Source organism: Parabacteroides sp. AF48-14, from assembly GCF_003477465.1.
Lineage (GTDB): Bacteria > Bacteroidota > Bacteroidia > Bacteroidales > Tannerellaceae > Parabacteroides > Parabacteroides acidifaciens.
This window is the reverse complement of the sequence record NZ_QUDI01000007.1, coordinates 1-57,671: the sequence shown is the minus strand read 5'-3', so window position 1 is coordinate 57,671 and position 57,671 is coordinate 1. Positions and strand designations below refer to the sequence as shown.

At 44.1% G+C, this 57,671-nt stretch carries 41 protein-coding genes, 2 pseudogenes and 1 riboswitch (1 of these 44 running past the window's edge); of the genes and pseudogenes, 15 read left to right on the top strand and 28 right to left on the bottom strand.

Annotated features, from left to right (window positions below; translation table 11 throughout):
• Positions 1-1,043, bottom strand: partial view of a glycoside hydrolase family 2 TIM barrel-domain containing protein gene (locus tag DW083_RS04805; protein ID WP_122331623.1) — the start only. 1,612 nt of this gene lie to the left of the window's left edge; 1,043 of the gene's 2,655 nt are visible here — the first part of the coding sequence; the start codon lies at positions 1,041-1,043; its stop codon lies off the left edge, out of view.
• Between the two features lie 508 nt (positions 1,044-1,551).
• On the opposite strand from DW083_RS04805, the gene DW083_RS04800 reads away from it, so the two are divergent.
• The 7 genes and pseudogenes from DW083_RS04800 to DW083_RS04770 all read left to right on the top strand — a co-directional run bounded on the left by DW083_RS04800 (position 1,552) and on the right by DW083_RS04770 (position 12,552).
• Positions 1,552-2,136 carry an RNA polymerase sigma factor gene (locus tag DW083_RS04800; protein WP_122331622.1) on the top strand — a complete coding sequence of 195 codons (585 nt, stop codon included), beginning with the start codon at positions 1,552-1,554 and terminating at the stop codon, positions 2,134-2,136.
• Between the two features lie 73 nt (positions 2,137-2,209).
• Positions 2,210-3,418 (top strand): FecR family protein, encoded by a 1,209-nt coding sequence (locus DW083_RS04795; RefSeq protein ID WP_122331621.1) that lies wholly within the window; start codon positions 2,210-2,212, stop codon positions 3,416-3,418.
• A gap of 88 nt (positions 3,419-3,506) precedes the next feature.
• Positions 3,507-6,914, top strand: a complete 3,408-nt coding sequence (locus tag DW083_RS04790) for a TonB-dependent receptor (RefSeq protein WP_122331620.1) — start codon at positions 3,507-3,509, stop codon at positions 6,912-6,914.
• Positions 6,915-6,928: 14 nt separating this feature from the next.
• Positions 6,929-8,413, top strand: a complete 1,485-nt coding sequence (locus DW083_RS04785) for a RagB/SusD family nutrient uptake outer membrane protein (RefSeq protein WP_122331619.1) — start codon at positions 6,929-6,931, stop codon at positions 8,411-8,413.
• A gap of 128 nt (positions 8,414-8,541) precedes the next feature.
• Positions 8,542-10,826: pseudogene (locus tag DW083_RS04780) on the top strand (GH92 family glycosyl hydrolase).
• A gap of 11 nt (positions 10,827-10,837) precedes the next feature.
• Complete coding sequence (locus DW083_RS04775) at positions 10,838-11,920, top strand: Gfo/Idh/MocA family protein (RefSeq protein WP_122331618.1); 1,083 nt, start codon at positions 10,838-10,840, stop codon at positions 11,918-11,920.
• 65 nt (positions 11,921-11,985) lie between these two features.
• On the top strand, positions 11,986-12,552 hold the full coding sequence (locus tag DW083_RS04770; protein ID WP_122331617.1) for an RNA polymerase sigma-70 factor: 567 nt from the start codon (positions 11,986-11,988) through the stop codon (positions 12,550-12,552).
• A gap of 1 nt (position 12,553) precedes the next feature.
• On the opposite strand, the gene DW083_RS04765 is transcribed toward DW083_RS04770, so the two are convergent.
• The 9 genes from DW083_RS04765 to rimP all read right to left on the bottom strand — a co-directional run bounded on the left by DW083_RS04765 (position 12,554) and on the right by rimP (position 22,358).
• The gene (locus tag DW083_RS04765) at positions 12,554-12,934 is read right to left on the bottom strand and encodes a VOC family protein (protein ID WP_122331616.1); all 381 of its coding nucleotides are present in this window, start codon (positions 12,932-12,934) and stop codon (positions 12,554-12,556) included.
• A gap of 9 nt (positions 12,935-12,943) precedes the next feature.
• Positions 12,944-14,287 carry a Fe-S cluster assembly protein SufD gene (sufD, locus tag DW083_RS04760; protein ID WP_199659144.1) on the bottom strand — a complete coding sequence of 448 codons (1,344 nt, stop codon included), beginning with the start codon at positions 14,285-14,287 and terminating at the stop codon, positions 12,944-12,946.
• A 59-nt stretch (positions 14,288-14,346) separates the two neighbouring features.
• Positions 14,347-14,769, bottom strand: a complete 423-nt coding sequence (locus DW083_RS04755) for a GxxExxY protein (RefSeq protein WP_122331614.1) — start codon at positions 14,767-14,769, stop codon at positions 14,347-14,349.
• 73 nt (positions 14,770-14,842) lie between these two features.
• On the bottom strand, positions 14,843-15,595 hold the full coding sequence (gene sufC / locus DW083_RS04750) for a Fe-S cluster assembly ATPase SufC (protein ID WP_122331613.1): 753 nt from the start codon (positions 15,593-15,595) through the stop codon (positions 14,843-14,845).
• A gap of 37 nt (positions 15,596-15,632) precedes the next feature.
• Positions 15,633-17,078 carry a Fe-S cluster assembly protein SufB gene (gene sufB / locus DW083_RS04745; protein WP_115499263.1) on the bottom strand — a complete coding sequence of 482 codons (1,446 nt, stop codon included), beginning with the start codon at positions 17,076-17,078 and terminating at the stop codon, positions 15,633-15,635.
• A 29-nt stretch (positions 17,079-17,107) separates the two neighbouring features.
• Positions 17,108-17,599 (bottom strand): CvpA family protein, encoded by a 492-nt coding sequence (locus tag DW083_RS04740; protein WP_115499264.1) that lies wholly within the window; start codon positions 17,597-17,599, stop codon positions 17,108-17,110.
• A gap of 2 nt (positions 17,600-17,601) precedes the next feature.
• A complete protein-coding gene (gene infB, locus DW083_RS04735) occupies positions 17,602-20,565 on the bottom strand; it encodes a translation initiation factor IF-2 (RefSeq protein WP_115499265.1) in 2,964 nt (987 codons plus the stop codon).
• Positions 20,566-20,585: 20 nt separating this feature from the next.
• On the bottom strand, positions 20,586-21,884 hold the full coding sequence (gene nusA / locus DW083_RS04730) for a transcription termination factor NusA (protein WP_115499266.1): 1,299 nt from the start codon (positions 21,882-21,884) through the stop codon (positions 20,586-20,588).
• A gap of 6 nt (positions 21,885-21,890) precedes the next feature.
• Entirely contained in the window at positions 21,891-22,358 is a 468-nt protein-coding gene (gene rimP / locus DW083_RS04725) for a ribosome assembly cofactor RimP (protein WP_187574927.1), read from the bottom strand.
• A 168-nt stretch (positions 22,359-22,526) separates the two neighbouring features.
• Positions 22,527-22,628, top strand: a riboswitch (TPP riboswitch).
• 81 nt (positions 22,629-22,709) lie between these two features.
• Between rimP and DW083_RS04720 the strand changes: the two genes are divergently transcribed.
• Genes DW083_RS04720 through DW083_RS04710 form a run of 3 tightly spaced genes read left to right on the top strand, consistent with a single transcriptional unit; the run spans position 22,710 to position 26,157 of the window.
• Positions 22,710-24,929: a TonB-dependent receptor gene (locus DW083_RS04720; protein WP_122331612.1), complete on the top strand. Its 2,220-nt coding sequence runs from the start codon at positions 22,710-22,712 to the stop codon at positions 24,927-24,929.
• 3 nt (positions 24,930-24,932) lie between these two features.
• The gene (gene pnuC, locus DW083_RS04715) at positions 24,933-25,544 is read left to right on the top strand and encodes a nicotinamide riboside transporter PnuC (protein WP_122331611.1); all 612 of its coding nucleotides are present in this window, start codon (positions 24,933-24,935) and stop codon (positions 25,542-25,544) included.
• Positions 25,528-26,157, top strand: a complete 630-nt coding sequence (locus DW083_RS04710) for a thiamine diphosphokinase (protein WP_122331610.1) — start codon at positions 25,528-25,530, stop codon at positions 26,155-26,157. Before pnuC ends, DW083_RS04710 begins: the two co-directional genes overlap by 17 nt.
• Before the next feature lie 889 nt (positions 26,158-27,046).
• Here DW083_RS04710 and DW083_RS04705 read toward each other — a convergent pair.
• From DW083_RS04705 to DW083_RS04695, 3 genes are all read right to left on the bottom strand, one after another.
• Positions 27,047-27,391, bottom strand: coding sequence for a hypothetical protein (locus DW083_RS04705; RefSeq protein WP_115500981.1), 345 nt, complete (start codon positions 27,389-27,391; stop codon positions 27,047-27,049).
• 115 nt (positions 27,392-27,506) lie between these two features.
• On the bottom strand, positions 27,507-28,973 hold the full coding sequence (locus DW083_RS04700) for a DUF3868 domain-containing protein (protein ID WP_115500982.1): 1,467 nt from the start codon (positions 28,971-28,973) through the stop codon (positions 27,507-27,509).
• Positions 28,974-28,981: 8 nt separating this feature from the next.
• On the bottom strand, positions 28,982-29,536 hold the full coding sequence (locus DW083_RS04695) for a DUF3575 domain-containing protein (protein WP_115500983.1): 555 nt from the start codon (positions 29,534-29,536) through the stop codon (positions 28,982-28,984).
• A 318-nt stretch (positions 29,537-29,854) separates the two neighbouring features.
• Between DW083_RS04695 and DW083_RS04690 the strand changes: the two are divergent.
• Positions 29,855-31,059 (top strand): annotated as a pseudogene (locus DW083_RS04690) (ATP-binding protein).
• Positions 31,060-31,093: 34 nt separating this feature from the next.
• Here the strand turns inward: DW083_RS04690 and DW083_RS04685 are convergent.
• The 15 genes from DW083_RS04685 to DW083_RS04610 form a co-directional block, all read right to left on the bottom strand.
• Positions 31,094-32,461 carry a fimbrial protein gene (locus tag DW083_RS04685; protein ID WP_122331609.1) on the bottom strand — a complete coding sequence of 456 codons (1,368 nt, stop codon included), beginning with the start codon at positions 32,459-32,461 and terminating at the stop codon, positions 31,094-31,096.
• A 10-nt stretch (positions 32,462-32,471) separates the two neighbouring features.
• Positions 32,472-33,620 (bottom strand): BACON domain-containing protein, encoded by a 1,149-nt coding sequence (locus tag DW083_RS04680; RefSeq protein ID WP_122331608.1) that lies wholly within the window; start codon positions 33,618-33,620, stop codon positions 32,472-32,474.
• Complete coding sequence (locus DW083_RS04675; protein WP_122331607.1) at positions 33,593-35,665, bottom strand: fimbrial protein; 2,073 nt, start codon at positions 35,663-35,665, stop codon at positions 33,593-33,595. Before DW083_RS04675 ends, DW083_RS04680 begins: the two co-directional genes overlap by 28 nt.
• A gap of 20 nt (positions 35,666-35,685) precedes the next feature.
• On the bottom strand, positions 35,686-36,753 hold the full coding sequence (locus tag DW083_RS04670; protein WP_122331606.1) for a hypothetical protein: 1,068 nt from the start codon (positions 36,751-36,753) through the stop codon (positions 35,686-35,688).
• Between the two features lie 465 nt (positions 36,754-37,218).
• On the bottom strand, positions 37,219-38,901 hold the full coding sequence (locus DW083_RS04665) for an AAA family ATPase (RefSeq protein WP_122331605.1): 1,683 nt from the start codon (positions 38,899-38,901) through the stop codon (positions 37,219-37,221).
• Between the two features lie 482 nt (positions 38,902-39,383).
• On the bottom strand, positions 39,384-40,685 hold the full coding sequence (locus DW083_RS04655) for a fimbrial protein (protein WP_122331603.1): 1,302 nt from the start codon (positions 40,683-40,685) through the stop codon (positions 39,384-39,386).
• A 47-nt stretch (positions 40,686-40,732) separates the two neighbouring features.
• On the bottom strand, positions 40,733-41,455 hold the full coding sequence (locus tag DW083_RS04650; RefSeq protein WP_147382085.1) for a hypothetical protein: 723 nt from the start codon (positions 41,453-41,455) through the stop codon (positions 40,733-40,735).
• A 6-nt stretch (positions 41,456-41,461) separates the two neighbouring features.
• Positions 41,462-41,857, bottom strand: a complete 396-nt coding sequence (locus tag DW083_RS04645) for a fimbrial protein (protein ID WP_122331601.1) — start codon at positions 41,855-41,857, stop codon at positions 41,462-41,464.
• Positions 41,858-41,876: 19 nt separating this feature from the next.
• On the bottom strand, positions 41,877-42,830 hold the full coding sequence (locus DW083_RS04640) for a FimB/Mfa2 family fimbrial subunit (RefSeq protein WP_122331600.1): 954 nt from the start codon (positions 42,828-42,830) through the stop codon (positions 41,877-41,879).
• 41 nt (positions 42,831-42,871) lie between these two features.
• A complete protein-coding gene (locus DW083_RS04635) occupies positions 42,872-44,236 on the bottom strand; it encodes a fimbrial protein (RefSeq protein ID WP_122331599.1) in 1,365 nt (454 codons plus the stop codon).
• A 679-nt stretch (positions 44,237-44,915) separates the two neighbouring features.
• Positions 44,916-46,106 (bottom strand): fimbrial protein, encoded by a 1,191-nt coding sequence (locus DW083_RS04630; RefSeq protein ID WP_122331598.1) that lies wholly within the window; start codon positions 46,104-46,106, stop codon positions 44,916-44,918.
• Positions 46,107-46,679: 573 nt separating this feature from the next.
• Entirely contained in the window at positions 46,680-47,534 is an 855-nt protein-coding gene (locus tag DW083_RS04625) for a hypothetical protein (protein WP_147382084.1), read from the bottom strand.
• Between the two features lie 121 nt (positions 47,535-47,655).
• Positions 47,656-49,590, bottom strand: coding sequence for a hypothetical protein (locus tag DW083_RS04620; protein ID WP_122331596.1), 1,935 nt, complete (start codon positions 49,588-49,590; stop codon positions 47,656-47,658).
• Positions 49,583-52,069 carry a hypothetical protein gene (locus tag DW083_RS04615; RefSeq protein WP_147382083.1) on the bottom strand — a complete coding sequence of 829 codons (2,487 nt, stop codon included), beginning with the start codon at positions 52,067-52,069 and terminating at the stop codon, positions 49,583-49,585. Before DW083_RS04615 ends, DW083_RS04620 begins: the two co-directional genes overlap by 8 nt.
• 112 nt (positions 52,070-52,181) lie before the next feature.
• Positions 52,182-54,212 (bottom strand): response regulator, encoded by a 2,031-nt coding sequence (locus DW083_RS04610; RefSeq protein WP_122331673.1) that lies wholly within the window; start codon positions 54,210-54,212, stop codon positions 52,182-52,184.
• 1,246 nt (positions 54,213-55,458) lie between these two features.
• Between DW083_RS04610 and DW083_RS04605 the strand changes: the two genes are divergently transcribed.
• The 4 genes from DW083_RS04605 (at position 55,459) to DW083_RS22075 (ending at position 57,570) form a co-directional block, all read left to right on the top strand.
• Positions 55,459-55,641, top strand: coding sequence for a hypothetical protein (locus DW083_RS04605; protein ID WP_147382082.1), 183 nt, complete (start codon positions 55,459-55,461; stop codon positions 55,639-55,641).
• 9 nt (positions 55,642-55,650) lie between these two features.
• Positions 55,651-56,001, top strand: a complete 351-nt coding sequence (locus DW083_RS22215) for a hypothetical protein (RefSeq protein WP_199659143.1) — start codon at positions 55,651-55,653, stop codon at positions 55,999-56,001.
• A gap of 398 nt (positions 56,002-56,399) precedes the next feature.
• Positions 56,400-57,131 carry a FimB/Mfa2 family fimbrial subunit gene (locus tag DW083_RS04595; protein WP_233551766.1) on the top strand — a complete coding sequence of 244 codons (732 nt, stop codon included), beginning with the start codon at positions 56,400-56,402 and terminating at the stop codon, positions 57,129-57,131.
• A 220-nt stretch (positions 57,132-57,351) separates the two neighbouring features.
• Positions 57,352-57,570, top strand: a complete 219-nt coding sequence (locus DW083_RS22075) for a hypothetical protein (protein WP_158582088.1) — start codon at positions 57,352-57,354, stop codon at positions 57,568-57,570.
• Positions 57,571-57,671: the final 101 nt, after the last annotated feature.

The window sequence follows — 57,671 nt, the reverse complement described above, 5'->3', positions numbered from 1 at the left end:
AAGTCCTGATGACGATTCGCTCCGATCAATGGCTTTCCATAGGGTTTCCCGTTCAGCCAGAAGCCATCTTTCCCCTTAAACTCGATGCTGCGGATTCCGACACGGCGGCGGTAGCCGTCTACCACATTCCCGTCTTTATCCAAGATTCGTACCAAAAGGTTATACAGTGTCGGCGTCGAAGGTGTCCAGAGCATCGGCTGCTTCACCAGTAATTTATCGGAAGAAGTGATTGCCTTACCGCCCTTCACCTGAATCTTATCATTCAGATATGCAACCTGCGTGCCATCCGGCTGTAACAAGGTGTATTCCACCACACCGGTGAAAGATTTCTTTGTCGCATTACGCACCTGTATCTTCAACTGCACCTCCGCCAAAGCATCCGAAACTTTCCCGAAAGAGACGAACAAGCCGCCTCCGGCTATCTCATTCTCATAATTGGGATCAGTGATGAACACGTTGTTATGGGCGATCAACCAGCAATCCCGGTAGATGCCGCCAAAGTAGGTATAGTCCAGCACATCCTGCGCCTTTCCGGGAGGATAGGAAGGATCGTCACTGTTATCGGCCCAGACGGCAATGACGTTATCGCCATTCCAGTCCAGCGCATCCGTCACATCTAACACAACAGGCAGATAGCCACCAAAGTGCTCTGTTAGCAGTTTTCCATTCACGAATACTTTACTTTTTCCCATGATTGCCTCGAAATGCAGGAAAAGCGTCTTGCCTTTCAACGATGCGTCGGGTGTAAAATGCTTACGATACCAGACTTCACCCTGATAATTGATGCAGCCGCTTGCCTCCGTCGGCAGGTATTCAATACCATTCGGCAAGGAAACGACTGTCCAGTCCTTATCATTAAACTCTTTCGCATCCGCACCGTCTGCTGCACCTTTATGGAAACGCCAGGCAGGATTCATGGAATAAACTTCCCGCCCACTGTCTTCCAATCGGAAGAAACCGGCTGTCGAGAACTCGGGCTGATGGGCGGCCCATAAAGGCAAAGCCTGTAACAACAAGGCGATTATAAATAGCTTTATTTTCATGATATGTATTATTTTTTCCAAAGATACATTCTCCCCAAAGGAAGACCTAATAAATAAGAAAGAAAAAAGTTGGCTATCATACAAAAAAGCAATCGGCATTGCAGTTAGCCCCTTTGTCGGAATTAACTCAGCGCTTATTTTGACTGTTTTCCCCGCTCCTCTATTGCATGTCACAGCCGTATTCTTTTCATGTCACAACTGTCTGCCTTCTGTGTTACAGTTGGATTTCTTTTGTTTCACGACTGTAACATGAATTGCGGATAAATATTGAGAAACAAGATACTCCGCATGAATGGCTCTGTCTGCCGGGTTATCCCTTCCTTCACGGCACTTCGGAAGGCTCATGACCGTCCTACGGAATATTTTGGCAAATGAGGCAGATAATTTGATAAAGAACGCCTGATGCAACGATATAAGATTCTATATAATGATGGGTACCAGGTATTTTTAAACTCATTCTATATATTTTAGGATAAAAAGGCTATATTTGCGCTGAGACAACAATAATATGTGGGAAGACGAGAGCAAAATAAAATGGGATCAATTTCTGGCGGGCGATAACAACGCTTATAGCTGGATATATAAAGCTCACATACAAATGTTGTTCCGGTACGGGCGTCGCTTTACATCCGATACTGAACTGATCAAAGATTGCATCCAGGACGTATTTACCGGGTTATACAAAAACAGGGAACAACTGACCACTCCCAGAAACATAAAGGTCTATCTCCTCATTTCCATAAAGAACAGCCTGGTCAATGCGTTATACCGCGAAGACCGCTATACACCTTATGACAGCGAAGCAGTTCCATTCGCATTAGGATTGAGCGTCGAAGAACAATATCTGGATAACGAGCAATATGCAAACCAGCAGAAAAAGATACAGGAAATATTGAATATACTGACTCCCCGCCAAAAAGAAATCATTTATTACCGCTACATTCAAGAACTTAGTTTTGAAGAAATCTGTACCATGATGGATATGAACTACCAGTCAGCACAAAACCTGATCCAGCGTTCGCTGAAAAAAATCCGGGAAGAATATGGTTCTCCGGAGATATTCCTGCTTATCCTGACCTGTCTCGCACATTAATTAAAAAAATATCATTTTAAGTGAGTATAAATAGAGGGATGCTTTGTCCTTATAGAAAGCAAGCACGTATCAGATGCATAAAGATTATACAAAATACTCAGCAGACCAGCTCCTGAATGACGATTACTTTTTGCAGTCAGAGCTACATCCGACAGAAGAGAGCCGCCTCTTTTGGCAAAATCTTATGGAGGAAAACGAACCACTGGCTGCCGAGATCGAAATCGCCCGTCTTTTACTGAACGCATTAGAAAAAGATACGAAGATCCCTTCTTTGACAAGCACGGAAGAAAACACATTGTGGCAACAGATTGAACAGGCTAATATCGAGACGGAAAGAAAAAACAGACGTTCCCGGATCATAAGAGAAGTTTTAAGTATTGCTGCGACCATCACGCTTTTGTTTGCTGTCGGATGGTATATGGCTTTTGAGCCGAAAAAACAGGGCACGGACTATCTGGCAATTATCGAATCTATAAATATTCCGGACAGTGCTTCCCAAAAAGTACAGTTAATCCTCGATAATAATGAGAAAATGGATCTCGAAGGAGACGAGGCGCAACTGGAATATAAAAAAGAAGGGCAAGTTAATGTCAATTCCAAGAAAGTAGAATTGGAAAAACAAGAAAGTACTCAACCGGCATATAATCAATTAGTAGTACCCGTAGGGAAACGTTCCTCCGTTACATTTTCCGATGGGACGAAGATATGGGTTAACTCAGACACGAAAGTGGTTTACCCGGTTGCTTTCGCCAACGAGAAAAGAGAGATATTTGTTGAAGGAGAGATATTCCTGGAAGTCAGCCATGATGCCAAAAGGCCCTTTATCGTAAAGACGAAACAAATGGAAATTAAAGTCCTGGGTACTAAATTCAATGTAAGTGCCTACAAAAATGAAAACAACATGCAAGTCGTCCTGGTCGAAGGCAAAGTGGAAGTTAACACGGACAACAAAAATAAAAGCCTGTTAGCACCCAACCAAATGTTCCACTATGACAGTCGGTTGCATAAAGGAAAGATCTCAACCGTCGATATAAATGATTATGTAGCCTGGAAAGATGGTTATTACCAGTTCCACCACGAATCGCTCAATGTGATTTTGCGAAAGCTATCCCGCTATTACGGTACACTGATTTACTGTGATAATACGGACAACGATCTTAGTTGCAGCGGAAAGCTGGATCTTAAAGATAACCTTGAAGACGTACTGAATTCACTGAAAAGGGCAATTCCACTTGAAATTGAGAACAAAAATGAGAGTATAAAAATCAATGTTAAACATTAAATCATTCAATTATGGATCCTTAAATTATCACAGACAGTTTTTATTCTAATGTATTATTTAATTTATTCACCTAAATCTCCATAGAAATATGAAAAATAACACAAGGCTTAGTTTTTGCCTATTTCTCTTATTTATGGGAATCAGAGTCTGTTTTGCGGCTGACATATATTCGCAACGGACTTTTTTCACGATCGAATCTAATAGTTTAACAGTCAAAGATGTCCTCAACAAAATAGAAAATGAAAGCGAGTACATCTTCTTTTACATGGACAAATCGATTGATTTGAACCGCAAAGTCTCAGTCAATGCCAGAGGGCAACAAGTAGAAAAAATTCTCGAGCAAGTTTTTTCCGGGACTAATACCAAGTATTATATCTCTGACCGGCAGATAATCCTTTCTAAAACAAAACTGAACACGTTACCTGCCGACATGCAGCAAAACGGGAAGACCATCACCGGAGTCGTGCAAGACGCATTGGGCCCGATTGCCGGAGCCAACATCATTGTGAAAGGTACGACAAACGGGAACATTACGGACATGGACGGTAAATTCACACTCGAGAATGTGCCCGCCAACGCAGTCCTTGTCGTTTCCTATATCGGCTTTACTTCGCAGGAAATACGTGTAGGCAACCAGACGTCTTTCAATATTACTCTTCAGGAAGATTCCGAAGCGCTGGACGAAGTAGTAGTAGTCGGCTACGGTGTGATGAAGAAAAAAGACTTGACAGGCGCTGTGGCACAAGTTGGAAGCAACTCTTTGAAAGACCTGAAGGTCTCCCACCCGACAGAAGCAATGGCCGGTAAACTGGCCGGTGTACAGGTGCAGCAGGTAGGTGGACAACCGGGACAGGCAGCCACGATCCGCGTACGTGGATCCGGCTCTATCACCGCATCCAGCGCTCCGCTGTATGTTGTCGACGGTTATCCGCTGGGCGATCAGAACCTGAACGCGATCAACCCGAACGATATCGAATCAATCGAAGTGTTGAAAGATGCTTCCGCAGCAGCCATCTACGGTTCACGTGCTGCCAACGGCGTAGTGCTGGTAACGACAAAATCCGGTAAGATCGGCAAGGTTAGCGTAAACCTGGATATCTACGCAGGTTTCCAGAATGTAACGAAGAAATTAGACTTAATGAATGCGCAACAGTTTGTTGAATTCAGCCGCGAAGCCTTCAACAACCATTATCTGGATGTCTATCCGAATGCTTCCATTAATGATCCGGTCAGCTCACGTCCGTCCGGAAATCGTTTCCGCTATCCTTCTGTCTACGACGATGCTTCTTTCATCAATGCATTGGGATCCGGGACAGATTGGCAAGATGAAATCTTCCGCACTTCTCCAGTACAGAACTACCAATTGACTGTAACAGGTGGTGACGAAAAGACAAGATATATGTTCTCTGCCGGTTATTTCAACCAACAGGGTGTAGTGGTCAACAGTGATTACGAACGTTTCTCGGCCCGTGCCAAGATCGACAGCGACCTGAACAGCTGGCTGAAGATGGGTGTCAACCTGGCTCCGACTTATATGAATTCGAACAAGACGACACAGGGCCACTGGGCCAGTGATGGTGTGATCAATTCAGCCTTGGCGACTTCGCCTATAGTACCGGTATATAATGAAGACGGTACATGGGCTTCACAGTCCATGTACGCCGTCGCTAGCGACGGGTTGACCGGCGTTCCAAATGCGGTAGCCTGTTCCAATATACACAATTATGACACGAACCTCCGCTTATTCAGCAACGGTTACATCGAGATCTCTCCGATCAAGAACCTGAAAATCAAATCAACAATCGGTGCGGATATCCGCGAGTACCGGAGTGAATATTTCCGTCCGTCGACGATTCCTAACAATGGTAACGTGGCGCCTCTTCCTTCTACAGAAAGAAAAGCAACCGAAAAATCGGCTGAGACCATCAACTGGTTGAACGAAAACACGGTCAGCTACTTCGGTTCCTGGGACAAACACGAACTGGATGCCGTTGCCGGTTTCACAGCCCAAAAGAATATCTACCGCTATACGGAAGCAACGGGGTCCGATTTCCCGAACGACATGATCCAGACGATCAATAATGCGAAAGTAAAAAGTAGCAAATCGGAACGGAATACCTGGACATTGCTTTCTTACCTGGCTCGCGTAAACTATCGGTTCAATAACCGGTATTATCTGACCGGATCGATTCGTGCCGACGGTTCATCTCGTTTCGGTAAGAATAACCGCTATGGTTACTTCCCTTCAGGGTCCGTTGCTTGGCGTTTGTCTCAGGAAGACTTCCTAAAAGACGTAAAATGGTTGTCCGACATGAAAATCCGTGCCAGCTATGGTATTACAGGTAATAACAACATCGGTGACTATTCAGCAATCGGTATCATGGAAAATGCAAACTATGTATTGGGTACAGGTACCGGAAACGTAGTGAATGGCGCAGCACAAAAAAGCTTCTCGAATGCAGACCTGACTTGGGAAAAGACACACCAGACCGACTTAGGTTTCGAAATTTCTGTCTTGGACAGCCGCTTGTCTTTGTCTCTCGACCTCTACTATCGCAAAACGACAGACTTATTGATGAATGTAGACATCCCGACCATCACAGGTTTCAGCAATGCCATGCAAAATATCGGTAAGATGAGTAATAAAGGTTTGGAAATCACACTGAACGGAGTACCTTTCCGCAGTAAGGACTTCTCATGGGATGCGACAGCCAATATCTCAGTAAACCGAAACGAAGTACTGGCTTTAGGCCCGACGGGAGACCCGATCTTCAGCGATGGTGGTGCCGGTACCAGCCATATCACCATGATTGGCGAACCGATCGGTTCGTTCTATGGATACAAGATGATCGGTATCTTCAAAACACAGGCTGAACTGGATGCCTATCCTCACTTTGCCGATACACATGTGGGTGACGTTATGTTCGAAGATGTCAACGGAGATAAGAAGATCGATGCAGATGACCGTACGATTATTGGTAACAACATGCCGGACTTCACTTGGGGTATGACAAACACCTTTACATTCAAGAACTTTGATGCCAGCCTGTCTTTGCAGGGTGTCGTAGGTAGCGAAGTTTTGCACCTGGGCCGCCGCTTCTACACACAGGGCGAAGGTAACCAGAACCAGTTAACCGAAATGATGGGACGCTGGCAGTCTGAAGCAAATCCGGGTAACGGTAAGATTCCGAGAGCTAACGCGCAACCGACCGGACAGAATAATGTCCTTTCTTCCCGTTGGGTTGAAAACGGTTCATTCTTCCGCATCAACAACCTGACAATAGGTTATACCTTGCCGGAAAACTTCACGAAGAAATGCGGTATGCAACGGGCACGTTTTTATGTTTCCACGCAGAACCTCCTCACCATCTCAAGTTACAGCGGTTACAACCCTGAAACGAGTTTCAAAGAAGATAATGTAACGGCTCCAGGTACGGACTACGGTATGTATCCGCTCTATCGCACTTGTACATTAGGTATTAACGTAACCTTTTAAATAGCAGACGAATTATGAAACTGAAATATAATCTGATCGCAGTAGCACTGCTGGGAATTGCCTTTTCATCCTGTAGCGATTTCCTGGAACAGAATCCGAAAACGGACTTAAGTGAAAACGATTTCTATAAGACGGCAGACGATTTTACCTCTGCTGTGAACGGGGCTTATTCATCCTTGCAGGGTGGTAACATTTATGGGAACTGGTATATCTTTGCTGAAATACCGTCTGATAATACCCGCAACCAGTTATCCGGTTCTGTAACAACCCAGAACGAGTTCGACAAGTTTTACATCGACACCCAGAACAGCGTCATCAAAGACTTCTGGGCCGAAGCCTATAAAGTGATCAACCGTACCAATACGGTGCTGGACCGTATCGACGGCGTCAACATGGATGCAGCTCTCGTTTCCCGTTACAAACTGGAATGTAAGTTTATCCGTGCCCTGATGTATTTCAACCTGGTACGCGTTTATGGCGATGTGCCCCTGGTATTAAAAGAGATCAGCATCACGGAATCTTATGATATCCTGCGTGAACCTAAAGATAATGTTTACAACCAGATCATCGCCGACCTGAAAGAAGCAGCCGAAGGCCTGCCGGCTTCTTATTCATCTGCCGAAGACGGACGTGCCACCAAAGGTGCGGCTAAAGCATTGCTGGGCGAAGTCTATATGACCATCCATAAATATCCGGAAGCGGAAGCCATCCTGGCGGAGGTCATTAACAGCGGGCAGTATGCCTTGTTGGAAAACACGCCGGGTAGCCTCAACATAGATGGTTATGAAGCTATTTTCAGCCCGGTCAACCATAACAGCAAAGAGGGGATCTTCGAAATCCAGTATCTGAAAGGCGGTTTCGGCGAAGGTTCTAACTTCGCCAACAACTATGCGCCGGAAAACTCCGGTACAAACGTCGTACAGGTGGGAGGTACAGGTGGAAATAACATCCCTGAGATGGATATTTACAATGCATACGAAGAAGGTGACCTCCGCCGTGACTATTCCATGTCTTTAGGTTATCATGACAACCGCAAAGATGGCGAATGGGTTGAATCACGCTATGTATCTAAATATAGAGACGTGCCTTACCAGGGGGGCGATGCCAGCAACAATTATCCGGTTATCCGTTACGGAAACGTGATCCTGATGTATGCCGAAGCATTGAACCAGAATGGCAAGACGGTTGAAGCCTGCAAGTATCTGAACATGACACGTCGTCGCGGTTTCGGTTATCAGACTACCGAAACGTCTCCGGTAGACCTTCAGACCACCGACAAAGCTCAATTCGAACTGATGGTAGAACAGGAACGCCGCGTGGAACTGGCTTTTGAAGACCACCGCTGGTTTGACCTCGTTCGTACCGGACGGGCTGTTGAAGTGATGAGAAGCAAAGGTTTCGCACTGAACGAAACGAACCTCATCTGTCCGATTCCTCAGAAACAGATCGACGTGAATCCGAAACTGACGCAGAACGACTACAGGATCGAACCGCGTTAATAAAAAAGGGACGCTTGCCACATATAGTGTGACACGCTGCCACAGCCTCGAAGGGAGGCTCGCCACAACATACGGTGGTGGACCTCCCTTTTTTTACTATCTTTGCCACAATCAACAATTCTAATCTCATGAAGACCTGGACAGTTTTATTAAGCACATTGTGTTTATTCTCTTGCAACCAACAAGACAACAAATTTGAAAAGTACGTAAACCCGTTGATAGGTACGGATATCCGTGTCGTACAGGGAAAAGACAAAAACTCGACGGAAGAACGCGGACAGATCATGCCGGCCGTCGGTGTTCCCCATGGTATGACCAACTGGGTGGCACAGACACAAGCTACCGAGCAGAAATGTTATCCGCCCTACTATTATTTTCAAGATGCAATCCAAGGATTCCGGGCAAGCCACTGGATGAACGGTTCCTGTACACAAGACTACGGGAGCGTCACAATCATGCCGCTAAATAACAAACTCGAGACAGACCCGCTCAAACGCGCCTCATCTTTCGACCACACAGCAGAAACAGCAACCCCTTCATATTACACAGTCGACTTGAAAGATTACGGCATACATGCCGAACTGACCGGACTTTCCCGTGCCGGTATCATGCAGTTCACCTTTCAACAAGACGGTGACCATTACATCGTGATCGAACCGAACAGCGACGAAGGTGTCGCCTTTATTCAAATCGATCCGGAGAAAAAAGAAATTACCGGCTATAACCCCGTACACCGTATCTATCAGGGACGCGGCAAAGAGGCCGGATTCAGCGGCCATTTCGTCATTCAGCTGAATGAAGAGATCGCCGATTACGGCGTTTGGGACAGTACAGCCGTGACCTCAGGCAAGAAGTCAACGCAAGGCCGGAAACACAACGTCGGTGCCTGGGTTAAACTGGCTTCCGACAAACCAGGGAAAGCACTGGTCAGAGTGGGCACATCTTTCACAAGCATAGAAAATGCACGCAAGAACCTTATCGCCGAGATACCGGGATGGGACTTCGACAAAGTACGCCGGGCATCTTCCGACACCTGGAACCAGGCATTGGGACAAATTGCCGTAAAAGGAAATAACGAAGAAGAGAAAGTCAAATTCTATTCTGCCCTATACAATGCTCATTTCCTGCCGCGTACATTTAGCGACACGGATGGTTCCTATCCGAAATTCGACGGCGGAGAACAAATCATGAAGATGGACCACGGCACTTATTACTGCGATTTCTCACAATGGGACACATACCGTGCCGTTCATCCCCTTTTCTCCATCCTGAACCCGACACGTAATGGCGATATGGCCCATTCGCTCGTCCTGAAGGGACAACAAGGCGGCTGGCTGCCGATCTTCCCATCCTGGAACAGCTACACGGCTGCGATGATCGGAGACCATTGTATCGCCATGATCGGAGACGCTATCGTCAAAGATGCGCCGGGCTTCGACTACGAAGAGGCTTACACCTTGATGCGCAAGAACGCCTTTGAAGCCAATACGGATTCCAACAGTTACCGCGATGGAAAAGGACGCCGGGCAATGGAATCTTACTTGAAATATAACTACGTCCCATTGGAAGACCCTGTTATGGAAGCTTTCCACCGCCGCGAACAGGTTTCCCGCACGCTGGAATATGCTTATGACGATTTCGTCCTTGCACAAGTAGCCAAGAAGTTAGGTAAAACGGACGATTATAACGCACTGATCAAACGGGCGGAAAACTACCGCAACGTTATCGATCCCGAAACAGGCTATGCGCGTGGACGGCATGCGACGGAAGCTGGATTGAACCCTTTGCCCCTTATGATTTTGTCAATTTCATAACGGAAGGCACTCCTTACCATTATACTTGGTATGTTCCGCAAGACATCGCCGGGCTCATGCAGCAGATGGGTGGAAAAGAACGTTTCATCGATCGGTTGGATACTTTCTTCGAAGGCGACTACTACTGGCACGGCAATGAACCGGGACACCACATCGCCTACCTTTTCGCCTATGCCGGCGAACCTTGGAAAACGCAGAAGTGGGTGCATGACATCATCAACCGCGAATATTTCACGACTCCCGACGGACTTTCCGGTAATGACGATGCCGGACAGATGTCTGCCTGGCTGGTGTTCAGCATGGTCGGCTTCTATCCGGTTTGCCCGGGTATGCCTTACTACGTGATCGGCAGTCCGACATTTGAAGAAAGTGTAATCACCCTCGAAAACGGAAAGAAATTCACAATCGAAGCCAAAGGGGCATCGGACAGGAACATATACATCCAGTCTGCGACTCTCAACGGCCAACCGTACGACAAAAGCTACATCCTCCATAAAGACATTATGAACGGAGGCACACTCTCGTTTGTCATGGGAGATACTCCCAACAAAGAATGGGCATCCGCCAATGAATCGCTTCCTCCTTCACTCGGTTTATAAAATAACAACGTATGAAAAGAATAATTTATATACTCCTGCTCTGCCTCACCGTCCTGACGGTAAAGGCCGGGCAGGACATGCCCGTCAGATTAGGAATCATCGGACTGACGCACTCGCATGTGGGAGGCGTTTTGAATGACAAAAACAAACCTTATGTCATAGCCGGTATTGTCGAACCGAACAAACAGTTGGCGGAACGCATGTCCAAACGGTTCGGTTTCAGCATGGATATCGTATATTCCACGATGCAGGAACTTTACGACAAACAACATCCCGAGGCTGTAGCCTGCTTCAACGCGACTTATTATCACCAGGATGTGGTTCGGTTCTTCGCTCCTAAAAAAGTGCACATCATGGTTGAAAAGCCATTGGCAACAAGCAGTGAACAGGCCCGCGAGATGGCCGATCTTGCCGCCCGGAACCAGATACATCTACTGACCAATTACGAAACTACCTGGTATGGCTCCCATGAGGAAGCCGCACAACTTATACGAAACGGAGAAATCGGAGAAATACGTAAAGCTATTTTCCGGGACGGACATACCGGTCCGGTAGAACGCAACACACATCCGGAAATGATCCCCTGGATTAAAGACCCGGTCTTAAACGGTGGAGGCGCCGTGATGGATTTCGGTTGCTACGGCGCTAACCTGATGACTTGGCTGATGGGAAACCAGAAACCGGTATCAGTCGTATCCGCCTTCCAGACCATCAAGCCGGATCAATACGAAGAAGTGGAAGACCAGGCCACTGTTATCCTGACCTATCCGAAAGCCCAATGCATCATCGAAGCCTCCTGGAACTGGCCGATCAATATGAAGACTTCCGAGATATACGGGAAAAGCGGTTATATCCAGATACCGGACAAGGAAACGCTGCTGATTCGGACAGGCGAGAAGTCACCGGTCCGACAACTCAATCCGGCTGCCCGTCCTGCCCCCTATGATAATCCTTACTCCTACTTCTGTGCAGTGGTAAAGGGGAAAGCGCAGGAGGATCCGCAATCCACATTAGAAAACAATCTGATCGTGATGGAAATTCTCGACGCAGCAAGAGAGTCGGCAAAAACAGGAAAGATTATCTATCTGAAATAAATATATATAGCATTTCCTTTAATATTTACTATATTTACATGCTAATCTATTAAGATAGAGGAAGTATGGAATATTCAGCAGACTTAAAGGCTTTCAATCAATTATTTGCAGATTATCAGGGGCGGTTTATCCGCTTCGCTAATATGTATGTGAGAGATATAGCCGTAGCGGAAGATTTCACTATAGAGGCTTTAATGCAATACTGGGAAAACCGCCAGTCTTTAAAAGCCAACTCCAACATCCCGGCCTACATACTCACTATCATTAAGCGCAAATGCCTCAATTACCTGCAACATATACAAGTCAGGGAAGATGTTGGCGAGCAATTGAAAAACCACGCCGAATGGGAACTAAACACACGCATCTCCACACTTGAAGCCTGTAACCCTGAAGAACTGTTTACGGCGGAAGCTCAGGAGATCGTCAATAAAACACTGGCAAGCCTGCCTAAACAGACTCGCCGTATCTTTATCATGAGCCGCTATGAAAACAAGTCGCATAAAGAAATTGCAGAAGCTCTTAATATGACAACCAAAGGAGTGGAATACCATATTGCTCAAGCGTTGAAGAAACTTCACGCCAACTTGAAAGACTACATTCCCCTGCTGGCTTTCCTGACTTATCTGAATTAGGTCAGGCAATCACTTCCACAATATTCCCATCCGGATCCATCACGGCACCCTCATAATAGCCGTCACCGGTTGTACGCGGTTCACCCGTGATTCGGAAACCGTCCGAGCGAAACCGTTCGATCATTGCATCGACCTTTTCTTTCGATCCGACAGAGAAGGCGAAATGGGCAAGACCAATAAAAACATCCGAACTTTCCCGGGTGATATCCGTACGCTGCATAATTTCAAGGGAGGAGGCGCCCTCGAATGTTACGAAATAAGAGGCAAAGCCTTTCTTCGGATTTACATACTTCTCATTGCTTTTCCCACTAAAGTACTTGACATAGAAGTCACGCGAGCGTTCCAGCTCGTTTGTCCAGATTGCGATATGTGTTAGCTGCATAGATTATATTTATTTACAAACCCGACAACCGGCACATTTGGCCAGTTCTCCCCGGAAACGTTTTTCTACCAATTTGTGCAAACGGTCCTTCAATGCATCCAAACGTACATGGTCGATTACATCCGATGTGAAAGCTACGCTCAACAGCATACGTGCCTCATCACGGGGAATGCCACGACTTTGCATATAGAACAGAGCATTTTCATCCAGCTGACCGGTTGTCATGCCATGTGAACATTTCACATCGTCGGCATAAATCTCCAACTGCGGCTTGCTGTACATACGGGCTTCACGGGTTGCACAGAGATTGCGGTTCGTCTGATAGGCTGCCGTTTTCTGCGCATCTTCCTTCACCAGGATACGTCCGCTGAAAGCGCCGACAGCATGGTCGTCCAGGACGTTTTTGAACAATTCGTTACTGGTACAATTGGGTACGGCATGTGTAATATGGCTATAGGTATCGACCTGCTGTTCTTTATCCAGGATGGACATGCCGCACAAGGTCGTCTCGGCCTGTTCACCGTTCAGTTCGATATAATAGTTGTTACGGGTAAGGCCGTTATTCAGCGTAATACCGTTTACCAACACGTTACTGCCGGCTTCCTGCTTCACATGCACAGAAGCGAAACGGGTGGTCGACTCGCTGCTTTCTTCCAGGTCGTAATAATCGAAGAAGGCTCCTTCGCCGGCAAAGATCTCGACAACCTGCGTTGCCAGGAATTTAACATCGTCGATGCTATGGTCGCACACCAGCAACTTGGCTTCCGAACGGGGTTCCATAATGACGAGGATACGGCGGTTGGCCATTGTGTCGACATCGCTACGGAAGATATTCACCAACTGGATCGGACGTTCCACCACAACTCCTTCCGGTACATAAACCACAAAGCCGTCTTGCGCCAGCATCGTATTCAGGGCGATGATAGCATCCCGTCCGCTTGAAGCGGCTTTTCCGTAGTAGCGGGAAGCGACTTCAGGATACTTCTCTATGAATGTCCGCATGCCTCCTGCATAAACGCCTTCAGGCAGATGTGCCTTTGGCAACATCTTGTCATAAAAAGTGTCGTTCACCACAAAATAGAGCGAAGTACTCAGGTTGGGAACGTCGCAACGGAACACGTCATACGGATTGACCGGGATTTCGACGCGGTTGATATTCACCCCGTAGTCCGGCGCGAAAGCCTGCGCCACATCGGTATATTTATAATCTTCACTCTTCACCGAAGGGAACCCTAATCGCTCAAAATCAGCCAAAGCCTCCGCACGCGGCAAGTTCATCACCGCCGCCGCATGCTTGCAAATCATCGACTCACACTGTGCAAAGAGATTGATATATTGTTGTTCTGCTTTCATACTATATATATTATCTGTAACAAAAGAACCAGGTACGCGGATAACGCGGATCGGGCGGATTATAGCGGATTATGACTTATATGATTTCTCTGTTTATATCTCTCATGCAAGCAGTTAGCAAAAACTTTTCGCCTAAACTCCGGACGTGCTCCGAAATTTAACAACAAGCCTACTTCCACACGAGTAGCCTTCAAATAATTCTGCAATTGCATTTCATGAGCCTCCGTTAGCATGCTCGAAGCTTTCAGTTCCAAGATTACTTCATCTTCAACCACCATATCCGCAACATATTTACCAACGACTTCTCCTTTATAATAAACCTCTATCACTTTTAAAGGCTCACATCTTAACCCCATGCTACAAAGCTCTTTGTAAAGGGCATTTTGATAAACACTTTCCAAAAAGCCAAAACCAAGTTCATTATACACTGCATAAAATGCCGATAATACCCGATCTGTTATATCTTTACAAAGTAGTTTCATAAAATACTTATCCGTTAAAATCCGCCCGATCCGCGTTATCCGCGAACCTGGTTCTTCATACCATCTTAATTCCTTACTCTCCTAATTCCGTCTTGATCCAGTCGTAGCCTTTTTCTTCGAGTTCGAGGGCCAGTTCGGGACCGGCGGTTTTAACGATACGGCCTTTATAAAGGACATGGACTACATCGGGCTTGATATAATCCAGCAAACGCTGATAGTGCGTGATAACAATAGCGGCGTTTTCCGGCGTACGCAACTGGTTCACACCGTTTGCCACAATACGAAGCGCATCGATATCCAATCCGCTATCCGTCTCATCCAGGATAGCTAACTTCGGTTCCAGCATCGCCATCTGGAATATCTCGTTACGCTTCTTCTCACCACCGGAGAAACCTTCATTCACACTACGGCTTGCCAGTTTATTGTCCAACTCGACAATCGCACGCTTTTCGCGCATCAGCTTCAGGAAATCGGTAGCCGAAACAGGTTCCAAACCTTTATATTTGCGGTGTTCGTTCAGGGCGGCACGCATAAAGTTGACCATGCTTACTCCCGGAATCTCCACCGGGTACTGGAAACTAAGGAAAATACCTTCACGGCTGCGATCTTCCGGTTCAAGCTCCAACAGGTTCTTCCCGTTAAAGGTCACTTCCCCTTCCGTTACTTCGAACGCCGGATTGCCGACCAGTACACTGCTCAAGGTGCTTTTCCCGGAACCGTTCGGCCCCATAATAGCGTGCACCTCACCCGCCTTGACAGAAAGGTTGATCCCTTTCAATATCTCTTTGCCATTGACATTGGCATGTAAGTTCTTTATTTCTAACATCGCTTTATTAATTGATAATTGACAATTGTCCATTGTTTTATCCCACGCTCCCTTCCAGAGAAATGGTCAGCAACTTCTGTGCCTCTACGGCAAACTCCATCGGAAGCTTGTTCATCACCTCGCGGGCATATCCGTTGACGATTAGGCCGACCGCTTCTTCCACCGAGATACCGCGCTGCTGGCAATAGAACAGCTGTTCCTCACTGATCTTGCTTGTCGTTGCCTCATGTTCCACCACAGCCGTTTCATTCTGAATATCGGCATACGGAAAAGTATGGGCGCCACAGGTTGAACTCAGCAACAAGCTGTCGCACTGGCTATGGTTGCGGGCACCTTCGGCACGGGGTGATACTTTCACCAGTCCACGATAGCTGTTCTGGCTATGTCCGGCGGAAATACCTTTCGATACGATCGTGCTGCGTGTATTCCGTCCGAGATGGATCATCTTCGTTCCGGTATCCGCCTGCTGGTAGTTATTGGTTACGGCTACGGAATAGAACTCGCCAACCGAATTATCGCCTGCCAGGATGCAACTCGGGTATTTCCAGGTAATGGCGGAACCGGTTTCTACCTGTGTCCAGGAAATCTTGCTTCCTTCGCCCTTGCACAATCCGCGCTTGGTTACGAAATTATAGATACCGCCCTTTCCTTCTTTATCGCCCGGATACCAGTTCTGGACAGTTGAATATTTCACCTCGGCATGTTCGTGCGCTACGATTTCGACAATAGCGGCATGGAGCTGGTTTTCGTCACGCATCGGGGCGGTACAACCTTCCAGATAGCTGACGTACGCCTCATCGTCTGCTACGATCAACGTGCGTTCGAACTGTCCGGTGTTTGCCGCATTGATACGGAAATAAGTACTCAATTCCATCGGGCAACGTACCCCTTTCGGGATATAGACAAACGAGCCATCGGAAAAGACAGCCGAGTTCAGTGCGGCAAAGAAATTATCACGATAGCCGACTACGCTTCCCAAGTATTTCTGTACCAGGTCAGGATGATGCTGGACAGCTTCGCTGAAGGAGCAGAAGATAATACCTTTCTCGGCCAGTGTCTCCTTAAACGTCGTCTTTACAGATACGCTATCCATTACGGCATCGACAGCCATTCCGCTAAGTTGTGCCCGTTCATGCAAAGGGATGCCCAGCTTATCGAAAGTCTTCATCAATTCCGGGTCAACCTCATCAAGGCTTTTCGGCCCTTCCTTCTTCTTCGGGGCAGCGTAATAGATAATATCCTGATAGTCGATAGCCGGAATATCGAGGTGAGGCCAAGTAGGCATCTCTAACGTCTGCCAATGACGGAAGGCTTTCAAGCGGAACTCGAGCAACCACTCCGGTTCATTCTTCTTGGCAGAAATAATACGAACGGTCTCCTCATCCAATCCACGATGAATCACCTCCGTATCGATATCGGTAACAAACCCGTATTTATAATCACCGGTCGTTACCTCATTCAATATATCGTTTGAATCTTCCATTATACATTATATATTATTAAACCAACTGCTTACTCTTCCTTAAAAAACAAATTTTGGAAGTAAATAGTTGGGATTATCTCTTTAACTGAATTATAAAAGCGGGATTCGACCTTTGTCTGGCGGGGAATCAAAACCGATCCCCTGTCTATCATCTCCATACCGTTTAGCAAAAGACTGATAAAAAGCATCATAAAACAAAGTCCGAAAACACCTCCTGCCAGATGGTTCAATACGCTAAGCGGCGTAGCCCCTACCACCCGGTGCAGAATCTCCCCTGCCAGCAACACGACGCCCACGATCAGCAGAAACCCCGCCACATAACTGAGCACCGTCACTCCCTGTTCGGGGAACCACCCCAACGCCAGAATATACCCTCTGAGCCAGAGCGCCGCTTTCGTACAGAAGAAAATTCCGACTAATAGGGCTATAAGCGAAACAACCTGTTTGATGACTCCATCAAACAGGCCTTTCACAAATCCTATTCCTGCCAGACATAGCAATGTAATGTCCAACCAGTTCATGTTTATAACGTCTTCTTGATTTCTGTTTCTTCGTACGCTTCGATGATATCGCCAACCTGAATATCATTGTAGTTTACAAGGTTCAAACCACAATCCAATCCGGCAACCACTTCTTTCACGTCATCTTTAAAACGCTTCAAAGATTCCAGTTCTCCCGCATGAACCACGATACCGTCGCGAATCACACGTACCTTATTAGAACGTTTGATCTTACCTTCACGTACCATACATCCGGCAATCGTACCCACTTTCGTGATCTTGAATACCTGAAGTACTTCCACATTGGCAGTGATCTCTTCTTTGATTTCCGGAGAAAGCATACCTTCCATTGCACTCTTCACTTCTTCGATTGCGTCGTAGATAATCGAGTACAGACGGATTTCGACGCCATCCTTTTCAGCCATTCGGCGTGCAGGCAATGCCGGACGCACCTGGAATCCAATGATGATAGCATCTGATGCGGCAGCCAGTACGACATCCGATTCGGAAATCTGGCCGACAGCCTTATGAATAACGTTCACCTGGATTTCTTCTGTCGACAGACGGATCAACGAGTCGGACAGAGCTTCAACGGAACCATCCACGTCACCCTTCACGATCACGTTCAATTCCTGGAAGTTACCCACTGCAATACGACGGCCGATATCATCCAATGTAAGCATCTTCTGCGTACGCAGGCCCAACTCACGCTGCAACTGCTCACGGCGGTTGGCGATCTCGCGGGCTTCCTGATCTGTTTCCAGTACGTTGAATGTATCACCGGCCTGTGGAGCACCGTTCAATCCCAGGATCAGAGCCGGTTCGGAAGGACCGGCCTTTTCGATACGCTGGTTACGTTCGTTGAACATAGCCTTTACACGACCGAAGTGTGTACCGGCCAGCACGATATCTCCCACTTTCAAAGTTCCGTTTTCAACCAATACGGTAGAAACATATCCGCGTCCCTTATCCAGGGAAGACTCGATAATAGAACCTACGGCACGCCTCTTCGGGTTTGCCTTCAAGTCGAGCAAATCCGCTTCCAACAATACTTTCTCCAACAGTTCCTCTACACCGATACCCTTCTTGGCTGATATTTCCTGGCTCTGGTATTTACCACCCCAGTCTTCCACCAGGTAGTTCATGTTAGCCAGTTCCTCCTTAATCTTTTCCGGATTGGCATGCGGTTTATCGATCTTGTTGATAGCAAAGACGATAGGAACACTGGCAGCCGAAGCATGATTGATCGCTTCAATCGTCTGCGGCATGACATTATCGTCGGCAGCCACAATGATAATCGCGATATCCGTTACTTTGGCACCACGGGCACGCATAGCGGTAAACGCCTCGTGGCCCGGAGTATCCAGGAATGTAATACGGCGTCCGCTCTGCAGCTTCACGTTGTAAGCACCGATGTGCTGTGTGATACCTCCGGCCTCACCGGCAATTACATTTGCATTACGGATGTTATCTAATAAAGAAGTTTTACCATGGTCGACGTGTCCCATCACGGTTACGATAGGCGGACGCGCAACCCAGTCTTCTTCATTATCGTCTTCTTCATCGGCCTTAATGGCTTCCACCACTTCGGCACTTACATATTCTGTCTTGAAGCCGAATTCTTCAGCTACAATATTAATAGTCTCCGCATCCAGTCGCTGGTTGATGGAAACCATGATACCGATACTCATACAAGTAGCGATAACCTGGGTTACAGGAACGTCCATCATGTTGGCAAGGTCATTGGCTGTAACGAATTCCGTCAGCTTCAGGATCTTGCTTTCCATTTCCTCCTGTTCCATCAATTCGTGCTCACGTTTCTGCACGGCATCACGTTTGTCACGACGGTACTTGGCACCTTTGTTATTCTTGTTTCCTTTGTTGGTCAGGCGAGCCAGTGTCTCTTTTACCTGCTTCTGTACATCTTCCTCACTGATCTCCGCCTTCACCGGCTTGCGCAAGCGGGGTTTACGATCGTCATTCGAATGATTCGGACGTGTCGGACGCGCGTTCGTTCCCGGTGTATTGTTAACATCTACCCGGTCTTTCTTAATACGGTTACGCTTTTTCTTTGCATCCTGATTACCTTCGCCCGGTTTGACAGGAGCACCGGGTCTTGCTGTTGCATCTTTCGGTCCCTTGTTGAAAGGACCGTTACCCGACTGTCCCGGTTTATTACCGGCAAACCTCTCACGTTTGTCATCACGTTCCTTCTTCCGCTCTTCTTTAGTCTTCTTCTTAGGGCGGGTAGACTGATTTAATGCATTCAGGTCAATCTTCCCTGTCACCTTGATTTTAGACTCGAACTTCGGAGTATTCAACCGGAATAACTCATCGTCAGACCCGCCATCGGCAGAAGCCGCCGGCTCTTCAGTATTTACGGTCGTTGACTCTATGGTTGCTGTTTTCGGCTCCTCTACAGGCTCCGGTTTAACCACTTCTGCTGGTTCCTTTTCCACTACTATAACTTTTTCTTCTTTTTTCTCCTCTGGCTGCTGTGTTACTTCCGGAACTTTCACCTCAGGCACTTTTACTTCCGGGGTTTTCACCTCCGGAGCCGGAGCTTCAGCAGTTTTTGCAGCAGGAGCCTCCACTGGCACCTCTACTTTCTTTTCCACAGGAGCAGAAACCGGTTCAGGTCGTTCTTCCTGTGTTCTTTTATGCGGTCTGTCCAGATCGATCCGGCCCTTTGTAACAATTTTGGGCTTGAATTCTTCCGGTATCACAGTCTTTATTTCCGAATTCCTTTCTTCTTTCACAGAAGCAATTTCCTTATGAGGGCGTTCGGGCACAACCCGCTCACGCTCACGCCCTCCGTCCGGTAAATCTTTACCAAACTCTTTTACGAGCAAAGCATACTGTTCATCACCGATTCGCGTGTTGGGATTGTTATCCTCAACCTCGAACCCTTTCTTGCGTAAGAAGTCAACAACTGTGTTGATTCCTACATTTAATTTCCTTTGTACTTGTATTAATTTTATGGGCATATCAAACTTTGTCGTAATACTTATTCCTGAGTTTCATCCTCTTCTTTTTCTTCTCTCTCTTCAACCTCTTCTTCAAATTCGGCAGATAAGATAGCAAGTACCTCGTCAACAGTCTGTTCTTCGAGGTCGGCACGTTCAATTATCTCGTCGCGGCTCATCGCTAACACGCTCTTCGCAGTATAGCATCCTGTATTTTTCAGCGCTTCGATAACCCAAGCATCGATTTCATCCGAGAATTCATCCAGATAGATATCTTCTTCATCTGCACCTTCCACATCGCGGAATACGTCAATTGCATATTCGGTCAACATACAGGCCAGTTTGATATTCAAACCACCCTTACCGATAGCCAATGAAACTTCTTCAGGACGAAGATAAACCTCTGCCTTATGTTCTTCTTCGTTCACTCGTATAGAGGAAATTTTAGCCGGGCTTAATGCACGCTGGATAAACAGCGATACATTGGATGTATAATTAATTACATCGATATTCTCGTTTCTCAGCTCGCGAACGATACCGTGAATACGGGAACCCTTCATTCCGACGCAGGCGCCAACCGGATCGATACGGTCGTCGTACGACTCTACGGCTACTTTTGCTCTCTCTCCCGGAATACGGGCTATTGCCTTGATAGTGATCAGACCATCATTGATTTCAGGCACTTCGAGTTCAAACAAACGCTGCAGGAATAATTTGTCTGTACGGGAAAGAATAATCTTCGGATTGTTGTTGTAGTTATCCACCCGTTGTACGATTGCACGTACTGTCTCACCTTTGCGGTAAAAGTCTGTCGGGATCTGTTCTGTTTTCGGGAGCAGCAACTCATTACCCTCGTCATCAAGCAACAGGATTTCTTTCTTCCATACCTGATAAACATCGGCAGCAATGATGTTACCGATTTTATCTTTATATTTAGCAAATAAGCTGTCTTTCTGTAATTCAAGTATTTTTGAAGCTAACGTCTGACGCAGGTTCAGGATGGCACGACGTCCGAAGTCTGCAAAATGCACTTCGTCGGTTACTTCTTCGCCGACTTCGCAATCAGCGTCGATCTTACGGGCCTCAGTCAATGTCAGCTGAAGGTTAGAGTCTTCCAGTTCGTCATCTGCAACAACCGTACGGTTTCTCCAGATTTCAAAGTCTCCTTTCTCAGGATTGATAATTACGTCGTAATTTTCATCCGTACCGAACATTTTAGCGATCACGTTGCGGAATGAGTCTTCCAACACGCTGATCATCGTATCCTTATCTATATTCTTCAACTCCTTGAACTCAGCAAGTGTGTCAATCATACTGATTGTTTCCTCTTTCTTGGCCATAATCTTTTACTTGAATCTTATTAAGTATTTTGTATATTTTATTTCATCGAATGTATATGACTGGTCTTCCTGTACAGTCACCTTACGCTTGGCACCTTCGGGTTTTACCTGTTTTTCAACAGTTACGACTACCCCGTTTTCATCGGCCGATTTCAATACACCTGCCAACTTCGTACCGTTTTTAAGCAGCATTTCCACTTCATTGCCTATATTTTTCACATACTGGCGAAGCACTTTAAACGGAGATGTTATACCGGCGGAACCCACTTCAAGCTCGAAGTCTTCCGCATCCCGGTCCAAGTGACCTTCCACATAACGGCTCAACTCCACACAGTCGTCGATGCAAACACCCTCATCATTATCTATCTCTATGATAATCAGGTTACCCGGTTTAATTACTACGTCTACCAAATAATTGTCGGAAGAAGCTAATTTCTCTTCAACCAACTGACTTATTACGTCCTTTTCAATCATACACATACAGTTAAGAACAAAAGAAGGGGACTGCCCGCCCCCTCCTCATCTTCGCTTAATCGCCCGCAAATATACAAATAATCAATGAGTTTTCAAACAAATATTATTATTTCTTTCATATCCGTATCAGATATTGTAAGATTCCCTCTTTTTACGTTTCTTTGTACCCGAATTCAAAAGGGGTGCTTATGGTTCAATACCATAGGCTGAGAACATACCCATATTACCTGTACGGATAATGCCGGCGTAGGGAATTGAAAAACCAAGCCTTCCGGGCTTGCATGGTATATTTCTTCCGACACTCCTTTTCACCGTTCGTTTATTTTATTTAGGTTATCAAAAAAACAAAGGATGAAAAGTGTATTTATTTTAGCCTCATCATGGGCTGTACTGACTGCGCAGGGAATAACTGTCGAACCTGCCGATTCACTGAAAATTTCCAAAGACGTATCACTGGATGAAGTTGTTGTAACAGCAACCAAAGTTGCCAAAGGAACGCCTGTCGCCTACAGCGAGTTAACACAAGACGAACTGAAACGACGGAACGACGGACAAGGTATCCCCTACCTGATCCTACAATCACCGTCTGTTATCATGACTTCGGATGCCGGAACGGGTATCGGTTACTCCGGTTTCCGCATTCGCGGAACAGATGCCAACCGTATCAATATCACTGTCAACGGAGTACCCGTGAACGACTCGGAGTCGCATACCGTCTTCTGGGTGAATATGCCCGATTTCGCCTCTTCGGTTGACAATATCCAGATACAGCGCGGCGCCGGGACTTCTACCAATGGGGCTGCCGCATTCGGTGCAACTGTCTCTATGCAGACACAAAAATCGGAACTGAAGCCCTACGCCGAATATTCGGTATCAGCCGGCTCGTTCGGAACTGTCAAGAATACAGTCAAGTTCGGTACCGGACTTCTCAATGACCATTTTGTTTTCGACGCCCGTTATTCCAATATCCAAAGCGACGGCTACATAGATCGGGCCGATGCCAATATGCATTCCTACTTCGCATCGGCCGCCTATTACGGAGACAACACGCTGATTCGTTTCCAGACATTCGGCAGTATCGAAAAAACCTATCAGGCATGGACCGGTGTTCCGTCCTATATGCTGGATTCCAACCGCACATACAATCCTTGCGGTGAATATAAAGAAGACGGAGTAACCAAATACTACAAAAACCAGACGGACAACTATCGGCAGCAAAACTACCATCTGACCGCCAGCCAGCGCTTAAGCGATCTCTGGAACATGAACCTGACTCTCCATTACACACACGGAGCAGGTTACTATGAAGATTATAAAGGCGGCGCCAAGTTTAAAAGCTACAAACTGAATCCTTATATCAACAGCCAAGGCGATACGATCACCAAGACGGATCTCGTTCGCCGCAAATGGCTGGAAAATGATTTCTATGGCGCCATCTACAGTGCCAATTTCCGGGGCGAACGCCTGCAATTCTCAGTAGGAGCCGCTGTCAACCGTTATGACGGCAACCATTTCGGCCGCGTCATGTGGGCAAAACAATCGAACAGCCTTCCCGAACCTGATTATGAATACTACCGCAATACCGGCAATAAGCTGGACTATAATATGTACACAAAGGCCAACTACCAATTCCATCCTCACCTGAACGGCTACCTGGATATGCAATACCGAGGCATCCACTATACAATCAAAGGAAGTGACGATAAAGCCGGTGACAACGTAAATATCAATAAATACTGGAACTTCTTCAACCCCAAAGCGGGTATTAATTTCCAAAAAGACGGGCACAATGCTTTCGTCTCATTCTCCGTAGCCAACCGCGAACCCAACCGGGACAACTTCACAGAGGCCGGCCCGGACGAACGTCCGCAACATGAAACCTTATACGACTACGAAGCAGGCTATGGTTTCGGAAATTCCCGTTTTCACGTCGGTGCAAACCTTTATTTCATGGACTATAGCAACCAATTAATCCTGACCGGTAAGATCAGTGAAATCGGTGAAGCCCTTACCTCCAATATCAAAGACAGCTACCGCATGGGGATCGAGTTGACCGGAGGCGTGGAAATCGCCCGTTGGCTGGATTGGAGCGGGAACCTGACATTGAGCCGGAACAAAATCAAGAATTTCACAGAAAGCATCGAAGTGTACGAAACCCTCCCTAACGGCGATTGGGGCTATCAGCGTGAGGATCACAATAAGCTGGGAACGACCAATATCGCTTTTTCACCGGATATCATCGCCAACAGCATGTTCAACTTCAATTGGAAACAACTCAGTGCAAGCTTTAACTCCCAGTTTGTCGGACGCCAATATATCGACAATACTTCCAGCAAAGACCGCTCCATCAATCCTTACTTTGTAAGCAATCTGCGTGTCGGCTATGTCTTCAAGCCGAAGTTTATGAAAGAAATCGCTCTTGATGTCACAATAAACAATATATTTAACGAGCAATACGAGACGAATGCCTGGGTTTACTCAGCAATGGTCGACGGTGAGCGTTACAAAGAAGACGGCTATTTCACCCAGGCGGGGATAAATGCCATGGGCCGGGTAACATTCAAGTTTTAAACAATGGAACAACTATTGGAATATTTCGGAGTATTGACGGGGTTGCTTTATCTGCTTTTAGAGATCAGGCAGCATCGTGCCATGTGGGTAGTCGGCTTCCTGACTTCCCTGGTCTATGTGTTCGTCTTTTTCTTTTCAAAAATATATGCCGACATGGGGTTGAACATCTATTATGTCGCAATCAGCATATATGGCTTCTGGCAATGGACCCGTAAAAAAGCTATAAACGAAGGAAAAACAGATCAGAACACCCCGGCAAATGAAGCAATCCTCTATCGCAACATGACGTTCCCACTTTTTACGGGAATAATCCTCGCAATCCTTGCAATTTATGCCTTAATCTATTATATCCTGCATAATTTCACCGATTCGCCTATCCCTGCCGGTGATGCGTTTACCACTGCCGTCGGGATCGTCGCCACCTGGATGCTGGCCCGCCGGATCATCGAGCATTGGATATTCTGGATCATCGTCAACTGCGTATCCGTCTATCTTTATTACCTGCGTGGACTATACCCCACCATGTTTCTATATATTTGCTATGCCATACTGGCCGCAGTCGGATTATACACCTGGAAAAAGAAAGGAATAAAAACAAATGATAGCACCTTATAATTGCGTCGTCGTCGCAAACGGCACTTTTCCACAAACCGCTTTGCCGCTCCGCCTGCTGCGCGAAGCCTCTGTCGTCATAGCCTGCGACGGAGCCGTACAAGCTTTGCATGATGCTGGCATCACCCCGACAGCCATTGTCGGTGATCTGGACAGCATTCAACCCCGCTTCCGGGAACTGTATGCCGGCCGTATCCACATCGTAGAAGACCAGGAAATAAACGACCTGACAAAATCCGTCCGTTTTGCCCGCCAATCCGGAGAAAAAGAGGTCCTGATATTGGGAGCCACCGGGTTACGCGAAGACCATACACTGGGCAACATTTCCCTGTTGGCTGATTATGCCTCCCTGTTCGACCGTGTGGAAATGCTTTCGGACTATGGCATCTTCACCCCCATCCGGCAAACAACAACGCTGGACAGCCACCCCGGGCAGCAAGTATCCCTTTTCTCCCTCTCCCCCTGCGGCAGGATAACGACATCCGGTCTCCGCTGGCCGATAAACGACCGCCAGCTGACAGCTTGGTGGCAAGGGACTCTCAACGAAGCGACAGGAGACAGCTTCACCATCACCCTTTCGCCCGGCAGCCCGGTCTTAGTCTACCGCACCCTGTAAACGAATAGTTCATTTCTAAGAAAAAGTGAGCTATCCCGTTCTCGCGCTTGACGCGGGATCGCATTAAAACCGACCGTATAAACAACTGATTGACAAGGACTGTTCTACTGCGGCCCCGAGTCAAGCGCGGGGACAGGGCAGTTTTGACACATCCCTAAGCTCAAAAACCGTTCGTTGAAACGAAACGGCAAAAGAGAGCCTGCGGCGGAGGACTTATTGTATAAAACGCGTTTTTCAGAGTAAAAAAACATCCGAAACCGAACAAATGCTAATCTACTTTTCTGCTATCAAAAAGGGGCTTTTTCCTATGATCTGGCACCTTATCGCCATGAAGAGGGACTTTATCGCTCTGATCCGGAACTTTGTTGCTCTGAAGGTTGACTTCATATAGCGCGAAGTCAACCTTCAGAGCGATGAAGCGTTACTTCAAGGGAATTTTCTGCGCACCTCACAGCAATAAGCCTCCAAAATTTCCTTGGGATATTTGGAACGCTGTCCGTCTTTGTTCGCAAATAATCGATTCTCCGGGAGTTAAGGTTTATCACATTGTCGGCGTTTTCATCTTTCGATAATCAAATTGTACACTTTTCGCAATGGACTCGGCACCACATTTTCTCTGCAGTCAGCCGAGCCGGTTAAAATCATGAAAAGAGTCAATCCAAAATCGATCAAGATTTCGGATGAAATAGAAAAACAGTCGAAACAGGGGGTTAATGTATATTTTTCAATTTGCAGAAGATCCAAAACTAAGAAAAAGTGAGCTATCCCGTACAAAAAAAAGTCCCGAAGGGATCTAAGATCAGCCTTCGGGACAAAATACACCCTCAATTTTACAACTTAGTATTTATTCAAGCCTCACGGCTGTTTAATAAAGTTCTTGTTATACCTTTTATGCAGGTAATCTATTTAATTGAGAAGCTTTCCATTCAGGAAAACCATCAATATTGGCATATACATGGAACTGTAATTTATCATCTGCCACCTTTTTCAGCTCTGTTTTAGGAGCCAGTGGCAAACACATATCATCTACAGCGAACAATGCTTTTAGCAAAACTACATCGTACCCGTCGCGAATTACCTCTTTCTGTAGTACCACCGGCACATTTAACCTTGCCAGATAATAAGCAGAACGTTCATACGCGCACCATGCATTACCTTCGAGATATAAGTAGACACCATCCTGGTTGTCTATCTCATTCATCAAAACTTTTTCGACATCTGCTACACGTTCCATAATCTTACTTATTAAGTCCTCAATCTTTTATACGCAATCTCTTTATATGCAATAATTATATCGCAAAGATACAGGCTTATAAGTCAACCGCTGCGATGTAAAAGTATCAATTATACTACTCAAAGCTATCAAAGAGCTGATTATCGGCTTCTTTCTTGCGCAATTCGTCCAAATTGGCAGCTGCACCCTTCACTCCGGCTGCTTTTGCCTGTTCGAGCAATCTGCCGGCTTCACTCAAGTTGCCTTCCATCAGGTTCAACACACCACGTGCATGGATCGCTTCCGGACTGTTACCCGCTTTTGCCAGGTAATTACGTGCAGCGCTCAAATCTTTCTTTGACAAAGCGATATTTGCGGCATTCAGATTGGCTACCGGATCGTCGCTATACATACGGACAGCGATCTCGAACACGTCATTATAATCCTTGCTACCGATTTCGTAACTGTTGGCAACCGCAAACATTTCACTCAAGCTTAACTGTTGCGGATGAGTCTTGATAATCTCGCGGCCTTCTTCAACCGTAAATTCACGTACCGTATAATCAACACGGTATTCGGAACGGCGCAAAGACGGGAAAATACCGGCCAATACATAACGATAAGCAGCCCCGCCATTCAAAGCTCTCAATTCAGCTTCTTTCTTATCCGGGTCTTTATCGCTATTGATAATAGCCAAAACGGCATCACGGTCAGGCACCTGATTATCGGCTTCCACTTTAGCCTTGAAACCTTCCCAATCCTCGGGTACAGTTTCCAGTTTAAAGAAGCTCGATTTGAAATCATGTTTCTTTTCAATATAACCACGCAACGCTTTTACACGGTTTTCAGCCAGCACCGCATTGGATTTATAAGAACCTTCGGGTGAAGCATATCCTTTCAATACAATACCCGACAAGGTGATATTCTTATCATCCACTACAGTCTTGATCGTATTGTCGATCTTAGCCAGTTCGACCGCATTGTTACGGAAATCAGGCAAAATAGCATATCGTCCCACCTGAAAATCCAGATAAGCCGTACCCACTTCGGCACGATGTTTCACTGTTTCAGCTTCCGGAGAGATATAAGCCAGCGTCGGCATCACTTCATAGCGTTTGTCCGGACGTGTCATGACCTTATCGGCAATCAACAGCGGTTCGCCCTGCGCTTCCTTGCCGCAACCGCACATATTCGGTACCAGCACGAAACGGGCATCTTTCATCCATGATTCGAAAGGAATCGTCATCTTATAGTTAATCACGCTTTCGCTCTTTCCGGTCTGTACCACCAAAAAACGCGGTTCGTCCTGCAAGTTATTCAACGCAATCTCACGGTCATACACTTTCTGGCTGATCCGGCCGTTCAACAGGATGGATGGCAGACCTTCTTTCTGTGAAGCGGATTCCAGCACAGGAGTCAGCGTAAGATTCTCGCGCGACTTGATCTGGCTGCCGTCTACAGTAATAACAGCGTCGATCAGCAACTCTTTTCCTTGTTGTTTCAGTTCGTTACAAACTACTTTTACCGGGGCCTGAGCAAGGATAGCCGGCGAAATAACAGCCAACAAAGCGGCTGCCATATATAATTTTATTGTCTTCTTCATAGCTCCGATTATTTAATAAAGTAAATAATAGAAAGAGCAGCTTTCGTCACTCCGAAATAATCTTTATCTCCGGCAATTTTATCACCACAAACGGCACACGGATATTTGTCGTAGTCCAGATGCGCCCAACCAACACCGATCACAGCTTCCATACTCCAACGGTTACTCAACAACCACTGGTAACCATAAGACAGACCGGCACCGTAGAGATTACCTTGATAACGATTTTTCTCCATATTATCACTCAGGAATTTCATTCCGCCGACATTATAATCGGCATAATGAGCATGAACTCCAAAGAAATGACCGTTAAACTTCTCGCACAACCAATAGCGGGCTTCAGGTTGGATCATCCAGTGTTTCCAACGTGTGTCGTCACCGAACTTCCATCCGTTATAGTTTCCGGACAAGTCCAGTGTCCACTTCTTGCTCAATCCCATCTCAACCCCGAGGTTGATCGTTGCAGTAGCGTCGTACAGCAAGTTTGACTTCACCGCAAACTTCTGCCCATAGACATTAGTCATGCCAGCCAGAAGCAAAAAGAGGAAAAGTACTTTTTTCATACACTTCATTTTTTAATTATCTTTTGTTTTTCTATCCTATTATTAAACAACAATGGTGATAAAACTGTTTATTCCGATACAAAAATATAATAAGTCTTTACCACTCGCAATAGGTACACCTTTCAAGTTTCGCGGGCAAAGCTACCAAGAATTATCCAGATGATATAAATACCGATGAAAAAAGTAAGAAGAGAGAGAAATACCGATTCTTTAAAATCACAGCCGGAATGAGAGGTTTAAGGCTGAAATATTGAAGTATAATTAAAACTTTTCCGTATCTTCGCAAAAGTTTGAAGTATAATTAAAACTTTCCTCAAAATGAAGCAGCCTAAGAACATTATAAAGAGAAGCAACTATACAGATAAAATAGAGCCATTCATGCGCAAATCCATTATAAAGGCTCTAACCGGACAACGCCGTGTCGGGAAAAGCTTCCTGCTATACCAGCTTATTGAAACAATACGGCAGGAAGATCCGGCTGCCCACATTATCTATATCAACAAAGAAGATTTCGAATTCGATATATGCAGACTGCAAAAGATCTGTATGATTATATTGCCTCCAAACACATAGACGGCGCATACAATTACATATTCATCGATGAAATACAAGATATTGCTGGGTTCGAAAAGGCTCTCCGCTCTCTTCTACTGGATGAATACAATGATATCTATATTACAGGAAGCAACGCCAATCTGTTATCCGGCGAACTGGCGACTTACCTGAGTGGAAGATATATTGAAATCAAGGTCTACAGTCTTTCGTATCCTGAGTTTTTAGAATTTCACAAGCTCAACGACAATACGGAGAGTTACGATAAATACTGCAAATACGGTGGCCTCCCCTATCTGATCAATCTGCCTCTTAAAGAGGAAACGGCAAACGAATATCTGAAAAGCGTGTACAACACAATCGTTTTCCGCGACGTTGTCGCCCGCTATAACTTGCGGAGCACCTCGTTCCTGGAAAAACTGATCCAGTTCCTGTCTGAAAACATCGGTAACCTCTTTTCAGCCAAAGGAATCAGCGATTATCTGAAATCGCAACATTCCACAGTATCCGTCAACCAGGTGCAAAATTATGTAACCTACCTGACAAACGCATTCCTGATCCACAAAGTGCCTCGTTACGACCTTACCGGCAAACGCATCTTCGAGATCGGTGAAAAATACTACTTCGAGAATATGGGAATACGTAACATTATTGTCGGCTACCGGATTAACGACAGAGCCAAACTATTAGAAAACATTGTCTACAACCATCTTTTATACAAGGGTTATGAGGTAAAAGTCGGTATACAGGGCACGCAGGAGATCGATTTCATCTGCGAGAAAGAACAGGAAAAACTTTACATTCAAGTCGCCCTCAGGCTTGACAGCGAAAAGACAGTCGAACAGGAATATGGTAACCTGCTAAAGATACAGGATAATTATCCCAAAATCGTAATCTCCGAAGATGAATTTTCGGGAAATACTTATGAAGGGATCCGGCATTACACAATTCGGAAATTCCTGATGATGTAAACAAGCCGGCTCCCATTATAATTTTACACAAACCTTATAGGCCTACAATATTTATTGTTTTCCAAACCCCTCCTGCCTTTATATAGAACAAAGGGGGAGTCACTCCCGGCTTAATCCAAATAAACGTTTCATAAAAAACATTGGCTGCGCCGGTTTTCTGCTGGGCTGTAATACCTTCGGGCATATCTATCATTTGCCAGCCTCCGGAATAGTTCGTGAAAATCTGGATTTTTGCATAATACTTACCTTCATTACTATTATAGGTAGCTATAAGCGCAGAGGTATTTACGGCCAGATAATCGATACCGTCAGTCGTAATATCATTCAGTCCCTTCTCTATACATCCTTCCTGCGAGGCTTCTGCACCGACTGTCATTATCGTTGTCGAAGTGGAAAGACGGGAGGCATTATCCGGTATAGATTTATCAAACACATCTTTGGCCGAAATTAACCCATATTCATGAACCGCATCGATCTTGAATATATAGCGTGTATTTCTCATAAGGCTCATATCTTCATTGACTGTATTCTGCAACAGGAAATCCAGCCGATAATAGCCATCTTTCATCATTCCGTCAATCGTTGTTTTCCCTCGTATCACCATACACAGACTACGATGTACCTCATTATTCTCTAACTGTTCTGTTTTCAAAAGACTTTCCGGAATATAGAACTTGGTTCCCTTATTATCCAAACCCGTTTGGTGAAAAGCGGTTCCCAGATCCCGGCTACCTGTAGCGCCTGCCGGAATTGAAATTGTTCCTTTTTGCAATGTTCCGTCCGCCTTAATGGGGGCAACAAAACCTTTATCATAAGTACCGGCCAGATAAGCCTCTTCCAAGTCAAAATTAATCACCAGGTCTTCATCGACAAACACCTCTACACAGGCCATACTACGTGTCATAGGGATTGTGATCGGGGCATCGTCCGTATACAGTCCATTGGATAAAATCACCTCGCCCCACATCGGGATGTAGACCGTTCCACTCTGGGATGGAACATTAAACTCCAAACTCTTCAATATATCGGCTTTTGACGTTCCCAGAGTAAAATTGTAACTTAAGGAAGAAGGAAGATTTGCCAAAACCATCAACGTAACGGGATCATGGGTCGCTTTCAAATTAGCCGTAACCGCTTTCGTTGCATCTCCGTTTACAGGCACAGAACCTTGTACCTGATAGATCAGCTGTCCGGACTGGTCAAACATATACACCCAAAGATCTTTGATCTGATTATCTTCTGCCGAGGCGGCTTTTGTCGCGGTTGGCAACTGCATATCAGACAACTCCAACCTGATCTTAGCTATCACATCATCATTGCCTCCCTTTACTACGTCTTCCTGCGAACAAGAAACTAACAAACAAAGGAATGTCAATATATAGATTAAATTATATGTCCTCATATATTTTCTATTAATTATTTTGTTTTACAGATATTTCAATCGGCTCCAATCCTTCCGGTCTTACAGTGACTGTTCCATATCGAACAGTAGCATTGTTACCATTATTTCTATCAGCTGTTATAGTAAGTATATTACCATTTATCGACGTAGAAAGCCAATTCTGTGCACTAGACGCAGTCCAAGACAAATTTTCCAAATTTGTTATTGTAACAGTCGTACTCCGGGAGCTGGCTTGGCCAGTTCCGCGTGCCAATTCCACAGACAATTTATCTACAGAAAATCCGGTATATCCTATTGCACGTTGAATGACCTTAATCGGATACGTATTTCCTTTTGATGTCCGAATCACAAGTGTTGCTTCACGCTCTGCTCCTGTATTTTCTTCTGATGCCGTAAAGAGGATGTTTTGCCCGGCACCGGCATCCGGATTTCCGGAATACTTATCCAAATAGAACCAAGGTGCCCCCGGATTAATGACTTCCCAGGTTTCATTAATAACTTTAATCGTTGCCGATTTTGTAGAACCGTTCGGTGCTTTTAAAGACACTTCTGCTGGAAATTCATTCAATTCTCCAAAATCCTGGGCTTCCTGAATCTTCACACAACGTACAGAACCCGCAAACTGGGTCTTGGCATAAAGATAAGTATATTGTGTCTCAATAAATTTATGCAAGTGGCGTCCATTTGCCGTATTGTTGGGCTCTGTCCCATGCAGGAACATAGCACCAGGTCTGAAAGCTTCACCACCCGCTCCATACTTAATCGGAGTATTTGTCCAAACTATACTGTTCACCTTTAATGAACTATAGCCATCGACATTCGATAACGGATAATCGACATCCTCGCCCTCTGCCCACGAACCGGGATCGTACATACCACCTAACGGGAACCAAGTACTGTTGGCGACAGAAGTCGTCGTATTGGTAGCTGAAGGTCGGGTATTACTCGTATAGTTGATCCAGAAACCATAATGACTTGCACTACTGTTATAGTCGTTACCTGACGGTATATAGGTATTATTTCCATTGTAGTTATTTTTATAATTGTCATCATTATGGAACAAATAAGCCAATAACGGCGGTACACGATATCCAACAGGACATGGGTCATAAATCGTCTTATTCCCCTCGTTTACAGCAGCACCATTAAACTTTTCCATTCCCGAGGCGTTCCCCAGAAATAAGTTCCGTTTGTTTCCACATTACATAATCCGGTCTTCAACAAATCAGTCGGATACTTAATGGACTGTTCCAAAGAGGTAGTTCCCGTAACTCCCCAAGTGTATATTCTTGTTCCCTGACCAGCAGGCTGGTAATTATAGGTTACCCGCCTTGTTGGATTCTGTGCGCCATTGGCACCGATAAACGGATCCTTACGTCCCCACTGATACAAGAGGCCTAAGGCGTCGTCCCCCGGCTTGCTCGACAGGGCACCAAGATAACGATCTATAAAGGTGTATTCTTTGGAATTACCCTTCCAGTTTTCAGTCCGTACATTTACTAATCCATTGCCTCCGTCAAACTCGGGCACTACCCAGATGTGCCAGGACCAGATACACTCGTTATTTTGGTTGAAAGCACCAATCAAGGCATTTCCCCCTTTCCCTCCAGATGTTTTCGTTATGTCGACATGGTAATTAACAACACCGCTAAAGCTATTATCCGGATTAACCGGAATGCTTATCTGATCATATATACCATTCCCATTCTCCAGACGAACCAGCTCCTCCGATGTCTCCCAAATAATTCCAATCCTTACCGGACGTAGCTTCAAACTTTCTTCCGGAACTAATTGTACTCCATCTGCAATCATACCGTCACGGCCATTCCCTTTCACGCTTACATTCAACGGATAGGTTCCCGATTCACCTCGAATATAACAGTTAGCCGTTTCATCCGGGTCGATCTTCACCAAAATCTTCTTCTTCAATTGTCCGGATTGAATATAAAAAGAGCCGGCTGCCAGCTTATTAAAGTTTGTTGGCTTAATGGCAACCGTATTACCATCAATCTGCTCCAATTCAAAACCATCCAAGTTCTCGTCTACAATAGTCCAGCTTGACCATGTTGTCGTAATATGCAAATTAGCCGGATCTTTCTGGTTCGGATTGAAGTAGAACAGATTTGAGCTTACTGTCAACGTATTTTGTTCATACGGAGAACGCATATAGACATCACTCATCTCTTCAATGGAAACGACCAGGTCATTTTCGCCGGTACCGACGCTTGTTACATTTATCTTATAGGTATGGTTACGAAGAATATTTAAGGCTTCTCCGTCTGCCTTACCGGTTGCGGTCATATAGACACGATACATTTTGTCCACACCGCCAATCTGTCCTCTGATAGTCAGATAAACTCCATCATAAGAAGAGGAAGATACCGATTTGGCTGCTTCCGGAATATATATTTCATTCACACAGGTATTGTTGCTTACAGCATCTCCATCATAGACCAACGATGTATTCATATTTGGAGAATCCGGTAAGGTCGGAACTGTTACATTATTGTTTACCAATGACGAAGTTGGCACAATCAAACCATTGTTCAACGAATTATTGACTTGTATGGACGACATGGTAAACTTGCTGCTTGCACTTTCCGAGAAAGTGACATTGATACGAGCCAAAGCCCTCAACAAGTCCACTTCGATCGGCACAGTTGTAATCGCCCCACTATATTCGCCCCACATTGGGAAACGACGGTAATTATCCTTGCTGGTAGCATTCCATTTACTATTGACCGTATAAGCCAAACGTTTCAGATAAGCGTTTTTCGTATCGCTTGTTTGGATCGTCGGAATCGTTGTCAACGTACCATCATTCGTCTCACCTTCATTGACTACATTCGCCAAAACCACAATCGACACGCTTTCACTGGTTGTCCGCATCGAAATCTTTTTAGAAATATGGGCGCCCCCATTATCATCCGCCTGCTGTTCAGTATCGCTAACCTTCACGGAAGAAATTGAACTCTCCGGCACATAATAGCCTTGACTGTCGAAAACCAATATCTTCAGCACTTCCACTTTTGCCTCTTCTGCCGAAGTGATAGCACGAGTGGCAACCTGTGTCGGATTAGGTAAGTACAGGTTCAGATTAACTGCGACTTCCTCTCCGCTTTTCCCTTTCGATACGATATCTTCATCCACGCAAGACGAAAAAGCCAATAGACACAAGAGCAATAAATTGATATACTTCTTCATACCTGATTAATTTTTTCTTATTATTTAAATTCTACCCCATTAGTTCCACCAATCAAAACTTCGTTCCAAGGAACAACTTCAAGAGACTCGATACCGGCAGCGGTAATATTAAGGATCACATTCATTTTATACCAGTAACCAGCCTGCACGTAATTATGTCCGGTTGTATTTGTATCTCTTAGTGGATTAATTACATAAGTACGAGTATCGACTCTTCCGTTCACTGTAAATGTCAGTGTCATTGTCAGATGATCATCGCCTGTCGCATTCGGAAAAACACTTGTACGCAAGTTTTCAATCGTAGAAGCCGTTTCCAGTCCCTGAGCGTCAAGTTTGGATGACTCATCTTTATAATTATTGATTGTTGCTTCATTTTTAAGGGCTACCGGGATAAGATATCCATTAGTAAGGATATCTTTTGTCCCGGAAAGAGCGCCTTCCGTGCCACCCAAAGTGACAGAGCCTTTCAAATTAGAAAGTGTAATTGCGGTTAAACGAACTTTCGTGTCGTAAATATTATCCTTATATCTTACATAAAAACCATCAAAACTGACTAATGCGGTTATTTCTTTGACCAGAATAGAAACGTTTACGGTTGATTCCGTAGTCGGAGCTGTCGAAGGAGAACCGGTTATGCCAGTCCAGGAAATCGATTCTTCACCCACTTTCACCATTTTGCCTGCATCCGAACTTACAACGTTCATGATACCTGCTTTATCAGCCTTTGTATCCAACTCGTTCTTCAAATCATCACAGTTGACAACAGCTAAAATAGATACCCCCTGGTTCATTTTTACAAGGAAATTGATTGAAGAAGGAGTAGAATCAACATACCGGCGATTAAGTACCTCACCATTACCATCTAAAATAAAGTAGTAACAGTTATTTACAGAGCCATAAGTAGCTTCACCAGCAGGATGAGACTCACCAGCTTTTGTAATTACATCCGCCGTAGCCACCTTTACTGATAAATAAGTGTCTTTTGTCAATTGTCCGGAATCACTATTTCCCATCATATCGTCTTCCATAGAGCAAGATGCCATTGCAACTAAGCAGCAAATAATCGATAATATATTCTTCAGTTTCATAACCTAATATTTTTTCGTTTAACTTACATTGCAAAAGTAGGGTGAATATTAAGATTATGCGATAGGTGAGAATGTCAAGATTAATAGGTGAAAATACCAATGTATTAAATTGATAGATGCGCCCTTAAAATACGATAGAAACACCTTAAAACAGATGCTTTTCAACTTCTCAACTACTGTATGACAAGAATTTACAAATTCATTGCCCACTTTTTACAAATTGAATTATATTAGGTTGTTTTTCAAAGCGTGCAAGCAATTACACGCAATAAATACCACTCAAATATAGTACATTTAAGGTATATTCAGTACTCTAATTATCCATTTTTATCATTCTTGACAAAGAAATAAAGTTACAAATAGACACATCAAAGGCGACGCAACACCCGGCTGGAATGTTGCGTAACGAACCGTGCATCTACTATCGTACAGGTACGGGGGGAAAGGAAATAATCAGATTATTCTTCAGGCCATCTTAACCCAGACGCGCTTGCCGTCGAAGGTGATAGCCATTTTGAGGATATCGGTGACTCCGGCTGCCCGGAGCGTGGCGGCATACTGTTTGTCTTCAATCTGCCGAAGGGCGGAGTCCAATACACTTTCGACAGATTCGTCGTACATCGGATCATAAAGCTTCAACTCCATGATCACACCCTGCCGGCTCAAGTCGCGCGGACGGAGCAGGATATCATAACGACCAAGCCCCGATTCGCGGTTGCTGCTCACTTCATAAGCGCCGCTGCTGACAAGCATACCTAACAGGAAAGCCTGGTAGACCTTCTCCGGCTCACGGCCGCTCGTATCGTAATAAGAGAGCGTATTGACGACAAAATCGTTCAACGTACGCTGGAAGATCGGCATATTGTTTTCCTTCAATGCTTGCAACATCAGCTCCAGGCGGTCGTTCTTCACCGGGCCTCCGTCTATCCAACTCTGGATGATCGTACGGTAGACGGTTTTCACTTCACGGTTGGGTATCTGCAACTCATATTCGATCAGATCATCATTGTTCAACACCGGGTCTGTGGCCTTCAGATAGCCGCTGAAAAGCATGAACGACCAGATATTAGAGGGTTTAGCCAGCAAATCAGGGAACGCTAACTTGTCGTTTATCACACTGCGGATAGGTTCACCCTGTATCAGCGACTCCACTCCCATGCGTATCTGCGACGGACCGTCGGCAAGCAGGTGACGCAACAAGACGTCAGAACCGGTATTTACCCAGTAAGGAGCTAAGACGCCATCATACATGATATAATTGAGCACAGACCAGGGATTATAGACCGTCAATCCTCCGAATAAATAACCATCATACCATTGTTTTACCGAATCAGCCCCGTCTCCTAATGAATAATCATTTAACAGGGTATTCGTCTCTTCCTGCGTGAAGCCAAAGGATGTACACACCGGGCGGTCCAACAATGAAAACACAGCTATATTATTCAATCCGCTGAAGATTGATTCCTTGCTGACCCGCAGGATACCGGTGATAACGCCGCGAAAGATATCCGTATTATCTTTGAACACCAGGCTCATAAAGTTGCGCATAAAACCGATCATACGATCGTAATACCCTTTGTCGAAAGCGACATGGATCGGGGTGTCATACTCGTCGAGCAGCACGAGGGGCGGCATGCCCCAATGGGTCGTTAACATAGTCGACAACATAAGCAGCGAGTTTTGCAACTGCACCTCTGTTGCCTGTTTTTCTATGATAGCATTGAAGTCATGGATATATACGGGTTCGGTACGCGGATCTTCCAATAAGTACTTATGCCGGAGGAATTCATTTTGTAACTCCTGCCCGAACATCATCAAAAATTGGTCGAAACTATCCGCTTTGCAATCCTTCAGCGTGACCAATATCACCGGATATTTTCCTTGATAGCGGTCGAAGTCTTTCCACTGTTCGATGCTTTTACCCTCGAACAACGGACGATAGACGTTGCCTTCCGTCCTCTCGAAGAAATAGCGGAGCGTCGAGAGGTTCAGCGTCTTACCGAAACGACGCGGACGCGGAAGAAGCGTGATCAAACTGCCTTCTTCTATGATCTGGCGGATAAAGTCGGTCTTATCCACATAATAATAATCTTCCTCTATCAGCTTCTTATAATCGCTGATGCCTATCGGTAACTTTTTCCGGTCCATACGTCGCTGCTTTTATCGTGCTTACAAATATAGGAATTATTACTTCATTCCCTACCGATCAGAACCGCATTATTGCGTTTTTGGTCAAACCTGCACAGCGGGCTGAACCGTATGTATCATGTGGCATTATTAATGAATGGACAACGGATTAGGGGAGAGAGTTTCACAATTTGACAGAAGTGAACCTGTAAATGATGATTTATCGGTGCGTCGCTATGTTTGTATTACCGGACGCAGATTTCGCAGATAACGCAGACGAACGCAGATCATTTATTGTTTTAAAAGAAAATAAGTCTGCGTTCCTCTGCGTTATCTGCGCCCGTCTGCGTCCGGTAAATACGAGCAAACGCACCGATAAATCATCATTTACCCTTCCACACAATTCAAAAACAATATATCAAGAGAATAGAACCAGACCTTACCGCATAAAAAAAGGCAACCTGCATCGCAGATTGCCTTTTTATAGGTAGTATTTTAATCAATTAATTAGCATCGTCTTCAGTCTGTTCGATTACATTCCAAGGAGCAACTTCAATAGTTGCTGCTACATGAGTGTTCAATAGAATTTCGTCTTCGTTAGGAGAACCTTCACCCGTAATGGTGATATTCAATTTATATATATTGTTCTTCAAAACTTCAGGAACACTAGTTGGTGTGTTATCTTTCAAAAGAACACGCAGATGTCTTGTCGAGGACTCACCTGCCGCATTTGTAAAATTAACAATAAGGATAACACCTGTTTCATAGATACCATCTTTATGCTCTTCTTTTACTTCTGTTGTAGTTCTCGGAACATTTGAAAAGATGTACTTTTGAAATTTATTATCTTTAAATGAGATCTTTTTCTCTACTAAACCTGTCGTTTTATAGTTATCACCACCATAAGAAACTAAGAAAGAATTATCAGTTTTACCCTTACACGCCGGATCAATCCAATATTGTGAAGCTTCATATTTAGCAGATTCATAACCTTTCACATAACTACCATAGCCACCTACAAATGTTGATTCATTTTTAACATTCGCCAAAGCAATCCCGGTCAGTTCAATCGTAGCATTCGGATATTCCGTTATACTTAATGTTACAGATTCTACCTCTACTCTTGAAATCAAGCGGGTCAGAAGAACATGATCATCTTGTTTATAGGCTGGTGGAGTAGGCGCAGTTTGTGCTTCATCGCTAACAGCCTCAGTTGACACTACTCCTCCAGCATCTTTAACCCAGTTTTCCCAATAAGTTGTACCATTATCATTTTTGATAATAGTCGGTTTTAGTCCTTCTATTTTAATTGTTTTACTAACCATTGGAAGATAAGTACCGATAGTATATGCAGTTGCCTTTTTCGTCAAGACAGTCTCTTTCAAAGCACCTAAAGTAGCAGGTGCAGAACCTCCATTCAATTCGCAGTTACCCAAAAAGACAGCAGTAAATACATCATTGGAAGATGTTCCATCAGCATTAGGAGTAACCTTTACTGTTATATGCTTGATCTCTGTAATTGTTTTACCAGCGGCAATATCCTCTGCTGTAAGTTCTTCTGTTTTAGAAGCAGCAAAAGTTGCAGCATCACCCTCTCCTTTATAGATCAGAGCTGTTAATTTTTTTACTTTACCTTCATTCCCTGTTCCAGGATCTGTTGCTTTTGTCTGCAAAGCTGCAGTCACCCCAAAAGATACATAAGCATCCACCGGACCCATTTGGGAATAGTCTATCGTTTCATCTTTTGAACAGCTTGCCATCGTGCAAACTGCCAAACTTGCTAAAAAAATATTCCGTAGTTTCATCAGTTTATATTTTTAATCGTTTATACTTTTATTTATTTTACCCTAAACTATTTAATAATGACTTCTTGGTTTATAGGTCCCCAACCTATTACTTCCACCTGAACATTCAGGTTACCGGTTGACGGTTCGGGATCAGGACCTGGACCCGGAGGTGTCGGTTCATCTTCTGTAATACCCGTGAAACTGTTTGGACCGAATGAGATATTCAAACGGTAGATGTAGTTACGTTTCACATATTTGTGAGCCTCTCCTCTTACAATTGTTCCGTTTTCATTGATTGTAGCGGCGAATGCTTTTGTTTCAGCCTGGTAGCCATTGGAAGCCAGAAGAGTAGCATTGATCACAACCTGCGTCGGATTGTTCTCGTCTGCATTCTCCATTACATACTGGCGGAAAGGCGTTCCAGATATAGGCAGATTCTGTCCTAAAGTTGCAGGCGAACCGTTTGCCAGATTTCCGTCTGCCATCACTGCACCCCAGTAAGCCGTACTGGCAAAGCGGGAAGCGGTTTTCTGATTGGCAAGATAGATACTATTAATCCGAACAGTACGTCCTCTCAAAGATGCTTTCGCATCGAAATTCGTCGTAGCACCGGCCAATTCTACACGGGCAGCAAGACGGGTTAACTCTAATGGAGTATTGAGATTGTTGATATTCGTTTGTGAAGTATATCCGATATAGTTATCTCCATCCGTTAAAGCTGCATCAGCAGCAATCACCTGGGCACTCATGGCCAGATTCGTTTGAGATTGGTCAGCCAACTGTGCCAAACGATCCTAGAATGCAGCATAGGTGGTTACTCCACTAAATGCATTTGCCGGAACATTGGCAAGAATAGCGATCAAAGCATTGGTTGCCTTGGTCGGGACGTTCAAGACAGTTGTTACATCATCACTGGAAGTCGACATACCCTCTGTCCAATATGGATCAACCAGAATCTGCGAACCATCCGCCGAGAAAGAAAGGACTGTTATACTATTTATATTCGTCTCACCTTCCAAAGCATACTCATCTCCACCAGCTTTCAAGCCCGATCCCGGAACAGAAGGCTTCAAAGAGATATTTACTTTGGCATCCTTCAGGTCCTTCACATTTACAGGCTCGCTGTCTTTCGAACAACTCACCAAAGCGGCTAATGATAAACCGATTGCTATTATATTTCTTAGTTTCATATCTTTACTTCTTTAGAGATTAAAATTCGATATCATCATCCACTACACCCCAGCGAGTGATTTGCATACGGGCTGAAATAGTCCCATCTTCACCAAAAACAAATAGTACATTCAAACGTCCTGCTTCCGGTATTTCAAAAGGTTTAATCACTCCCTTGTCATCTTCAGCTTCATAAATTGTCTTATCGATTTTTCCATCCGCACTGGTAATCCGGATACCCAAATTTTCACCGGCAAATGAATTTTGTTTTCCTCCATATTCATTATCATCAATCACCCCTGTAGTCAACCATTCTTGTGCAGTGTCGTATTGTCCTTCCGGATTATAGGCAACACTATCGCCAGCCAGCTTTCCGGAGTTATCGTAAGTATCCAATGTCTGATTAATATAAAAATCAAAGTCAGATGCACTTTTCAGTCCATAAGCTTTCAAACCATTCGACAGACCAAGTGTCTTAATCGTATAAGTTCCAGTTTTCTGACGAATAATAACTTCGCCGTTTCCTCCGGTAACTCCACTACCCAAAGTAGTAACTTCTTTTGAACCGTAGTACAAACTGTCGGGTGACTGTGCATATCCATTGGCGCTCTTCAACTGAACCTTCAGGTCATCCATGTTTTTAGGTTGGGTGACATTCTGGTTTCCACCTTCCAAGTTACCCCAGGCTACAATATACAACTTGGTATTATCCGGATAGTTATCCAGTGTAATTTCTTTTCTTGATGTGATAAACTCTTTATCCACCTTACGTGATTCCAGGAAGTTCTTGTTTGCATCGAAGATGTACAAGGTAGCATCCGAAACCTCGCCCAAAGCTGTAATATCGATAGGTCCGTCCTCAATCACACGTTCCACCTTCAACGTCAGTTTGTAACATTCAGCCAGATCATCCTTGATACAACTGGTCAACAGCGCAGCAAGCAAACCGGCTACCAGTATAAGAGACTGCTTTATTATTGCTATATGTTTCATAATAATTTATTTTTATATCTTATTATTACCCTATTTCTTAATTAATCTACCGGTTGTTCGATGTTGATTACATTCCAAGCAGCAACTTCCACCTGTGCGGCTACGTGAGCAAATGCGGCCGGAGTGAAAGGATCAGGTGATCCGGTTCCGGCTATTGTCAGGCTAACAATATATTTCGTATTACGCTTAACGTGTTCATAACCGGGATTGTTATCGTTTGCCCCCCTAAAGTCCGCATCATTTACGATTACAGTAAAATAACGCTTAGGGACTTTTATCCACAATTCACTTGCTTCTGTAGCTGCTTTATCTTTAGCAACAGCCGATGCTCCTTCTTGATTTGAATAATAGAAATCACCTTCGACGATAAGCAATGTATTATTTTCAGATGTTTTCCAATTCTCGTACACATAAAATGGAGTACCGCCACAAGCAAACATATCTGTAATAGTATTTTCTTTAGCAGTTTCTGATACTTCCAAAAGAGGAGGTTGTTTTTCAGAACGAATCACTGTTCCTAAACGGGGAAGATTTGTGGCAGCTGCAGTTTTATAAGTTCCGGTAGCATCTTTCCAACCTTCAGAGCCGATATAATAAGAAGCACCTGATGCTTCACAATATCCATTGTCATTTTCATCTATATAAGAACCACCTTTTGCATTTGCAATAAACACGCTGTCTACAAACAGACGGGCAGTTCCATATTCTTCCGGCAATTGCAAAGTTATTTGCTTTAATTCGACATAGGCAACAGTACGAACAAGCTCGATTCCTGTCAAATCTGTATCCGTAGCCTGAACAACCACTTGTTTATTTGAATTCCAACCTACATAATTATCACCCGGTTGCAACGTCACAGCAATCAGCTTACTCATGGTAAGGCCTTTATCAGTTGAACTCTGAACATTCACTTCATTCTTAAGATCTGTTGTCAAAGCTAAAACATCAGATTTATTATAATGTCCGGTCCCTTTATTTTGAGTGACATATCCACTAATTGTGCCAACTACTTCCGATTCCAGGTTTGCAATCAGCAACATCTCGACATCCCCGGAAAGAAGACCTTCTCCCGACAGACTTGCAATTCCATCAGCATTTTGAGTAACACTTCCGGAAAAAGAGGCAACCACATCACCAGCGTTATATCCATTAGCCGTATAAGCGCCCTTATTAAAGACTACAACCGTCAATGTTTTAATCACATCGTCTCCCTTAGACCAATCTTGCGCATTAGCAGCTTTTGTAGCCTTAGTAATTACCCTATCCTTCGTTTGTACCGACATAGCCATCGTTGCATCAGCAACAACCGGTGTCTTTGGCTGTTCCACAGCCGGATCATCGCTATCCGAGCAGGCAAACATCGCACAAACCATCAATGTTAATAATAAGCAACTTTTCAGTTTCATAATATAGATATTATTTTGTTTTACCTTTTAAATAATCACAATACAAAGATAGAGATAAATAATGTGAAAAAGATAGGTAGTACTCTCGTTGTTTATAGACGAATCTATCAAACTGTAAAAGTGAGAGTTTTAGCCCGTATGGTGCGATATACACCCTCTTTTCGGGTGAAAGATGAAAGTTGAAAGATGAAAGTTAAGGGGGAGGACACATGCTTTATTCACTTTCTACTGTCATACTATCATAAGACGGACTATCTTACTATCTATCAAGGATTAAAAGCATGATAGTCACCCTTTTTAACTATCATTCTTCTATCATCTATCTATCATACTCTTGTCTTCTTACAAAACTTTTCAAAGATCTGCACTCAATCTGCACAACCATACGACTGAAAACCAAAGCCATAGTAGCAAAAAGTGCCCAACATGGGGGTGTACAACTGTTTCTACACCCCCATGTTCAGACCACTGACATCCGGGTGTGACCGACTTGATCATCCGGGTGTTCCTTCACTTTTATGCTTACTTGCGTAATTTTAAGCAATATGTTTTGTGAAAATAACATGCTGATTCGTTGTGAAAGTTCGTAAATACAAGATCAAGAATATTCATTTGAATATTAAATGACAAAAAGTGCTCCCCGGAATGGGAAGCACTTTATTAATTTGTTTGAAAATGATTATTTGATAACTGCACTCTGATTAACAGCTGTCCAGTCTGCAACAGCACACTTAACAAAGAAATTAGCTCTATCACCGCCTGTACCAGTTTTACCAGGACCTGCTACATATAAAGTAATACGATACACTTTGTTATTTTCAATATTAACCGGAGTTCCCATACCTGTAACACCAACTACAATAGGATATGTAGCATCTGCTGATGCTAAGTCATACACTTGATCAGAACCTGCCATCTTAGCTCCGCTCAAAGAGAACTTACCTTCAACTACTAAAGTAGTCGCTGCACCATCTGCTGCACTAATTTGTGTATTTGCCAACACATAGTAATAAGCTTTTATCGGCTTTGCACTAATAGGACTTGTTTCAGAAGTAAATGAATTTTGAGAAACTGCCTCAATAGCATTTGAGAAATCACCATAAAAACTATAATCACTTGCATTATAAGACACATGACCTGCACCAGTATCTACACCACTAATTTTTACTTTGTTTGCAGCATTATTAATTTTAACACCTGTAAATTGGAATGTAGCAGAACCTGAAACATAGTCACTCTGTGCCATATCCAAGAAAACATCTGCAATTTCAACACGAGCTACATTTCTGTTCAAAGGTAATGGTGTTGTTGACAAATTAGTACCATCTTGAGACTCTTCAGTAGTATATCCATAATAATTATTACCTGAAGCCAAAGTTTTATTCGTAACAAGTTGACTACTCATAGGAAGTCCATCATTTGCAACATCAAAATAATCAGCCGTTAAAGTAACATTTGTACCGGTCAAATCTGAAGCCGATAAGGTCGGAATATTTGAAATACTCATGTTTGCAAATACAATAAACTGAATCTGCTGTGGCACTAAACCTGCAATTTTAAGTTCTTTTGTTTCTGCAGTAGAAGATGCTGCATGAGCTAAGTATTTTCCATCCTTATCAAAAACTACTAATGTAATATTCTTAATCGAAGCTTCGCCATCAAGAGTATAACTTTGTCCTTCTCCAGTACCAAGTTTGTAGTCTGTTGGCAATGCCGCTTTAGTAACCAAATTGTTCGCATCTACTTGAATTGTAAAATCTGCATCCCCTTTAGCAGTATCAGGACCGTCAGGACCTACAACGTCGTCTTTTGAACAAGAAGCGAACGCACAAGCGATCATAGTCGCATACATAAAATTTCTTAGTTTCATATTCTTCAAAATTAAAAAGTTAATAAAATTCTTTATTTATAAATTAGTTATTATTTATCTTACCCTATAGCTTACTGAGTTGTCTGGAACGACTTTGTGCTTTTGCTCGTTGTCCTATCCTTCCCATCGGCTAATTAATTTTTATCGTTAATAATGTATAGTATATATAACATCATCTTTATCACTTACTCAACGTCTCGGGTTGTTGTCTTGCGATATTGCAAAGATGGATGAAAAAGTAAAGACAAGTTAGGGGCATACCTCTCAAATTTAAGCGGTACGTCTATAAAACCGAATTTTGATTTATTTACATCTAATTTTGATAGAATTTCGGGAAGGATGTAGTTTCTTCCCTCCAATTTTACCCTCATACTTAATTCCCTCATATATGCTGTTAATCAATCCCTCATGCCATCCACTTCAACAATCGCTTTGTGTTTTTTCGCTTCTCAATTTTCCCTCAATCATGCACATAGCGGATAGACGATGCAAATATATAAAAATCAGTTTAATAGATATACATATCAACATGATATTTTTAACCACTAAATGAAAAAATATCACACAAATGATTCAAATCCACTTTTCCTGTTCCTCTTTCTCACTCCGGAGTAAAGCTCGCAGATCGTTCATTATCAAAATACATTCGTCTGCCATTCGCCCGATAGCGTTCCCTATTTCTTTCTCTTTGCCCGCATTAAACCGGTCATTATCAAAATCATAATATTCCATTAACCGATCCAGATGCTTATTCAGCGAATCATTCAAATCTTCCACACGTGCTTCCAGCCTGTAAATACGGGTTTCGCTTGCCAGCAAAACTGTAACCTGCCGAAAAATATGTTTTACACCCGCAATAACAGACAAAGCACTCGGTAACAAAAAAGATTTTTCAGCCGTTTTATCGACAGAGCGGCGAAATTCCTCTAAAAGTTCGATCGCCCTTACCAGTAATACGTCAAACACGCGTAACGGATAAGAGGTGTTAAGGGGGGTACAATCGTCATAAATCAATGTTTCAATTGCATTGGCAACACTCATCAGCCTGTTATTCAACAGGAGAGCCTTCTCCTGTTCTTTCTCGGCCTTCAGGCTATTCAATTCTTTCTTATATTCCTCGCGAACAATAAAACTCATAAAAATCGGAAGAAGCGCCCCGATTGTCGCCAAAAAAGCGATCCAAAGGGAAAGCCAGCCATTCAAAGAGCCTAACTGATTGCTGAATTCCAACCTCAAATCGGCTAATATCTGTGTAAAACGATACTGCATGCGAATCGTCTGCTCTTTCAAAGAAGCCTCGGCTTCCCTGAAAGCAACAGAATCTGCAGCCATCCCCACGACTTTGTCATTTGCGACCAACATCAAGTGGCAGACCGAATCGCAACGGTTCGTCTGAATCCGTGTCGAGTCGAGCGTACTCTGATACATATTAGCAACCCGAGCATTCGCAGTCCTAAACAGGGAAAAAGTGAATAACATTATAATAATGAAACCGAGGCAGTTCCTATAATAAACCAGCTTATTTTCTTTATATTCTTTACATACGTCATTATTCGCCCCTCCCTTTCTTTGAATTGTCCAAACACAACGGAACATACAATTGATATTTTCCCTTTTCGTTTTTCTCCACCGAACGATAATCATGCAGCCGCCCAAACAGGAAACTACCGATTTTTCTTTTTCCGCGTACGGCTTCATATATGGCAGTGAAAACAATTTCATCATGCGTAAAACAAATCAACTGCAAATGGTTCTTACCTAATATTTGTTCTGATATGCTGACAAAACTTTCGATAAACTGCTTTATCAAACGCCGGTTATAAAAATCACTGGCGTAAAAGAGATCATCCAGGATAATAGGAAAAAGGAAACGGTGTGTCTTCATCATACACACGGCTGTCGAGATCCGCAACATCATACAAAACAGCTTATACCGGAAAGTATTGTAAAACTTCATCGGCGAGATCTCTACAGTAACCGGCTTTTCTACATTCCCCAAATTCTCTTCATAAAAGACACTGATTTTCCAGTTTTCATCAATCTTGATTTTTTCGGTGTTCTTAGCCCCTCCCGTAAAAAGCTCCATAATCTTTTCGACGAAAGGCTGGATATCGCCGCGTAAACCTGACATGACGGATTGCAATTCCTTATCCAATGTAGCCAGGTAATGTTCGGCTCCTAAAAATAACTGGTACCGCAATATATCATCTTTTAACTGCTTGATTTCTTCCTTGAGCCTGCTTTGTGAAACAGCGACTTCCTCAAGTTGGGTAATCATTTGCTGGAAAAAATACATGAACGACAGACGATGCAGATAGTTATCCAGCTGTATCAGAAGCTCCTTGTTTTTTTCTTCCCTATACGCAACGTCTTCATTCCCTTCTAACAGCGGAAACTGTGCAGGATGGCGGTCCGGCAAAAGGATCCTGGCTTTCAATTTATTTTTTAAATCATTGATTTCAGTCAAAACCAGAGTAAATCCAAGGGGTTTAAGAAAATCCGACAAGTCGCCGAACAACTCCTCGATCAGCTGGGACAACTTTTCAGCAGAAAAAGAAGAAGAATTCTTCATTCCGGTGATTTCATCGGAATATTGGTTCAATAAATCCTCCATTCCTTTATTATATTTTTCCATATTCTGCCAGGATGTGCTAAGATCCTTCAGGGTCAATTCCCGTTTCTCGGCTTCCGCTACCAGTTTTTCCTTTTCCGAGAGTTCTTTTTCCCATTTAGCATGGTTGTCTGCGATGTAATTCCAGTTGGTATTCAAATATTTCCGCAAGGATTCTTTAATCTCGATCAAAGGAGAAAAACCAAAACTACTTGCAAAAAGATTGACTCCATCGAGATACTTGTCCGACGAAGCGACATTCCCGACTTCTATAATATCCGCTTCCGAACAAAAACAACTGTTCAACGAGAAGGAGAATTTTTTCACCTGCTCATAAGAACGAAACTCACCGGAAACCGTACTGATGCGAACTTCCGGGATAGCCAGGTCATCACCGTGGCGAATAAAAGAAGGACGTTCCTGCCCACGCAGGCCTGCTTCGCTTACCTGACCCGTAAAGACATACTCCATCGCATCGTAAAGCGAACTTTTCCCAACCGAATTACGTCCGACTAAAACCAAACTGCAGGGCTTGCTTTTTTCCACACTGAACGGTACCGAAAAAGGATGGCCGGAAGGAAATTTACGAAAAGCATTGATATCGAGATTTAGAAAACGCAAATCGCGCACTCCCTTTCCACGGGTATTTTCCGGCATACTGTTGTCTTCCACCCGTGTCAGGTCTGACCGTTCCGTAAAAGTTTTAAAAGTCCTGAAGCTAAGTACATCCTTAAAGTCAACCTCCGGATTCTGAAGTTGAAGCAGATAGGAGGATATAGCTCGCGCACTTTTTAATTGGGTTGGGTCTACGTTCTCTTCTTTTTCCCATAAGGAAACATTTATATTTGTCAATATCTCACTCCAACTAAACATGAAATATAGATTTTAGGAACAAATGGGTTTCAGAAATAAAATTAGGGTTATTCCATTCAGGCAGCTTCCCTATGGAACCGGTCACCTTCTTTAGTTCCTCCATGATCCAGGATACATTTTCCTCTTTTTGTATTTCCGCATTCTCATAATGTATCATTAACAAACTAATTACCAGATAGAAGCCATAGACTATCCGATATAAACGTACAACTTCATCATCTTGAGTAAAATCCGGCAAAATGCGCAAGACGAACTGATCTCCCTCCGCATGAGCGTGATTGCGGTCGTATTCTTCCTGCAATTCTTCTCTTCCCGTCGGAAACAAGAAGGGTAACGAGCTAAAATCTGATGTAAATGAATCCATCAACTCATGGACATCGCACTCTCCATCATTCGTAAAGAACCTGTCCAGATTCTGATCCGCCCATTCACCTAACTGGTGGATCGACGTGCTATAGGAACCTTGCAAAGCATACCATTTCTGCCAGTTTGCCAAGTCATATCCCATCAGATGGGCACTGACAAACACGGCTGCCCGACAATAATCGACCAACCGATTCTCTCCTTCCAAGTCGAGCTGGGTGCAGGTGCTAAACGAAGATGTAAAATCGTTCTGTACAACGGAATAGAAATAATCTTCTTCCTTCAAAACGTTAAAACGAACTGCATAGTCCAACAAATCACATGGCTCATCACCGTCTTCGTATCTAAAACAGACACTGTAATCTCCTGACTTCGCATCAAAACAAGCTAAATAAGTAATCCCGCAAATACGACTAAATGGACGAAAATGTAATGGATTGACTAACAATAAATGAAATATATATTGCAATGTCTGACGACTCACCTTTGTTGTATTGCTAAACTCGCATACTTTCTTTACAAGAAATAAAACCGTACGAAAAAGCTGATCACGTAAACGATCTTCATTTTCACCAGAACGGAACATACGAATGAAAGGCGCACTCGCCTGGCTGGAATCCAGCACATATCCGGGCACCACGCTTCCTTCATCGATACGCTTGTCCAGAGCCTGATGCAAGGCTTTCAAACGATCGGTATCTTTTACGGGATACATGGTAAACTTATTAAACAGCGTGGTAAAACTCTCACCATAGCGCAATCGGTCGATCCCGGTATATACCAAACGGCTACGATGCTCTACCAAACGGGAGAGATTACTAAAATTGCAGGAAACCATCTCAGAAATAGTCTCACAACGTTTAAAATCTTCATTATTCTGATCCTCGTATGCATCTTTGAACAGATTTGGAAGCAGAGAAGAATGGATGATCCTGGGTTGTATCAATTTACGAGGCTCACTGTCGCGCCGTCTCAGGCATTCCTGCAACAATGGCAAAACACGGCTGGCCAGATCCGGACCGAACAAATAAGTCAAATCTTGCATATCGAGTTGCCAGACTGCCTTTTGTCCGTTTTTTGCCAACAAAGTTTCCAGTTCTTCCGTTACTTGCATAAATGCAGCAAATGATAGGAGGTAATTCAACGTTATCACTAATGTCCTTTTACAATGGTAAAGGTATTCACTGCCAAAATCCAGATTTTCGACTTGCGGCTTCCCGAAATACATCGCACCATATAGTATTTCCCAAACTTCTCCCAAAAGAGTTGTCTGTGGGAAAAAGAGGAAATGATCTTGCTCCAGGACTTCTAAATAAGGCTCAGGGATCGTATAAGGGGCGAAACAGGCAATACAAAGACGCTGGTCTTTCTGATAAATCCGCAATTTCCAGAATTCAGGATGCAGCATATCGTAATACTTACGAATAATCGGATCCAGAACAACGCTGTAGTTCTCCGATGCGACAGTCCAACCTTCGTAATCCATTCCGCTCTCAACATCCCAATGGCTTACTTTATAATGACATACATGTTCATCTTTATGCATTTCCCCCATACCCTCAGCCAAGGAGGATACAGTCTTCGAGACATCAGTGTGTTCATCCAAGTCAACATAAAATAACGGGAATTCTACGTCGTATGGTTTTCCAAGCGAATGAAAATTCATGATAATACGGTCAATATAAAAAGGAATCTCTTCTTCTGAAACCACAGCTACCGAATGAAGCGGCAATGCGTCATTCTTATATGAAGAAGAAACAACGATAGGATAAGCATCCAATATTCCGCTTGCGGGACGTCCGACCATTGAGAAACCGGTCCGCAGAATATTATAAATCCGTTCGAAGGTCGTACCGTTATAGATAGCCTCATCTACTACACGGACTTGACTATACTTCTCAAAATCAGATCCAAATAAAAAAGGAAGGGCATGCTCGGAAACAACAGAAAAAGGCTGATGAGATTTAACACCCCATCTAGCCTTACAATATTCATAAAGCCGCGGACTCTTTCGGGCTATTGCAACTAACAAACTATCAGGCATCATCGCCCTCAAATTCGTAAACCAGTCCTCAAGCAAGGCGTCCAACGCCTTAACCGATCGTATGTTTGACATATTTAACTCATGCTACACTAATTGATTGTCAAAATTAGCAATTATATAAGGTATACGTAGCATCTTTATCCAATTAATTAATGTTAATTATATACAACATATTCAACTTACCTCAAGCCGGCACCCCGTATTGCGACGGTGTTACGCCGTATTGCTCCGTGAAACGTTTACGGAAGGTGGCGGTATCGTTAAATCCTACCATTTCAGCGACTTCCTGTACGGAATATTGTTGAGTGGCAAGCAACTCGGCCGCTTTTTTCAGGCGTATGTTACGTGTCAGTTCCAGGATACTCAAGTCGGAATATTGCTTGATCTTACGATACAAAGTCGGCAAACTCATATTCAGTGAGTCTGCAAGTATCTTTGCCTCGAAAGTCGAATCGTCGAGGTGTTTCTCGATATTCTTGACGACGGCATCCATAAACGGATTGGTCGGCAGCGCGTTGTCTTCTTCCGAAGCGGAGGTGGTATGGGAGAAGTAACGCTTCATATCGTCGCGTTTCTTCATCAGGCTGTTGATCTTGCTGCGCAGGATCTCGACGTCGAAAGGTTTCGTGATATAATCGTCCGCACCGGCTTCGATCCCGGTAATGACATCTTCGCTTTCCACCTTGGCGGTCAGCATCACGACAGGCGTCTGCGCCATCTTCGGATCGCTCTTGATCTCGCGACAGGTCTCATAACCGTCTTTCACCGGCATCATAACGTCGCAAAGGATCAGGTCCGGCTCTTCCGCCAAGGCGACATCCACACCATCCTGCCCGTTGCGGGCTTCGAGAATCTGGTACTCTTTGCTGAAGACGTGTTTCAGGAACCAGCGGATCTGGTCGCTGTCGTCGATCACTAACAGCTTCTTGCCTGTCTCCTGTTTTTGCGGGATCACCTGGATCAGTTCGGCAATATCTTCTTTCTGGCGGGCGTTCAGCTTCACCAAGTCGGCTTCGGGCTCAACAAATTCCACGCGGCGATCCAGCAGATGCTGCTTGCCTAATGGAACCAGGACTGCATAAGAGGTTCCGTTTTTATCGGCCTCATGCCGATAAAAACCGCCTATGGCGTCTGCCATATCCATGATTTGCTTCAAGCCGCGGCGTGCGCTTTCGTCTTCGTCCAGCCCTTCGTCTTTCACGACAAGCGAACAGTAGGCTTTGCCGTTTTCCTTGACGACAGAGATATCGAGCGTCACTTTACCGTACGCGAACGTATTCTTAAAGGCATTCGAGAGCAACATACGGAGAGCGAACTCGATCTTGCGGCGGTCTACCCAAACCCAGAGTGCGGGTGTCTGCGTATTGATGCGGAAATCGACATTGTTCATGGCGACCCAGTCGACGAAGATATCGCATATCTGGCGGGAGATATCGACCATATCGTAGCGGGCTATGCGCAGATAGTTGGCGACGTCGTTCGAACGGCGCGTGCCGATCAGCTGGTCTGCCAAGTCCTGCATGGCGAGTGTGTTACGGTAGGCCGAGAGTAGCTGGGTGGACATATCCTTGTCCGGATCGTCGTTTTGCACGACGAGCGCTAAGGAACCTAACACCAACGAAAGCGGCGTACGCATTTCGTAGATGGTCTCTATAAAGAAATTATCGTGTATGCTCTCTGCATTTTTCAGTCGGTTTTCGGCTTCGGCAAGTTTTTCGACAGCCTCGCGCTGGATCGCATCGTTTTCCTTGATCTTGGTCACGATGAGTTGCTCCATCTCTTTCTTATTATTATTTAATGTAGAGACAGTCGATTCAAGTTCGGACGTTTTGCGTACTAATTCGCCATTAGCCTTTGCCAATTCATCATTCTGGGTCCGCAACGCCTGGATTTTCTCCTCCTGACGGCAAACCTGTTCCTCGAGCGCGCCATTCCGGGAAAGTAAATCCCCGTTTTTAGCAGTTAGTTCCTTATTCGAGTTCTCTAATGCGAAATTTTCTTTTATGATCTGGTCCGAACGGCCATTCATATTAGAATGCAGTTTACGCATGTAAAAAAACAAAGGGAGCAAAAAAAGCAGTAAAATGACCACTACTATTAATGTTTCACTTCCGAAAAATTGCCCGCTTTCATTGGTTGCCAAGATTGCCGAAGTACTCAAGAGAGTACACAACAATACTCCACTCATCCTTCTGAACAGAGATTTCTTATTCATGGTTATATGCATTTATTATTTATCCTTCTACAACTCTACAATTTATTCTCAACATTCTCTTGCAAAGATGGCAAAAAAAATTCTCCTTTCACCACTTTTGACACTATTTATTTCAAAAAAATTCATGAGAATCACGGCTTTTCGCGTTTTTAAATAAGCGGCAGTTTTCCCAAGCCTTAATAATCATATGATACAATCACAATCATTATTGATTTGTTTAACATCTTTTATGCACGATTTATTGTAGGACAAGAAAACTCGCTTTACATTTGCAAAGAAATAGCAGACAACTGTTTAGAATTAGGGCTTAGCTGAAAAAAGGAGAGTAAAGGATTGGCGAAGCCGGTCAAAGCAGGTTGTCTGAATACTAAACATGAATGTAAATTATTTTACCCTCAATTTTTATATGCATAGGCGTACATCCGGATTGTTCCGCGTGTACGCCACCTTTTTTATATAGGTTCTTCCTGTCGGAATACACAGTTCTTTACGATACTATTATATATAAGGTACGCACGCGTACCTTAATGCATATTACTTTTGGCTTGATCAACAAATATCAAGATCAAGGCTTAACCGGCCAGGCTACTTCGGGCAAAAGCTACGCTGTCGCCTGCGAAACTCGCTTCGCTCAAACAGCGCAGGCTCCGGACGCTTCGCCTTTACCCTTCGCTTGACGCCTGCCCACTTAGGGCTTTCTTAGAAAGCTTCGCTTTCTCTTGGGATGGCCGATACCGCCTGTTCTTTTTTTTTGTGTCCCCCAACCTTCAACTCTTAACTTTCAACTTTCAACTCTTAACTCCCCAGGGGGGGGGACTTATTGTAAAAAACGTATTTTTTCGGTTAAGAGGAGGATTGAAAGCAAACAAATGTTAATCTGCTTTTTGGACGTCAAAAAGGGGCTTTTTTCTCTTTTCCGGGAGTTTTTTGCCATTGCGACCGTCCTCTTCGCCGTTACGACCGTCATAATCTTCGCGAGGTGCCGAGTGCATCACCCATGAGGACGGTCGTAATGGCGATGACGACCGTCTTCTTTTGGAAAACGACCGTCCTCACTGAAAAAAACCACCAAAATTTCCTTGGGATATTTGAAACGCCGTCCGTTTTATTTTGCTACAGGCGATTCTCCGGGAGTTAAGGTTTATCACTTTGACGGCGTTCCCGTCTTTCGGTAATCAAATTGCACGGTTTTTAAAATTGCCTGCGCACCTCGCTTCGTCTGCTGTCAGCAAAGATGATGAAAACCGTGAAAAGAGTCAATCCAAAATGGATCAAGATTTTGGATGAAATAGAAAAATGGCTGAAATGGGGGTTATTGTCAATTTTTTTATTGGCAGGAGATTCAGAAATTGCCAGATATAAACTATCCCGTTCCCGCGCTCCGACGCGGGATCGCAGAGGAACAGGCTTTATCAAAACTTATAAATGATGATTTAGGATGTGGCAGGCTATTTTGCGATCCCGCGTCGGAGCGCGGGAACAGGATAGCTCACTTTTTCTTGGAGAAGCTCTCTTACCTGGACAAATCACACAGATACAAAAATACCATACAACTGCATACCGTAAAAAGACAGAACATAAAGGACAAACATCAAAAGTCTCACAGAAAACGCCCCTGACAACACGTTCACCACCTATTGTGATACTTTCACCACTCACCAAAAGAAAACGAAAGACAATCATGTACCTTGATATTTATACTATCGCAATTGACATTTTCACCAATGCACAAAAGACAGTCATTCCTATCAACACAAAGGGCAGACATGATAGTTTTACACCCTTTTGAGAGATTTTCAGCCCCTTATTTGATATTTTCTCCAACTATTTTGATGTGTTTAACATTTATTATACGCAAAACTATTGCAGGATTCGATTTACTGCCATATATTTGCATTGTCAACGAGAAACAAGAGGTTTTGATGAGGGTCTTAACCGAGGGAAAAGTTCTCGCAGAGTATAGGGTTTATAAATTGCATAAAAAAATTAGGGTCATGAAAAAGGGTAAAATTTTCACAAATTGTTTCTTCACAATATGGACATTGTCCGTAATCCTGTCTTTTGTTAGTTGTTCTGCCGATGGCGATTCTTATTCTGTTGAAGACAGCCAGGTGCCTTTGAACGTTGAAGCTCCTTTCTCCGTTATTCTCAAAGCTTATTCAGAAAATCAGGATATCACTTCAAGAGGTGACGTTAAGAGCACTACACTGTACGTTTTTCGACGAAAACGATGATTTCTACAAACAAATCACAGTCGACAGAGACTATCTGCTCCAGGTAAAGCCGGTTGAAATCAGCTGCCCGGGATCAAAGAAGATTACTGTTGTCGCTTGGGCCGGTCTTTCTAATGACAGCGAAGAAATCAGCAACATGAACCAGGCTAATATCATCTCAGACCTGCAAGTAAGCTTAAAAAATAACAACGGTGTGGCAAACAGTCTGCCGAGCGACCTGTTCTACGGACAAGTAACCGTTTACCGTTCAGCGACGAAGGCTGCTGCACAGGAATTAAAAATCGAACGCAAGGTTTCTTCCATGTCTATCCTGACAAAAGGTGTTTTCAAAGTTTTCGATTCGAAAGAAGGAAATTACTACTACAAAATAAAAAGAACGAAAAGTTCTTTCAATTGCAATGGAGAATTAACAGGTAGCGATATCGAATATATTATTCCGGCTACTTTAAATGAAAAAGGGAATTTGACTACAGGTACATTCTCTATTTTACCGACCGATAACGTTACTATAGAGCTTTACAGAGACGATGTTATGGTACTTTCTTCCGAAAATGTCAAAAATTCAGAAAATGTGCCTGCAAACGAAGGAGAACAAACAAATATCGTTTTTGATCTTTCTCGCAATAATATCAGCGTTGACGTTTCAGACTGGGGTACTGTTATTCAGTATGTTACAGTCGGATAATTTGCCCTCAATTTTTTTATATGCAATAGGCGACATTCGGATTGTTCCGAGTGTGCGCCACTTTTTTGTAAATATGTGATTCTCCGTGATAGCCCTACCACCCATTTTGATAGTATCACACATTACAAAATTTGCTAAATTTCAGACAATCAGCAAATTATAAAAAGATAAGATAGGATCGTCTATCACCATGACACGAATACAACGCATGATATAATATATGAATCAAAAAGTAAACGTCCAGACAGAGATAAATAGCTTGTCTGTAAATCTTAGACAGAAGGACAAAAGAACAAATGAAGATTATCCGGGTTTAGCCGTGGCGGTGTGTCAAAACACCCTTGTCCCCGCGCTTGACGCGGGGCCGCAAAAGAACAGACCTTATCAATCAGTTGTTTATACGGTCGATTTTAATGCGATCCCGCGTCAAGCGCCATAGCCGTCAAGCTAATCGAAGTAAGTGTTGTAATACTAGTAAAATAAGGGGGGTATTCAATTATCTGTTGAAGAAAAGATGAATATAGATATTCTTCGAAATTC

Bases quoted from the DNA above. Each gene is read 5' to 3' on its own strand.
- DW083_RS04800 (WP_122331622.1), top strand. From the start codon at position 1,552: ATGTGGGAAGACGAGAGCAAAATAAAATGGGATCAATTTCTGGCGGGC.
- DW083_RS04795 (WP_122331621.1), top strand. From the start codon at position 2,210: ATGCATAAAGATTATACAAAATACTCAGCAGACCAGCTCCTGAATGAC.
- DW083_RS04790 (WP_122331620.1), top strand. From the start codon at position 3,507: ATGAAAAATAACACAAGGCTTAGTTTTTGCCTATTTCTCTTATTTATG.
- DW083_RS04785 (WP_122331619.1), top strand. From the start codon at position 6,929: ATGAAACTGAAATATAATCTGATCGCAGTAGCACTGCTGGGAATTGCC.
- DW083_RS04775 (WP_122331618.1), top strand. From the start codon at position 10,838: ATGAAAAGAATAATTTATATACTCCTGCTCTGCCTCACCGTCCTGACG.
- DW083_RS04770 (WP_122331617.1), top strand. From the start codon at position 11,986: ATGGAATATTCAGCAGACTTAAAGGCTTTCAATCAATTATTTGCAGAT.
- DW083_RS04765 (WP_122331616.1), bottom strand. From the start codon at position 12,934: ATGCAGCTAACACATATCGCAATCTGGACAAACGAGCTGGAACGCTCG.
- sufD (WP_199659144.1), bottom strand. From the start codon at position 14,287: ATGAAAGCAGAACAACAATATATCAATCTCTTTGCACAGTGTGAGTCG.
- DW083_RS04755 (WP_122331614.1), bottom strand. From the start codon at position 14,769: ATGAAACTACTTTGTAAAGATATAACAGATCGGGTATTATCGGCATTT.
- sufC (WP_122331613.1), bottom strand. From the start codon at position 15,595: ATGTTAGAAATAAAGAACTTACATGCCAATGTCAATGGCAAAGAGATA.
- sufB (WP_115499263.1), bottom strand. From the start codon at position 17,078: ATGGAAGATTCAAACGATATATTGAATGAGGTAACGACCGGTGATTAT.
- DW083_RS04740 (WP_115499264.1), bottom strand. From the start codon at position 17,599: ATGAACTGGTTGGACATTACATTGCTATGTCTGGCAGGAATAGGATTT.
- infB (WP_115499265.1), bottom strand. From the start codon at position 20,565: ATGCCCATAAAATTAATACAAGTACAAAGGAAATTAAATGTAGGAATC.
- nusA (WP_115499266.1), bottom strand. From the start codon at position 21,884: ATGGCCAAGAAAGAGGAAACAATCAGTATGATTGACACACTTGCTGAG.
- rimP (WP_187574927.1), bottom strand. From the start codon at position 22,358: ATGATTGAAAAGGACGTAATAAGTCAGTTGGTTGAAGAGAAATTAGCT.
- DW083_RS04720 (WP_122331612.1), top strand. From the start codon at position 22,710: ATGAAAAGTGTATTTATTTTAGCCTCATCATGGGCTGTACTGACTGCG.
- pnuC (WP_122331611.1), top strand. From the start codon at position 24,933: ATGGAACAACTATTGGAATATTTCGGAGTATTGACGGGGTTGCTTTAT.
- DW083_RS04710 (WP_122331610.1), top strand. From the start codon at position 25,528: ATGATAGCACCTTATAATTGCGTCGTCGTCGCAAACGGCACTTTTCCA.
- DW083_RS04705 (WP_115500981.1), bottom strand. From the start codon at position 27,391: ATGGAACGTGTAGCAGATGTCGAAAAAGTTTTGATGAATGAGATAGAC.
- DW083_RS04700 (WP_115500982.1), bottom strand. From the start codon at position 28,973: ATGAAGAAGACAATAAAATTATATATGGCAGCCGCTTTGTTGGCTGTT.
- DW083_RS04695 (WP_115500983.1), bottom strand. From the start codon at position 29,536: ATGAAAAAAGTACTTTTCCTCTTTTTGCTTCTGGCTGGCATGACTAAT.
- DW083_RS04685 (WP_122331609.1), bottom strand. From the start codon at position 32,461: ATGAGGACATATAATTTAATCTATATATTGACATTCCTTTGTTTGTTA.
- DW083_RS04680 (WP_122331608.1), bottom strand. From the start codon at position 33,620: ATGGAAAAGTTTAATGGTGCTGCTGTAAACGAGGGGAATAAGACGATT.
- DW083_RS04675 (WP_122331607.1), bottom strand. From the start codon at position 35,665: ATGAAGAAGTATATCAATTTATTGCTCTTGTGTCTATTGGCTTTTTCG.
- DW083_RS04670 (WP_122331606.1), bottom strand. From the start codon at position 36,753: ATGAAACTGAAGAATATATTATCGATTATTTGCTGCTTAGTTGCAATG.
- DW083_RS04665 (WP_122331605.1), bottom strand. From the start codon at position 38,901: ATGGACCGGAAAAAGTTACCGATAGGCATCAGCGATTATAAGAAGCTG.
- DW083_RS04655 (WP_122331603.1), bottom strand. From the start codon at position 40,685: ATGAAACTACGGAATATTTTTTTAGCAAGTTTGGCAGTTTGCACGATG.
- DW083_RS04645 (WP_122331601.1), bottom strand. From the start codon at position 41,857: ATGAAACTAAGAAATATAATAGCAATCGGTTTATCATTAGCCGCTTTG.
- DW083_RS04640 (WP_122331600.1), bottom strand. From the start codon at position 42,830: ATGAAACATATAGCAATAATAAAGCAGTCTCTTATACTGGTAGCCGGT.
- DW083_RS04635 (WP_122331599.1), bottom strand. From the start codon at position 44,236: ATGAAACTGAAAAGTTGCTTATTATTAACATTGATGGTTTGTGCGATG.
- DW083_RS04630 (WP_122331598.1), bottom strand. From the start codon at position 46,106: ATGAAACTAAGAAATTTTATGTATGCGACTATGATCGCTTGTGCGTTC.
- DW083_RS04625 (WP_147382084.1), bottom strand. From the start codon at position 47,534: ATGTATCAGAGTACGCTCGACTCGACACGGATTCAGACGAACCGTTGC.
- DW083_RS04620 (WP_122331596.1), bottom strand. From the start codon at position 49,590: ATGTTTAGTTGGAGTGAGATATTGACAAATATAAATGTTTCCTTATGG.
- DW083_RS04615 (WP_147382083.1), bottom strand. From the start codon at position 52,069: ATGTCAAACATACGATCGGTTAAGGCGTTGGACGCCTTGCTTGAGGAC.
- DW083_RS04610 (WP_122331673.1), bottom strand. From the start codon at position 54,212: ATGAATAAGAAATCTCTGTTCAGAAGGATGAGTGGAGTATTGTTGTGT.
- DW083_RS22215 (WP_199659143.1), top strand. From the start codon at position 55,651: ATGTGGCAGGCTATTTTGCGATCCCGCGTCGGAGCGCGGGAACAGGAT.
- DW083_RS22075 (WP_158582088.1), top strand. From the start codon at position 57,352: ATGAATCAAAAAGTAAACGTCCAGACAGAGATAAATAGCTTGTCTGTA.